This is a genomic window from Pseudomonas sp. RIT778 (assembly GCF_019718735.1).
In the GTDB taxonomy this organism is placed as follows: Bacteria; Pseudomonadota; Gammaproteobacteria; order Pseudomonadales; family Pseudomonadaceae; genus Aquipseudomonas; species Aquipseudomonas aphyarum.
In genome coordinates, this window is sequence record NZ_JAIHBA010000004.1 from 115343 (window position 1) to 172213 (window position 56871).

The 56871-nt window shown below is 60.8% G+C and carries 56 protein-coding genes, 6 tRNA genes and 1 pseudogene (2 of these 63 only partly in view); 11 read left to right on the plus strand and 52 right to left on the minus strand.

Annotated elements, in window-relative coordinates; genetic code table 11:
• The 23 genes from araH to K5E37_RS03725 all read right to left on the minus strand — a co-directional run.
• On the minus strand, positions 1 to 561 hold the 5' portion of the coding sequence (gene araH / locus K5E37_RS03615) for an L-arabinose ABC transporter permease AraH (RefSeq protein ID WP_011335422.1). It extends 408 nt beyond the left edge of the window; 561 of the gene's 969 nt are visible here — the first part of the coding sequence; the start codon lies at positions 559 to 561; the stop codon falls past the left edge of the window.
• A gap of 12 nt (positions 562 to 573) precedes the next feature.
• The gene (gene araG / locus K5E37_RS03620) at positions 574 to 2118 is read right to left on the minus strand and encodes an L-arabinose ABC transporter ATP-binding protein AraG (protein WP_221533153.1); all 1545 of its coding nucleotides are present in this window, start codon (positions 2116 to 2118) and stop codon (positions 574 to 576) included.
• Positions 2119 to 2174: 56 nt separating this feature from the next.
• On the minus strand, positions 2175 to 3179 hold the full coding sequence (locus K5E37_RS03625) for a substrate-binding domain-containing protein (protein ID WP_221533154.1): 1005 nt from the start codon (positions 3177 to 3179) through the stop codon (positions 2175 to 2177).
• A 143-nt stretch (positions 3180 to 3322) separates the two neighbouring features.
• Positions 3323 to 4141 carry an SDR family oxidoreductase gene (locus K5E37_RS03630; protein WP_011335425.1) on the minus strand — a complete coding sequence of 273 codons (819 nt, stop codon included), beginning with the start codon at positions 4139 to 4141 and terminating at the stop codon, positions 3323 to 3325.
• 270 nt (positions 4142 to 4411) lie between these two features.
• A complete protein-coding gene (locus K5E37_RS03635) occupies positions 4412 to 5287 on the minus strand; it encodes an SMP-30/gluconolactonase/LRE family protein (RefSeq protein WP_221533155.1) in 876 nt (291 codons plus the stop codon).
• A gap of 25 nt (positions 5288 to 5312) precedes the next feature.
• A complete protein-coding gene (locus K5E37_RS03640; protein WP_007950814.1) occupies positions 5313 to 6029 on the minus strand; it encodes a FadR/GntR family transcriptional regulator in 717 nt (238 codons plus the stop codon).
• Between the two features lie 102 nt (positions 6030 to 6131).
• Entirely contained in the window at positions 6132 to 6692 is a 561-nt protein-coding gene (locus tag K5E37_RS03645; RefSeq protein ID WP_221533156.1) for a DUF1285 domain-containing protein, read from the minus strand.
• A 15-nt stretch (positions 6693 to 6707) separates the two neighbouring features.
• Positions 6708 to 7313 carry a DUF4823 domain-containing protein gene (locus K5E37_RS03650; protein ID WP_007950810.1) on the minus strand — a complete coding sequence of 202 codons (606 nt, stop codon included), beginning with the start codon at positions 7311 to 7313 and terminating at the stop codon, positions 6708 to 6710.
• A 122-nt stretch (positions 7314 to 7435) separates the two neighbouring features.
• Positions 7436 to 8404 (minus strand): GTP 3',8-cyclase MoaA, encoded by a 969-nt coding sequence (locus K5E37_RS03655; protein ID WP_085607317.1) that lies wholly within the window; start codon positions 8402 to 8404, stop codon positions 7436 to 7438.
• 138 nt (positions 8405 to 8542) lie between these two features.
• On the minus strand, positions 8543 to 9181 hold the full coding sequence (locus K5E37_RS03660) for a TetR/AcrR family transcriptional regulator (protein ID WP_007950805.1): 639 nt from the start codon (positions 9179 to 9181) through the stop codon (positions 8543 to 8545).
• Positions 9182 to 9522: 341 nt separating this feature from the next.
• Entirely contained in the window at positions 9523 to 10308 is a 786-nt protein-coding gene (locus K5E37_RS03665; RefSeq protein ID WP_221533157.1) for a TatD family hydrolase, read from the minus strand.
• A 15-nt stretch (positions 10309 to 10323) separates the two neighbouring features.
• A complete protein-coding gene (locus K5E37_RS03670) occupies positions 10324 to 10680 on the minus strand; it encodes a PilZ domain-containing protein (protein ID WP_007950801.1) in 357 nt (118 codons plus the stop codon).
• Positions 10681 to 10722: 42 nt separating this feature from the next.
• The gene (locus K5E37_RS03675) at positions 10723 to 11706 is read right to left on the minus strand and encodes a DNA polymerase III subunit delta' (protein ID WP_221533158.1); all 984 of its coding nucleotides are present in this window, start codon (positions 11704 to 11706) and stop codon (positions 10723 to 10725) included.
• Positions 11699 to 12331, minus strand: a complete 633-nt coding sequence (gene tmk, locus K5E37_RS03680; protein WP_007950797.1) for a dTMP kinase — start codon at positions 12329 to 12331, stop codon at positions 11699 to 11701. Before tmk ends, K5E37_RS03675 begins: the two co-directional genes overlap by 8 nt.
• A 19-nt stretch (positions 12332 to 12350) precedes the next feature.
• A complete protein-coding gene (gene mltG, locus K5E37_RS03685) occupies positions 12351 to 13532 on the minus strand; it encodes an endolytic transglycosylase MltG (protein ID WP_221533159.1) in 1182 nt (393 codons plus the stop codon).
• A 3-nt stretch (positions 13533 to 13535) separates the two neighbouring features.
• On the minus strand, positions 13536 to 14351 hold the full coding sequence (pabC, locus tag K5E37_RS03690; RefSeq protein ID WP_221533160.1) for an aminodeoxychorismate lyase: 816 nt from the start codon (positions 14349 to 14351) through the stop codon (positions 13536 to 13538).
• Positions 14351 to 15595, minus strand: coding sequence for a beta-ketoacyl-ACP synthase II (gene fabF / locus K5E37_RS03695; protein WP_007908259.1), 1245 nt, complete (start codon positions 15593 to 15595; stop codon positions 14351 to 14353). Before fabF ends, pabC begins: the two co-directional genes overlap by 1 nt.
• 108 nt (positions 15596 to 15703) lie before the next feature.
• On the minus strand, positions 15704 to 15940 hold the full coding sequence (acpP, locus tag K5E37_RS03700; RefSeq protein WP_003175607.1) for an acyl carrier protein: 237 nt from the start codon (positions 15938 to 15940) through the stop codon (positions 15704 to 15706).
• A gap of 196 nt (positions 15941 to 16136) precedes the next feature.
• Positions 16137 to 16880 (minus strand): 3-oxoacyl-ACP reductase FabG, encoded by a 744-nt coding sequence (gene fabG / locus K5E37_RS03705; protein ID WP_221533161.1) that lies wholly within the window; start codon positions 16878 to 16880, stop codon positions 16137 to 16139.
• Positions 16881 to 16896: 16 nt separating this feature from the next.
• Positions 16897 to 17835, minus strand: a complete 939-nt coding sequence (fabD, locus tag K5E37_RS03710) for an ACP S-malonyltransferase (RefSeq protein WP_007950787.1) — start codon at positions 17833 to 17835, stop codon at positions 16897 to 16899.
• 125 nt (positions 17836 to 17960) lie between these two features.
• Positions 17961 to 18971 (minus strand): phosphate acyltransferase PlsX, encoded by a 1011-nt coding sequence (gene plsX / locus K5E37_RS03715; protein WP_221533162.1) that lies wholly within the window; start codon positions 18969 to 18971, stop codon positions 17961 to 17963.
• Positions 18972 to 18975: 4 nt separating this feature from the next.
• Complete coding sequence (gene rpmF / locus K5E37_RS03720; RefSeq protein WP_003179396.1) at positions 18976 to 19158, minus strand: 50S ribosomal protein L32; 183 nt, start codon at positions 19156 to 19158, stop codon at positions 18976 to 18978.
• A gap of 13 nt (positions 19159 to 19171) precedes the next feature.
• Complete coding sequence (locus K5E37_RS03725) at positions 19172 to 19699, minus strand: YceD family protein (RefSeq protein WP_003204262.1); 528 nt, start codon at positions 19697 to 19699, stop codon at positions 19172 to 19174.
• Between the two features lie 106 nt (positions 19700 to 19805).
• Between K5E37_RS03725 and K5E37_RS03730 the strand changes: the two genes are divergently transcribed.
• A complete protein-coding gene (locus tag K5E37_RS03730; RefSeq protein ID WP_085607329.1) occupies positions 19806 to 20384 on the plus strand; it encodes a nucleoside triphosphate pyrophosphatase in 579 nt (192 codons plus the stop codon).
• A 46-nt stretch (positions 20385 to 20430) separates the two neighbouring features.
• On the opposite strand, the gene K5E37_RS03735 is transcribed toward K5E37_RS03730, so the two are convergent.
• From K5E37_RS03735 to rluC, 3 genes are read right to left on the minus strand one after another with little or no spacing between them, the layout of a single operon-like run.
• Positions 20431 to 21420 (minus strand): S49 family peptidase, encoded by a 990-nt coding sequence (locus K5E37_RS03735; RefSeq protein WP_085607331.1) that lies wholly within the window; start codon positions 21418 to 21420, stop codon positions 20431 to 20433.
• A 24-nt stretch (positions 21421 to 21444) separates the two neighbouring features.
• The gene (locus tag K5E37_RS03740; protein WP_085607333.1) at positions 21445 to 22107 is read right to left on the minus strand and encodes an HAD-IA family hydrolase; all 663 of its coding nucleotides are present in this window, start codon (positions 22105 to 22107) and stop codon (positions 21445 to 21447) included.
• The gene (rluC, locus tag K5E37_RS03745; protein WP_007950779.1) at positions 22094 to 23056 is read right to left on the minus strand and encodes a 23S rRNA pseudouridine(955/2504/2580) synthase RluC; all 963 of its coding nucleotides are present in this window, start codon (positions 23054 to 23056) and stop codon (positions 22094 to 22096) included. The genes K5E37_RS03740 and rluC overlap by 14 nt, the downstream gene beginning before the upstream one ends.
• A gap of 699 nt (positions 23057 to 23755) precedes the next feature.
• Between rluC and rne the strand changes: the two genes are divergently transcribed.
• Positions 23756 to 26995 (plus strand): ribonuclease E, encoded by a 3240-nt coding sequence (gene rne, locus K5E37_RS03750; protein ID WP_221533163.1) that lies wholly within the window; start codon positions 23756 to 23758, stop codon positions 26993 to 26995.
• A 67-nt stretch (positions 26996 to 27062) separates the two neighbouring features.
• On the opposite strand, the gene K5E37_RS03755 is transcribed toward rne, so the two are convergent.
• The 12 genes from K5E37_RS03755 to K5E37_RS03810 form a co-directional block, all read right to left on the minus strand.
• Positions 27063 to 27659, minus strand: a complete 597-nt coding sequence (locus K5E37_RS03755) for a nucleotidyltransferase family protein (protein ID WP_221533164.1) — start codon at positions 27657 to 27659, stop codon at positions 27063 to 27065.
• Positions 27656 to 28636, minus strand: coding sequence for an XdhC family protein (locus K5E37_RS03760; protein ID WP_221533165.1), 981 nt, complete (start codon positions 28634 to 28636; stop codon positions 27656 to 27658). Before K5E37_RS03760 ends, K5E37_RS03755 begins: the two co-directional genes overlap by 4 nt.
• Entirely contained in the window at positions 28636 to 30957 is a 2322-nt protein-coding gene (locus tag K5E37_RS03765; RefSeq protein ID WP_221533166.1) for a xanthine dehydrogenase family protein molybdopterin-binding subunit, read from the minus strand. The genes K5E37_RS03760 and K5E37_RS03765 overlap by 1 nt, the downstream gene beginning before the upstream one ends.
• Positions 30954 to 31424, minus strand: a complete 471-nt coding sequence (locus tag K5E37_RS03770; RefSeq protein ID WP_007950774.1) for a (2Fe-2S)-binding protein — start codon at positions 31422 to 31424, stop codon at positions 30954 to 30956. Before K5E37_RS03770 ends, K5E37_RS03765 begins: the two co-directional genes overlap by 4 nt.
• 246 nt (positions 31425 to 31670) lie before the next feature.
• Entirely contained in the window at positions 31671 to 32690 is a 1020-nt protein-coding gene (murB, locus tag K5E37_RS03775; protein WP_221533167.1) for a UDP-N-acetylmuramate dehydrogenase, read from the minus strand.
• Positions 32687 to 33151, minus strand: a complete 465-nt coding sequence (locus tag K5E37_RS03780) for a low molecular weight protein-tyrosine-phosphatase (protein WP_221533168.1) — start codon at positions 33149 to 33151, stop codon at positions 32687 to 32689. Before K5E37_RS03780 ends, murB begins: the two co-directional genes overlap by 4 nt.
• On the minus strand, positions 33151 to 33915 hold the full coding sequence (kdsB, locus tag K5E37_RS03785) for a 3-deoxy-manno-octulosonate cytidylyltransferase (protein WP_064383500.1): 765 nt from the start codon (positions 33913 to 33915) through the stop codon (positions 33151 to 33153). Before kdsB ends, K5E37_RS03780 begins: the two co-directional genes overlap by 1 nt.
• Complete coding sequence (locus K5E37_RS03790) at positions 33912 to 34097, minus strand: Trm112 family protein (RefSeq protein WP_003174668.1); 186 nt, start codon at positions 34095 to 34097, stop codon at positions 33912 to 33914. The genes kdsB and K5E37_RS03790 overlap by 4 nt, the downstream gene beginning before the upstream one ends.
• Positions 34098 to 34121: 24 nt before the next feature.
• Positions 34122 to 35132, minus strand: coding sequence for a tetraacyldisaccharide 4'-kinase (gene lpxK / locus K5E37_RS03795; protein ID WP_221533169.1), 1011 nt, complete (start codon positions 35130 to 35132; stop codon positions 34122 to 34124).
• Positions 35132 to 35560, minus strand: a complete 429-nt coding sequence (locus K5E37_RS03800) for a biopolymer transporter ExbD (protein WP_007950767.1) — start codon at positions 35558 to 35560, stop codon at positions 35132 to 35134. The genes lpxK and K5E37_RS03800 overlap by 1 nt, the downstream gene beginning before the upstream one ends.
• Positions 35557 to 36192, minus strand: a complete 636-nt coding sequence (locus K5E37_RS03805; RefSeq protein ID WP_007950766.1) for a MotA/TolQ/ExbB proton channel family protein — start codon at positions 36190 to 36192, stop codon at positions 35557 to 35559. Before K5E37_RS03805 ends, K5E37_RS03800 begins: the two co-directional genes overlap by 4 nt.
• 78 nt (positions 36193 to 36270) lie before the next feature.
• A complete protein-coding gene (locus K5E37_RS03810; RefSeq protein ID WP_221533170.1) occupies positions 36271 to 38514 on the minus strand; it encodes a DNA internalization-related competence protein ComEC/Rec2 in 2244 nt (747 codons plus the stop codon).
• A 136-nt stretch (positions 38515 to 38650) separates the two neighbouring features.
• Between K5E37_RS03810 and K5E37_RS03815 the strand changes: the two genes are divergently transcribed.
• Complete coding sequence (locus K5E37_RS03815; RefSeq protein WP_007950764.1) at positions 38651 to 39169, plus strand: DUF2062 domain-containing protein; 519 nt, start codon at positions 38651 to 38653, stop codon at positions 39167 to 39169.
• Positions 39170 to 39223: 54 nt separating this feature from the next.
• On the opposite strand, the gene K5E37_RS03820 is transcribed toward K5E37_RS03815, so the two are convergent.
• The 4 genes from K5E37_RS03820 to K5E37_RS03835 form a co-directional block, all read right to left on the minus strand.
• Positions 39224 to 40003 carry an ABC transporter permease gene (locus tag K5E37_RS03820; RefSeq protein WP_007950763.1) on the minus strand — a complete coding sequence of 260 codons (780 nt, stop codon included), beginning with the start codon at positions 40001 to 40003 and terminating at the stop codon, positions 39224 to 39226.
• Positions 40000 to 40932 carry an ABC transporter ATP-binding protein gene (locus K5E37_RS03825; RefSeq protein ID WP_221533171.1) on the minus strand — a complete coding sequence of 311 codons (933 nt, stop codon included), beginning with the start codon at positions 40930 to 40932 and terminating at the stop codon, positions 40000 to 40002. The genes K5E37_RS03820 and K5E37_RS03825 overlap by 4 nt, the downstream gene beginning before the upstream one ends.
• Positions 40933 to 41065: 133 nt before the next feature.
• The gene (locus K5E37_RS03830; protein WP_179694093.1) at positions 41066 to 41689 is read right to left on the minus strand and encodes a glutathione S-transferase family protein; all 624 of its coding nucleotides are present in this window, start codon (positions 41687 to 41689) and stop codon (positions 41066 to 41068) included.
• 43 nt (positions 41690 to 41732) lie between these two features.
• Positions 41733 to 42392, minus strand: coding sequence for a transglutaminase family protein (locus tag K5E37_RS03835; protein WP_221533172.1), 660 nt, complete (start codon positions 42390 to 42392; stop codon positions 41733 to 41735).
• Positions 42393 to 42640: 248 nt separating this feature from the next.
• Between K5E37_RS03835 and K5E37_RS03840 the strand changes: the two genes are divergently transcribed.
• Together K5E37_RS03840 and K5E37_RS03845 are read left to right on the plus strand one after the other, a co-directional pair.
• The gene (locus tag K5E37_RS03840; RefSeq protein WP_221533173.1) at positions 42641 to 45088 is read left to right on the plus strand and encodes an acyl-CoA dehydrogenase; all 2448 of its coding nucleotides are present in this window, start codon (positions 42641 to 42643) and stop codon (positions 45086 to 45088) included.
• A gap of 74 nt (positions 45089 to 45162) precedes the next feature.
• A complete protein-coding gene (locus K5E37_RS03845; RefSeq protein WP_007950758.1) occupies positions 45163 to 45570 on the plus strand; it encodes a PA2817 family protein in 408 nt (135 codons plus the stop codon).
• 56 nt (positions 45571 to 45626) lie between these two features.
• Here K5E37_RS03845 and K5E37_RS03850 read toward each other — a convergent pair whose 3' ends face one another.
• Positions 45627 to 46622, minus strand: a complete 996-nt coding sequence (locus tag K5E37_RS03850; protein WP_064598590.1) for a LysR family transcriptional regulator — start codon at positions 46620 to 46622, stop codon at positions 45627 to 45629.
• Between the two features lie 90 nt (positions 46623 to 46712).
• Here K5E37_RS03850 and K5E37_RS03855 point away from each other — a divergent pair, with 90 nt between their 5' ends.
• From K5E37_RS03855 to K5E37_RS03875, 5 genes are all read left to right on the plus strand, one after another.
• On the plus strand, positions 46713 to 47339 hold the full coding sequence (locus K5E37_RS03855; RefSeq protein ID WP_085745073.1) for a hypothetical protein: 627 nt from the start codon (positions 46713 to 46715) through the stop codon (positions 47337 to 47339).
• A 90-nt stretch (positions 47340 to 47429) separates the two neighbouring features.
• Positions 47430 to 48200: a 2OG-Fe(II) oxygenase gene (locus K5E37_RS03860; protein WP_221533174.1), complete on the plus strand. Its 771-nt coding sequence runs from the start codon at positions 47430 to 47432 to the stop codon at positions 48198 to 48200.
• A gap of 1 nt (position 48201) precedes the next feature.
• The gene (locus tag K5E37_RS03865) at positions 48202 to 48840 is read left to right on the plus strand and encodes a LysE family translocator (RefSeq protein WP_011335460.1); all 639 of its coding nucleotides are present in this window, start codon (positions 48202 to 48204) and stop codon (positions 48838 to 48840) included.
• A gap of 173 nt (positions 48841 to 49013) precedes the next feature.
• On the plus strand, positions 49014 to 50279 hold the full coding sequence (cqsA, locus tag K5E37_RS03870) for an alpha-hydroxyketone-type quorum-sensing autoinducer synthase (protein ID WP_221533175.1): 1266 nt from the start codon (positions 49014 to 49016) through the stop codon (positions 50277 to 50279).
• Positions 50280 to 50481: 202 nt separating this feature from the next.
• The gene (locus tag K5E37_RS03875; protein WP_221533176.1) at positions 50482 to 52221 is read left to right on the plus strand and encodes a dipeptidase; all 1740 of its coding nucleotides are present in this window, start codon (positions 50482 to 50484) and stop codon (positions 52219 to 52221) included.
• A 126-nt stretch (positions 52222 to 52347) separates the two neighbouring features.
• On the opposite strand, the gene K5E37_RS03880 is transcribed toward K5E37_RS03875, so the two are convergent.
• From K5E37_RS03880 to K5E37_RS03905, 6 genes are all read right to left on the minus strand, one after another.
• A tRNA-Gly gene (locus K5E37_RS03880) sits at positions 52348 to 52423 on the minus strand.
• Between the two features lie 2 nt (positions 52424 to 52425).
• A tRNA-Glu gene (locus tag K5E37_RS03885) sits at positions 52426 to 52501 on the minus strand.
• Between the two features lie 58 nt (positions 52502 to 52559).
• A tRNA-Gly gene (locus K5E37_RS03890) sits at positions 52560 to 52635 on the minus strand.
• Between the two features lie 3 nt (positions 52636 to 52638).
• A tRNA-Glu gene (locus K5E37_RS03895) sits at positions 52639 to 52714 on the minus strand.
• A gap of 104 nt (positions 52715 to 52818) precedes the next feature.
• A tRNA-Gly gene (locus tag K5E37_RS03900) sits at positions 52819 to 52894 on the minus strand.
• Positions 52895 to 52896: 2 nt separating this feature from the next.
• A tRNA-Glu gene (locus tag K5E37_RS03905) sits at positions 52897 to 52972 on the minus strand.
• A 388-nt stretch (positions 52973 to 53360) separates the two neighbouring features.
• Here K5E37_RS03905 and K5E37_RS03910 point away from each other — a divergent pair.
• Positions 53361 to 54119, plus strand: a complete 759-nt coding sequence (locus tag K5E37_RS03910; protein WP_011335462.1) for a hypothetical protein — start codon at positions 53361 to 53363, stop codon at positions 54117 to 54119.
• 526 nt (positions 54120 to 54645) lie between these two features.
• On the opposite strand, the gene K5E37_RS29635 is transcribed toward K5E37_RS03910, so the two are convergent.
• From K5E37_RS29635 to K5E37_RS03920, 3 genes and pseudogenes are all read right to left on the minus strand, one after another.
• Positions 54646 to 55527 (minus strand): methyl-accepting chemotaxis protein, encoded by an 882-nt coding sequence (locus K5E37_RS29635; protein ID WP_371857318.1) that lies wholly within the window; start codon positions 55525 to 55527, stop codon positions 54646 to 54648.
• Between the two features lie 27 nt (positions 55528 to 55554).
• A pseudogene (locus tag K5E37_RS29640) lies at positions 55555 to 56610 on the minus strand (methyl-accepting chemotaxis protein); the annotation flags it as partial.
• Positions 56611 to 56718: 108 nt separating this feature from the next.
• Positions 56719 to 56871, minus strand: partial view of a PLP-dependent aminotransferase family protein gene (locus K5E37_RS03920; RefSeq protein WP_221533178.1) — the 3' end only. 1248 nt of this gene lie beyond the right edge of the window; only the last 153 of its 1401 coding nucleotides appear in the window; its start codon lies off the right edge, out of view; the stop codon is at positions 56719 to 56721.

Sequence of the window (56871 nt, forward strand, 5' to 3'; positions counted from 1 at the left end):
GCCGAAAAACAGGAAGCAGACAATGGTGATCAGAATCGGCACCGGCACGCCGAACAACTGGCCGTTGCCGAACACGAAGAACGATTCCTGCGATACGCCCACCGCTTTGCCGTTGGCAAAAATGTAGGCCAGGCCACGGACGATCTGCATGGTCGCCAACGTCGTGATCAGCGCATTGACCCGCAACTTGGCGATCACGATGCCGTTGATCAGGCCGACGATCAGGCCCATCACCAGCGCCGCGCTGACGCCGAGAAACACGCTGTTGGTATCGCGCATGACCACCGCCGCAACCACGCCGGCGCAGGCAATCACCGAACCCACCGACAAGTCGAAATGTCCCGACGCCAGGCAATACAACATGGTGCACGCGGCGATCCCGGTGGTGGAAATCGCCAGGCCCAGGCCACGCATGTTCAGCGGCGAGAGGAAGTTGTCGATCAGCAAGGTGCAGGCGACAAAAATGCCCACCGCCGCCAGCAGCATCACCCAGTCATCGAGGAAGCGCCGCATATCCAGAGGTTTGCGCTCGGTCGGCAGGGTTTCGTTTTGGGTTGTCATCATAGTCACCTCTCAGTTCGCCACGCCGTCAGCGCGGTGGCGCGGCAAAGCCAGTTGCAGCAGGTTGGATTCGTTGGCCTGGTCGCGGCTGACTTCGCCACGCAGGGCGCCCTCGCACAGCACCAGAATGCGGTCGGAAATGCCCATTACCTCCATCAGATCGCTGGACACCACGATCACCGAAATACCGTCGGCGGCCAGGTTATGGATGATCTGGTAGATCTCGGCCTTGGCGCCGATGTCGATGCCGCGGGTCGGTTCGTCGAGCAGCAGGACTTTCATCGGCATCGACAGCCAGCGGCCGAGAATGGCTTTCTGCTGATTGCCGCCGGACAGGAACTTGATTTGTTGCCCGGCGTGGGGCGTTTTCACTTTCAGGGCCTTGATCTGTTTGTCGGCGTTGCCCTTTTCCCAGATCCCGCGCAGCAGGCAACCGAGACCGGAGTTCGCGCCACGCGCACTGATGTTGATGTTCTCGGCGACGCTGGCGAGCGGGATGATGCCTTCCTTCTTGCGATCCTCCGGACACAGCAGAATCCCGGCAGCAATTGCATCGCGGGGCGAACGCAGCTTCAGTTCATGGCCGCGCAATTCCAGGCGTCCGGCGGTGTTGCGCTCAAGACCGCTGAGCAGCCGGAACAGCTCGGTGCGCCCTGCCCCAACCAGTCCGAACAGGCCCAGAATCTCGCCTTTGTGCGCATCGAAACTGATCGGCTCGCGCAGGCCCGGGCCGAGCAAGCCATCGACTCTCAGCGCCACGGCACCGCGTGGACGACCGCGATAATCGTAGATGTCCTGAATGTCGCGCCCGACCATGCAAGTCACCAGTTGATCGTGGGTCAACTGACTCATGTCGTCGAAGGTGCGCACGTAGCGACCGTCCTTGAACACCGTCACCGCGTCGCAGATGCGGAACACTTCTTCCATGCGATGGGAGACGTAAAGCACGACTTTGCCTTCGTCGCGCAGTCGGCCGATGATCGCCATTAACCGGTCGATTTCCCGCGCCGAAAGGCTGCTGGTCGGTTCGTCAAAGGCAATCACATGCGCGCCACGGGACAGCGCCTTGGCGATTTCAACCAGTTGCCGCTGACCGAGGGACAGGCGTCCGACCTTGGTCTGCGGGTCGATTTCATCGGCCAGGCCTTTGAGGCAGGCCAAGGCTTGCTGGCGCAGCGCGCCGCGATTGATCAGGCCGAAACTGGCGGGCAGATGACCGAGGAACAGGTTCTCGGCCACAGTCATTTCCGGTACCAGATGCAACTCCTGGTGAATCACCGCCACACCGCTGCCGATGCTGTCGGCGGTCGACTTGAACGCCATCGTCCGATCGCCGATCTGCAGCTCGCCGCTGCTCGGAATGTAGGCACCGCCGAGGATTTTCAGCAGGGTCGATTTGCCGGCGCCGTTCTCGCCCATCAAGGCGTGGACCTGCCCGGGGTGGGCGACGAAACTGATGCCGTCCAGCGCCTTCACGCCCGGGAAGGTCTTGCCGATCCCGTTGAAACGCAGGCTGCCGCTGGCGCTGTGTTCTTGTGTCTGTACTTGCGCGTGCATTTAAGCCACCTCATCACACCGTTCAAGCGGCCCGGCTGCCCGGGCCGCCGCTGCCGTCAGTTCCACAGGCCGATCTTCTCCAGCTCCTGCTTGAAGTTGTCGCGGGTGATCAGGGTGACGTCGTCCATCGCGGTGTACTTCGGCGGTTCCTTGCCGGTGTTGACCCACTCGTACATCATCTCGGCAGTCTTGTAGCCTTCGATGTGCGGGCTCGGCAGCATCGAACCGTAGAAGCCGCTGTTGGGCTTTTTCAGCTCGCCGATGGCGTCGGTGCCGTTGATGCCGATACCGATCACGTTGGCCGCGGCAAACCCGGCGGCTTCGGTGGCGCGTACGCCGCCGAGCACGGTGTTGTCGTTCATGCCGCCGATGATCAGGTTCTTCGCCGCGCCCGGCAGCTTGACCAGCGCCGAGTTGGTGGCGTCCATGCTGCCCGGTACGTCGAGGGTTTTCAGGGCGGCGGTCAGAATGTGATCTTTCGGCATGCCCGCGTCTTCGAGGGCCTTCATCGAGCCGTCGGTGCGCTTCTTGCCGGTGTCGAGTTCGTTGTAGGTGTTGACCACCGCGTAGGTGTCTTTCCAGTCCCAGTTACGCTTTTTCGCCTCGGCGGCCATGGCGGCGCCCTGCTTCTGGCCGACTTCGAACGCGGCCATCCCGAGGTACGGCACGTCTTCCATGAACTTGCCGTTGGCGTCGACGAAGCGGTCGTCGACGGCGATGACTTTCAGGTCATTGAGTTTGGCCTTGGCCATGATCGCCGGGCCGAGGGACACGTCCGGCGGGCAGATGACGAAGCCCTTGGCGCCGTTGGCCGCGAGGCTGTCGATGGCCGAGAGGGTTTTCTCGCCGTCCGGCACGGCGATCTTGATCAGCTCGAAGCCTTTGTCCTTGGCAGCTTTCTCGGCGAAGGCCCATTCAGTCTGGAACCACGGCTCCTCAGCCTGCTTGACCAGGAAACCGATCTTCACCGGATCGGCGGCCAGCAGCGAACTGCTCAGGCTGAACGCAGTGACCGCCAGCGCGGTACTGCACAGGGTACGAATCCCGAAACGACGTTTCATAAGCAGACTCCTTGTTATTTTTCTTGAGCGTTATTTGAAAAGCGTTACAGCGGTCGAAGCGTTTCCCGCAAATCATGACGACAATAGTCATATCGTATGATGATTGGATTTCAGGCGGAACTTGCCACCTGAAATCCGGATTTTCAGTCGTGGTACATCACCGAGCGACCACCATCGATGGTGATGCACGAGGCGTTGATGAACGGCGCTTCATCACTGGCCAGGAACACGGCGGTCATCGCCACTTCAATCGGTTGGCCGATGCGTTTTGGTGGGTGCAGATCGAAGGCGCGCTGGCGTTCGGCGTGTGGGTCGGCGAAGCCGTTCCAGTAATCGACGTTGAGCTGGGTTTCGATGTAGCCCGGAGCGATGGCGTTAACGCGAATGCCCTTCGGCGCGTACTCGATGCCCAGCGCGCGGGTCAGCCCGAGCAAGCCGTGCTTGGCCACCGGGTACGGAAAGCAGCCGGGAATGATGTTTGTGGAATGGGTCGAGGCAATGTTGATGATGCTGCCGATGCCTTGCTCGATCATCTGCGGCAACACGGCTTTGCAGCCGTACCAAGCGCCGTCCAGGTCGATGGCGAAGCAGCGTTTCCAGTCTTCTTCGGTCATTTCCAGTGGATCACGGAACACGTTGACCCCGGCGCAGTTGACCAGCACGTCGATGCGACCGTGCAGCTCGATGGCCAGTTTGGCCATGGCGTGCAGATCCTGCTGACGTGATACATCGGCCTTGATCGCTTGCACATCGGCGCCCTGCTCGCGCCAGTGCGCGGCGACCTTCTCGACCTTTTCAGCCTGGATATCGCTGATCACCAGTTTGGCCTGCTGCGAGGCGAAGGTCGCGACGATTGCTTCGCCGATGCCTTGTGCGGCGCCGGTCAGCAGCACGACCTTGTTTTTCAGGCGCTCACCTTTCGGTGGCTCGGGCACCGGTGGCAGGGACAGAGGTTCAGCCATGAATCAGGACTCCTGTTCGAAAGCATAAAAAAACCGGGCATCTGACGATGTCCGGTCTGGAAGGCTTGTGGAACAAAACAGGCGAGCGCACGCCTCAGTACCTAAACGGCCCGAAGCGCTGACTCCGCTGTGGAGTGCGATGGAAATTCGCTGCATCACTTCACCTGTTTTGTTCTTTTTAAGTGTGAGTGCGTGTTACTGCTGGAGCCGACTATAAACCCGACCGCCGAATAATCTCAATATATAATTTTGCATCCCATATTTTGGGATTTAACCAGCGAATCGCGTACAGAGCTTTCCGGCGACGTCCACTCGCAAAGACAGCACGGCGCCATCCAGCGGGTGGTTCAACGGACTTTTGGCGCTGGTGATGTACAGGGTTTTCAGGTCGGCGCCGCCGAATACGCAACTGGTCGGGCGGCTGATCGGCAGGTCGATCTTGCGGTCGATCTGGCCATACGGCGTCAGGCGCAGCAGGCAGCTGCCGTCCCAGCGGGCGTTCCACACGTAGCCTTCGGCGTCCATCGCCGAACCGTCCGGGCCGCCGTTCTGATCGGCGCTGTACCAAGGCTGGGCAGTGTCGAGGTTGCCGTCGGTGTGAATGAAATAGCGATACAAGGTGCCGTCGAGGCTGTCGCCGAACAGCAGCGTGGTGCCGTCGTCGCTCCAGAGCAGCGTGTTGGGAATGCCCAGACCACGCAGCAATGGCGTGACGCGTTTATCCGGATCAACCCGGAACAGCCCGCCGGAGCGACGGGTGATCGGCAGATCCTCGCCCTGCTCGCCGATATTGTTTTGCATGGTGCCGAGCCACAAGCGGCCCTGGCCATCGCAACGTGCTTCGTTGGCGCGATTGCCCGGCTGCGGGTCGGCGACGCAGAACAGCGTCAGTCGCGGCTCAAGTCCGGGGGAATCGAGATCGAGCCGGTAGACGCCGCTGCTCAGGGTCACCAGCGCGTCGCCGCTGGCGCAAGGAATGAACGCCGAGACGTGCTCCGGCATCTGCCAGATCTGCACGTTCTGCCCGATCAGCCGCAGCGCCTGCTGGCCGGCGATGTCCACCCAGTACAGCGCCTGGGTCGGCGCATCCCAGAACGGGCCTTCGCCCAGTTGCGCCCGATGTTCTGTCACCGCAGTCCACGTCATGCAACCTCCTGTCTTGTTGTTTTTGTCAGCTGGCTTTTTTGTCGGCCATCACCTGCGGGTAGAACCGCTTGATGGCCAGGTCGGCATTGTCGATCAGGGTCATGCAGGCCCACACCCCGCGCGCGGCATCCCGGGCGGCGATGGCGTCGGCCATGTCTTTGTGGATGGGCAAAGTGCGGCGCAGTTCGTCAGGATCGGCCGCCGAGACTTCGAAGGACACGGCAAGCAGCGCGCCGAGGGCCGGCACCATTTGCTCGATGAATTGATTGTGGCTGGCGGCGAGAATGCATTCGTGGAAGAACTGGTCGGCGCGGTTGTAATCGATGCCGCTGTCGACCGCCCGCTCGAGCGCGTTGTAGGCCTGCTGCACGGCTTGGACCTGTTCGACGGTCGCCCGCTCGCAGGCCCAGCGCACTGCCATCGGTTCAATGGTGCGGCGCAGGTCGAGCAGGTCATCGACGAAGTTTTCCGGCAGGCCGCTGCGTGACAACCAGCCCACGACTTGCGGATCGAACAGGTTCCAGCGCTTGATCGGCAGCACCCGCGTGCCGACTTTCGGCCCGACTTCGAGCATGCCTTTGGCGACGAGGGTCTTGATGGCTTCGCGGATCACGGTGCGGCTGACCCCGAGCTGCTCGCCCAGATCGGCCTCGACCTTGATCGCCTGCCCGGGTTTGACCTGGCCGGCGGCAATCCAGGCGCCCAGCCAGTCAACCGTTGATGCGTGAAAACTGCTCGACATGGACACCCCGAAGCCGTTCGCTGTGGATGCCCACGCTAATCATCATACGATTAAGAGTCAACGACAAAAAACCGCAGCCTGCTTTCACAGACTGCGGTTTTTTTAAGGTTCGAGACCGATGCGGAAGAACTCGCCGCCGCTCCAGACGCCGAGCCAGCGCTGGCCATCGATTTCACGGCTGACTGCCAGTTCGACCAATTGGTAGAACACGTTGCGGTGGATTAGCGCTTCGAGGTTGGTGCGTACATGCACGTAAGGTGCGGGCTCTTGCGTGGTCGGATCGATCTCGACCCGGATCGGATGTTCCGCGCCGGCCTCGGTGGTTTCATCGACGTTGGTGGTGAAGCGCAGCACTTGCGCCTCACCCTCGCCTTCCACCTCGACGGCAATCGCCACGAATGGCGCGTCGTCGACCTTGATCCCGACTTTCTCAACCGGAGTAATCAGGAAATAGTCATCGCCGTCGCGGCGGATGATGGTGGAGAACAGCTTGACCATCGGCTTGCGCCCGATCGGCGTGCCCAGGTAATACCAGGTTCCGTCGCGGGCGATGCGCATGTCGATGTCGCCGCAGAAATCCGGGTTCCACAAGTGCACCGGCGGCAAGCCTTTGGTTTTGGGGATTTGCCCCAGCAGGTCATTGGCTTTTTGCGGGCCACTCATGGCGTACTCCTTGAATTACTGGTCCCCGACGCCCAGCAGGCTGCGCGCGTACTGCGCAAGCGGTGGGCCGATCAGGTCTTCGGGCTTGTTGTCGTGGAACGTCAGTAAACCGCCACGACTCTTGATCCGTGCAGTATCAATCAAATACTGGGTGCTGGTCTCGATCAACATGATCTGAATCACGCCGCCGTCGATACCGAGGCGATCCACTGCTTCCTGATCCAGCCATTCATCGGAGTTGCCGATGCGGTCGTCCGCCTTGGCGAAACGGGTGTACAGCAGGTAGTGGGCACCGGCGTCGCGAGCTTCGCCCATCGCCTGATCGAGGCCTTCCGGCGCGCGGGCGCGGCGGACCATCGGGAAGTATTCGACGAAGCCTTTGAAGGCCTCTTCGGCGACGACGTTGGGACGCGGGTAAGAACCACCCGGCGGCGCGAACGAGCCTTGCGCAATGTAGATGAACGAATCCGGCTGAATGCGGAAATTGTTTACGCGACGGCTGTCGCTGTGATCCAGCAGCCCAGCGTCGCTCATCTGGTAGCGAGTCCCTTCGGCCATGTCACTGACAGTCATACAGCCGCCCAGCGCCAAAACGGCCAGCAGCAAAACCAGGCTACGCATCCTAATCCTCCAGAAGCCGGTGACGGAAAACCGGCGAATGGCCGTAGGATGCAGCTTTTGCGCCAGTCCTTGGAAATGTGCAGGTATCCGCTTTGAAATAAGACTTTGTGGCTAAACCGGACTTAGCCGCCGATGATCTTCATAACGGTGGCGCCGCCGGAGAATGCGACTTCCTGCTTGTCGCCCAAAGCCTTGACCAGCAGTCGCTGCAACGCCGGCAGCGCTTCGTGACGCGGCTTGTCGAGCAGGTCACCGACGTAGTGGCGGTTGCTCGACGACAGGCAGCCATGCAGCCATCCGGTCGACGACAGGCGCAGGCGCGAGCAGGTTCGGCAGAACGGCACGCTTTCGTTGGCGATCACGCCGAAGTTGCCCCGACCGGGAATCGCATAGCGAACCGCCGTGGCGTCCACCGGCGCGTCGGTTTGCGCGTACTCGTAATGTTCGCCGATCAGGCTCAGCAGCTGTTGCAGGCTGACGAACTGTTGCAGGAAGGCATTGGAATCAGAGGCCAGGTGGCCCATGCGCATCAGCTCAATGAAGCGCAGCTCAAAGCCGCGCTCGAGGCAGTAATCGAGCAGCGGCATCACCTGGTCGAGGTTCTGTCCGCGCAACGGCACCATGTTGACCTTGATCTTCATCCCCGCCGCGGCCGCCTGATCCATGCCATCCAGCACGGTGGCCAGATCGCCGCCACGGGCAATGCTGCGGAACGCGCCGGCGTCCAGGGTATCGAGGGAAACGTTGATGCGTCGCAGGCCGGCATCGACCAGCAGCGGGAGTTTTTTCGCCAGGAGCTGACCGTTGGTGGTCAGGCTGATGTCTTCCAGGCCCATCCTGCCGACGGCGCTCATGAAGGATTCGAGCTTGGGGCTGACCAGCGGCTCGCCGCCGGTGATGCGCAGGCGCTCGATGCCGGCGGCTTCGATCAGATAGGCCACGCCACGTGCCATGGCCTCGGCCGACAGTTCATCCTGCGCAGCCACCAGCCGCTTGCCGTTGGGCACGCAGTAGGTACAGGCGTAATTGCAGGCTGAAGTCAGACTGATCCGCAAATTGCGAAAACGCCTGCCTTGACGGTCAACGATCATGAAGCACTCCGGCGATGGAAAATCGAGCGGCTAAAACTTGACTCACAATTCAAGTTTTAGCAAGCCCTATGCCTGAGTATATTCCTGCGGTACTGCGCCATGTAGCGAAAAACACGGCGCATAAGGCGACTGAATGATTCAGCTGCTTGGGGTTTCAGGGTCACGCTTGCGCTTGTTGCCCATACGCACGCCGATATCCATCAGGAACTGGAAGAAACCTTCCTGATCTTCCAGCACATTGCTCCAGAACGGCGAGTGATACAGCGCCACCGCGCCGTGCACCAGCGCCCAGGAAGCGCAGTAATGGAAGTACGGCGGCACGTCCTCAAGCTTGCCTTCGCTGATGCGGCCCTTGATGAGCAGCGTCAGGCGTTCGAAGTTCGAGGCACGGATCTTGTGCAGCTCCTCGACCATCTCGGGCACCTGATTGCCCTTGACCACCTTCTCTTCCAGGCGATCGAACAGGCGATAGCGCTGCGGGTCGCGCATGCGGAATTCAAAGTAGGCACGGGACAGCGCTTCCTTGTCCTTGTCGACATCGGCCGAGTGCAACAGCTCGTTCAAGTCGCGCTCGTAATCGAGCATCAGGCGCAGATAGATTTCGGCCTTGGACTTGAAGTGCTTGTAGATCGTGCCTTTGCCGATACCCACGGCATCAGCAATCATCTCGACGGTGACACTGTCTTCACCTTGTTCGAGGAACAGCTTGAGCGCGGTATCGAGAATTTCTTGCTCGCGGCGACGAAACTCACGGACCTTACGAGGTTCTTTGTGCATAAGAAAAGGTCTGTAGGGGTCAAAATTCGAAGCCGCGTATTATGCCTAACTTGCGCAAAAATGCACGGATCATCCGACCATATCTGTGTTTCTTGTTCATTTCACGAACGTTTCGGGGGGAATGAGAACATAACCGAAGCGAACGTATTCCAAATTTGTTTAAAAACCCCGGCCGGCCAACTGGACTCGGCGCCAGACTGATCAATACTTGAACTGTCGGGCGACATCTCCCCCAAGTGTCGCGCCGGTAAAGGTACCAAGGGACCGCGTGCCTTTGTTTTACTCCTAATGGTCTTAACCCGGATTCACCCCCCAGAACCCGGGTTTTTTTTGCCTGCGATTCAGGCTTTTACATTCGCAAGCGGAAACAGTCGCTTGAAATTCTCGGTGGTCTGCTCGGCAAAACGCTCGTAGTTCTCGCCGCGCAGCATCGCCAGAAACTCTGCCACTTCCCGCACGTATTGCGGCAGGTTCGGTTTGCCGCGATACGGGATCGGCGCCAGGTACGGCGAATCGGTTTCCACCAACAGGCGATCGGCCGGAACCTTGCTCGCTACATCGCGCAGTGCGTCGGCATTGCGGAAGGTGACGATGCCCGACAGGGAAATGTAATAACCCATGTCCAGCGCCGCCTTGGCCATGTCCCAGTCTTCAGTGAAGCAATGCAGCACACCGGCCTGGGACAGCGCGGCTTCGCGCAACAACTCAAGGGTGTCGGCGCGGGCGCCACGGGTGTGGATGACCACCGGTTTGCCAGTCTGCTGTGCTGCATGCAGGTGCAGACGGAACGATTCCTGCTGCAGTTCGGCGGCTTCCGGCTCGTAGTGATAGTCCAGACCGGTTTCACCGATCGCCACCACTTTCGGGTGATTGAGCTCATGCAACAGCCAGTCCAGCGCCGGCGCCGCGCCCGGCTGCACATCCAGCGGATGCACGCCGACCGAACAATCGACGTCGTCGTAACGCTCGGCGAGGGCTTTGACATCGGCCGCGTTGTCGGCGCTGACGCCGATGCACAGGAAGTGTCCGACCCCGCGCTGACGGGCCGCATCCAGCGCGGCATCCAGGGAACCGTCGTGAGCGGCGAGGTCGAGGCGATCAAGGTGACAATGGGAATCTACAAGCATAAAAAGGGCTGCAACTTACATCGTATGAGTGGGACGGTCGGACTTCAGGGCTCCGGCCAGATGAGTTTCGATGCGACTGCGCGCGGTGTTGTCGCCATCGTTGAATTGCACGCCGACGCCCGCTGCGCGGTTGCCTTGGGCGCCTTTGGGGGTGATCCAGGCCACTTTGCCGGCCACCGGAATCTTCTCTGCCTCGTCCATCAGGTTCAGCAACATGAACACCTCATCGCCCAACTTGTAGCTCTTGTTGGTCGGGATGAACAGGCCACCATTCTTGATGAACGGCATGTAGGCGGCGTAAAGGACCGACTTGTCCTTGATGGTCAGGGACAAGATGCCGTTGCGCGGCCCCGGGCTGACAGGTTCATTCATGTTGACCTCCACTGCTGATGTTCAGAGTCTAGGTACACATTCTTATCTTTGGCCAGGCAAGCTCGCCCATTGCACCAGCAACGCTTCCAGCAGCAACGCCGCATTGAGGTTGGCCTTGCTCAGGACTTTCTGACGCTGGGCGAGGATCCAGTCCTGAATATCCAGCACTTTAGGCTGAGCACTTTTCTGCGCCAGGTACTGCACGACCTTGCGCATGTCGGTCAGGCCGAGGCCTGCTTCATCCTGGGTCAATTGATAGCGCAGGATCAGGCTCGACCAGTCGCAGAACCAGTCGAACAGACGCAGCATCGGAATGTTTTTCCACTCTTCGGCCAGTTGCGTCGGCGATTGCTGCTGCTTGAGCAGCTTCTTCACGCCTTCGACAACCTGCGCACGCTGTTCACGCACGCCCTGCCCCTGCAACGTGACGGCGGCCAACGGTGAGCCGGCGGCCAGAGTCAACAGTTCGACCCGTTCGTCTTCGGAACATTCCGGCAGTGCCTGAGCCAGCCATTGCAGGCTCATGGATTCGCTCGGCAGCGGGCAAGCCTGCTGCACGCAACGACTCTTGATGGTCGGCAGCAACCGGCTCGGCTGGTGGCTGACCAGCAACAACACGGTATCGCCGGACGGCTCTTCAAGGCTCTTGAGCAAGGCGTTGGCGGCGTTGATGTTCATCGACTCCACCGGCTCGATCAGCACCACCTTGCGCCCGCCCAGTTGCGCGGTCTGCACCACGAAACTGACCAGATCGCGCACCTGGTCGACCTTGATCGCCTTGTCCGCTTCTTCCGGTTCGAGGATGTAATTGTCCGGGTGGCTGCCGGCCTTGAGCAGCAGGCAGGATTTGCACTCGCCGCAGGCTTCAGGCGTCGGACGCTGGCACAGCAGGCTGGCCATCAGCCGCTCGGCCAGCGCGCGTTTGCCGATACCGGCCGGGCCATGCAACAGATACGCGTGGGCGTGCTGAGTGCGACCGGCCAGTTGCTGCCAGAGGCTGTCCTGCCACGGATAGGCCTCAGCCACGGCTCAACTCCAGCAAGTTCGGAATCAGCGTATCCAGCGATTGTTGAACCTTGGCCAACGGCTGACCGGCGTCGATCCGCACGTAACGCGCCGGATCGGCTTCGGCGCGCTTGAGGAAAGCACTGCGTACGGCCTCGAAAAACTCACGGCCTTCCAGCTCGAAACGATCCAGACGACCCCGAGCGCTGGCCCGGGCCAGGCCGATTTCCACCGGCAGATCGAAAATCAGCGTCAGGTCGGGACGCAAATCGCCCTGCACGAAAGTCTCCAGCGCCGCGATGCGCTCCAGCGACAAGCCGCGACCGCCGCCCTGATAGGCGTAAGTAGAATCGGTGAAACGGTCACACAGCACCACCGCACCACGGGCCAGCGCCGGGCGAATGACTTCAGCCAGATGCTGGGCACGGGCGGCGAACACCAGCAGCAGCTCGGTGTCCGGGTTCATCACTTCGTCGACCGGGGCCAGCAACACCTCACGAATGCGCTCGGCCAGCGGCGTACCGCCGGGCTCGCGGGTCAGCACCACTTCGATACCGGCGGCGCGCAGGCGCTCGGCGAGGTATTCGCGGTTGGTGCTTTTGCCGGCGCCTTCCGGGCCTTCCAGGGTAATAAACAAGCCAGTCACAGGCAGTCCTTAATCAAAGTCATTGCGTGTTTTGGGGAGCGGAGGCTTCCGGTTCCGGCGTCGGCGCAGGCTCTTGAACAGGCGGCTGCGGCAACGATTCCGGTGCAGTATCGGGTGAAGCGGCAGGAATCGCCTCCTCGGCTGCCGGCGCGGCCTCGGGCGCGGTCGCAGGCGCCGGGCTCGAGCGGTAATCCGCGCGCCGCTTGAGCTGGTACTCGCGCACCGCATTGTTGTGCGCATCCAGATCATCGGAGAACACGTGGCTGCCATCACCACGGGCAACAAAGTAGAGGCTGGTGCCATCCACCGGGTTGAGTGCGGCGTGAATGGCTTCACGTCCGACCATGGCGATCGGCGTCGGCGGCAGACCCGGAATCATGTACGTGTTGTACGGCGTGGCTTCCTTGAGATGCGCACGAGTCAGCTTGCCGTTGTAGCGATCACCCAGGCCGTAGATCACCGTCGGATCGGTCTGCAGCTGCATGCCCAGCGCCATGCGCCGCACGAAGACGCCGGCAATCTGGCCACGTTCCTGAGGCACGCCGGTTTCCTTCTCCACCAGCGACGCCATGATCAGCGCCTGATAGGGCTCGGTGTAAGGCACGTCGGCGGAGCGTTTTTCCCACTCCTTGGCCAGCACCTCGTCGAGGCGGTCGAAAGCCTTTTTCAACAGTTCGGTATCGGTCACACCGCGCACGAAGCGGTATGTGTCGGGGAAGAAGCGGCCTTCAGGGAACAGGCCCTTGTGACCGATTTTGGCCATCACATCACTGTCGCTCAGGCCGTTGAGGGTCTGCTCGATCTTTTCATCTTTGGCCAGCGCGGCGCGCACTTGATGGAAGTTCCAGCCTTCGACCAGGGTCAGGCTGTACTGAACCACATCGCCACGTTTCCACAGGTCGATCAGGCCGTTGACGGTCATGCCCGGCTGCATGCGGTATTCACCGCTGTGAATCGGCGTGCCGGCCAGGTTGAAACGCCAATAGACCCGCAGCCAGAAAGCGTCCTTGATGACGCCATCGGCTTCGAGTCCAAGAAAAGTACGGGTCGGGGTGGATCCCTTGGGCACATCCAGCAGTTCTTCCTGCGTGATGTTCAGGGGCTGTTCCAGTGCCGAATGAATCTTCCAGGCGCTGGCGCCCAACAGCAGCCCTGCCAGAACCAGTCCGGTTTCCAGCAGCAGCAAAAGTTTACGTCTCACGAATCAGGCATCCAGTAGCGCGCGGGCAATGGTTTGCAGTTTACGGGTGAGCGGGCCAACCGGCCAGCTCAGAGCAGCACAGGCGCGTACCGGCCAGACGCCATACACGCTGTTGCAGACAAAGACTTCATCGGCCCATTGCAGCTGTTCCAGGGGGATGTCGGTGATTTGCACGGGGATGCCCAGGGACTCGGCCTGAAACAATATTTCTGCGCGCATCACACCGGCCACGCCGCAGCGTTTCAGGTCCGCCGTGATCAGCACACCGTCACGCACCAGGAACAGATTGCTGAACACGCCTTCGATCACCCGACCGGCCTGGTCGAGCATCAAACCTTCGACATGCTCAGTGTCCTGCCATTCAGCGCGGGCAATGACCTGTTCCAGTCGATTGAGGTGTTTGAGCCCGGCGAGCAACGGCTGCCTGGACAGGCGCGTGCTGCACGGAAACAGGCGAACGCCCTGCTCGGCGTGGGCCGCTGGATAAGCGGCGGGAGGATTGCCTTGCAGAATGCGTCGGCCCTGCGCCGAAGGATCCGGCGCATAACCGCGCAATCCGTCGCCACGGGTGAGGATGAGCTTGAGCACGCCCTCGCCCATTGCGGCGGCATAGGATTGCAGCTCATGGCGAACCTGCTCGATGTCGGCTGCGATGGCCAGACGCGCACAGCCATCGGCCAGTCGCGTCAGATGCCGATCCAGCAGCAACGGCTGACCGCCACGCACGGCGATGGTCTCGAACAGACCGTCGCCGTAAGCCAGGCCGCGATCTTTCAGCGACAGAGCGTCAGCCGGCAGACCGTCGACCCAGCAGTCCATCAGCCGGCGAACCGACGGAACGCCAACGTGCCGTTGGTGCCGCCAAACCCGAACGAGTTGGACAGCACGACATCGATATCCATGTTGCGCGCGGTATGCGGCACGAAATCGAGGTCGCAGCCTTCGTCCGGCTCATCGAGGTTGATGGTTGGCGGCGCCACCTGGCTGTTGATCGCCAGCACGCTGAAGATCGCCTCGACCGCGCCCGCCGCACCCAGCAGGTGACCGGTCATGGACTTGGTGGAGCTGACCGCCAGCTTGTAGGCGTGATCACCGAACACCGACTTGATCGCGTTGGCTTCAGCGAGGTCACCGGCCGGGGTCGAAGTGCCGTGGGCGTTGATGTATTGCACTTGATCGACGTTGATCTTCGCATCGCGCAGCGCATTGGTGATGCAGCGCGCGGCACCAGCGCCGTCGGCGGGTGGCGAAGTCATGTGGAAGGCGTCGCCACTGGTGCCGAAACCGATCAGTTCGGCGTAGATGGTCGCGCCACGGGCCTTGGCGTGCTCGAGTTCTTCGAGCACCAGGGCACCGGCGCCGTCGGACAGTACGAAACCGTCACGACCCTTGTCCCACGGACGGCTGGCGCGGGTCGGCTCGTCGTTGCGGGTCGACAGCGCACGGGAAGCACCAAAGCCGCCCATGCCCAGACCGCACGCGGCCATCTCGGCACCGCCGGCAATCATCACGTCGGCTTCGTCGTACATGATGTTGCGCGCCGCCATGCCGATGCAGTGCGTACCGGTGGTACACGCTGTGGCGATGGCGTAGTTAGGCCCCTGTGCACCCAGGTGGATGGACAGGAAACCGGAAATCATATTGATGATCGAGCCAGGCACAAAGAACGGAGAAATCCGGCGCGGGCCAGTCTCGTGCAGGGTGCGGCTGGTTTCTTCGATGTTGGTCAGACCGCCGATACCCGAACCCATGGCCACGCCAATGCGTTCACGGTTGGCATCGGTGACTTCCAGACCGGCATTGCGTACGGCTTGAAAGCCGGCCGCCAGACCGTACTGAATGAACAGGTCGAGCTTGCGCGCTTCCTTGACCGACAGGTATTCCTCGACATTGAAGCCCTTTACCGAGCCGCCAAAGCGGGTGGAATAGGCAGAAAGGTCGGTGTGTTCGATCAGACCAATGCCACTGCGGCCAGCCAGAATGCCCTGCCAACTGCTCGGCACATCCGTGCCCAGTGGCGACAACATACCCATACCGGTGACTACGACGCGTCTACGCGACACAGCACTCTCCTTTTTCAAATGACGACTTTGCATCAGGCCTAAAGAAAAAACCGCACGCCATGATGGCAGTGCGGTTTTTCCATGACAGCAAGCAACGATTACAAACTATTACGCCTGGTGGCTAGTAACGTAGTCGATTGCAGCTTGTACAGTAGTGATCTTCTCAGCTTCTTCGTCAGGGATTTCGGTCTCGAATTCCTCTTCCAGAGCCATCACCAGCTCAACGGTGTCAAGGGAGTCGGCACCCAGGTCTTCTACGAAGGAAGCGGTGTTGACCACTTCTTCTTCTTTAACACCCAGTTGCTCGGCAACGATTTTCTTGACGCGCTCTTCGATGGTGCTCATACCTTGTTTTCACTCCTAATGGACAAATTCAGGCAGCTGGCCAGTGGGTAAGTGTATAGAAAGACTTTTCAGCTTTTCAACTGAAAGCTTCACTCCTCAAACCCTGCGGCCCTCTGCCTATAAATAGATTGCAGCTTTATAACGGATTTTAGACAGCTCGTATGACATTTTTTTGAAGCAATCCGTCACATTTGAATTACATGTACATCCCGCCGTTAACCGGGATTGTAGCCCCGGTCACGTATGCCGCACCGTCGGATGCAAGAAAAGCGACCACGGACGCGATCTCTTGAGCTTGTCCCAGACGGCCCAGCGGAATCTGCGTCTGCAAGGCTTCACGCTGTGCTTCAGGCAGCTCGCGAGTCATATCGGTGTCGATGAACCCTGGGGTTACCGAGTTGACCGTAATCGAACGCGAACCGACTTCACGCGCCATGGCACGGCTGAAACCTTCCAGACCGGCCTTGGCGGCTGCATAGTTTACTTGGCCAGCGTTGCCCATGGCACCCACCACCGAGCCAATACTGATAATTCGGCCCCAACGCGCCTTGGTCATGCCGCGCAGAACGCCCTTGGACAGGCGATACAGACTGTTCAGGTTGGTATCGATCACGTCGTACCACTCGTCGTCTTTCATGCGCATCATCAGGTTATCGCGGGTGATGCCGGCATTGTTGACCAGAATCGCCACCGGCGCACCGAACTGCTCCTGGATGCTCGCCAGCACTTTGATAACCGATTCGTCGCTGGTGACGTTCAGTTCGAAACCTGCGCCCTGAATGCCGTTTTCCTTCAGGGTCGCAGCAATGCGCTCGGCGCCCGAAGCGGAAGTCGCGGTGCCAACAACGATGGCGCCCTGACGACCCAGTTCCAGTGCGATAGCTTGGCCGATGCCACGGCTTGCGCCGGTGACCAGTGCAACTTTACCTTGCAGACTCATGCAAGCTTCTCCTGATTCAGACAGCCGCTGCGCGAGCAGCAGCGAAAGCGTCTGGGGTATTGAGGTTGGAAGTCGAAACGCCTTCGGCGCAACGTTTGTTCAGACCGGCCAGCACCTTGCCAGGACCGCACTCGACCAGGTTGGTCGCGCCTTTGGCGGCCAGAGTCTGTACGGACTCGACCCAGCGTACCGGCTTGTAGAGTTGCTCCAGCAGATCACGCTTGAGGGTTTCCAGATCCGCCGGCACCTGGGCGCTGACGTTCTGTACCACAGGGATCTGCGGCGCCTGCCAGTCGATGGCAGCGATGGATTCGGCGAAGCGCTCGGCGGCCGGGCGCATCAGCTCGCAGTGCGACGGCACGCTGACCGGCAGCGGCATGGCACGCTTGGCGCCACGAGCCTTGCAGCCTTCGATGGCGCGCTCAACGGCAGCCTTGGCACCGGCGATCACCACCTGGCCCGGGGAGTTGAAGTTCACCGCGCTGACCACTTCGCCTTGCGCCGCTTCGGCACAGGCAGCGAGAACATCGGCATCTTCCAGACCGAGGATGGCAGCCATGCCGCCCTGCCCGGCCGGAACGGCTTCCTGCATCAGTTGGCCACGGCGTTCAACGAGCTTTACCGCGTCGGCCAGGCTCAGGCTGCCGGCAGCGACCAGCGCGCTGTATTCACCCAGACTGTGACCGGCAACGAAGGCCGGACGCGCACCGCCTTCCGCCAACCACAGACGCCACAGGGCGATCGAAGCGGTCAGAATGGCCGGTTGGGTTTTGTCGGTTTGATTGAGCAGCTCTTCCGGGCCCTGCTGGGTCAGCGCCCACAGGTCGTAGCCCAGAGCATCGGATGCTTCTTTGAAAGTTTCGAGGATCAGTGGATGTTGCGCGCCCAGCTCGGCCAGCATGCCGAGGGACTGCGAACCCTGTCCTGGAAAGACGAATGCGAGGGAAGCAGACATGTAACAAGCCCCTAATGATCTTGTCGTCGGAAAAATGGCATCCCGCTAGAGGGACGCAAGAAACTGACAGTTGGATGGCCCTTTGAACCGGGCGGTCACATTTAAGCATTGTCCGACGAAAACGCCTAAGACAACAAATCCTCCAGACGGCCGTGCAGGCGTTCGGGAAGATTCTCCTGAATCTCGATCAGCGCTCGCTGAATGGCACTCTGAAACCCCTGAACCCCGGCCGAACCGTGACTTTTCACGACAATGCCCTGCAAACCGAGGAAGCTTGCGCCGTTATGTCGCGCAGGTGCCAGATCAGCCTGCAGACGCTTCATCAATGGCAGCGCCAGTGCGCCGACAGCGCGGGAGGCGAGGTTTTTCTTGAACAAGGCCTCGATGCGCGCAGCGATCATGGTCGCCAGACCTTCGCTGGACTTGAGCAGGATATTGCCGACGAAACCGTCGCAAACCACCACATCTGCCTCGCCGCGATACAAGCCGTCGCCTTCGATGAAACCGATGTAATTGATGCCCCGAGCAGCCTGCAGCAACGTCGCAGCCAGCTTGACCTGCTGATTGCCCTTGATGTCTTCGGTACCGATATTCAGCAGCGCGATACGCGGTCGGGCAATGCCCAGGGTTTGCGCCGCCACCGACCCCATCACGGCAAACTGCAACAGATGCTCGGCGCTGCAATCGACGTTGGCGCCCAGATCGAGCAACTGGCAATAGCCCTTCTGGGTAGGGATCGCGGCGACCATGGCCGGACGATCAATCCCCGGCAGGGTCTTGAGCACAAATCGCGACAGGGCCATCAAGGCACCGGTATTGCCGGCACTGACACAGGCCTGAACCTTGCCGTCACGCAGCAATTCGAGGGCGACACGCATCGACGAGTCCGACTTGCCACGCAGGGCCTGGGCAGGTTTTTCGTCCATGGTGATGACTTCGGACGCCGGAACAATCGTCAGGCGCGCGCGATCGGCAGCCGATTGGCCGGTGATCAGTTCTTCAAGAAGGGAGGGTTGACCGACTAGGGTCAGGTGCAGCGAGGGTGTAGCAGAAAGGCAAGCAAGGCTGGCCTGAACAATGCTGCGGGGACCGAAGTCCCCGCCCATTGCGTCAATCGCGATGACTTGAGCGGACAAGTGATTACTCGTCAGCGCCCTTGTCGATCACTTTACGGCCACGGTATACGCCTTCTGGCGATACGTGGTGACGCAGGTGAACTTCACCAGTGGTTTTTTCTACAGACAGGGTGCTAGCCTCGAGAGCGTCGTGCGAACGGCGCATGTCACGGGCAGAGCGGGATTTTTTGTTCTGCTGAACAGCCATAATTGATTAACTCCTAAACGTTTGGGTCACGCTTTAACTGCGCCAATACACTGAACGGGTTGGACCGCGTTACCTCGTCCTCGCTCGGTTCGGGCTCATCTGCTCCCGCCGGCTGCTGGCATTCTTCCGGATGATGAGCAGGCACAATGGGCAAGGCGAGCAGAAGCTCCTCCTCGATCAGTGACTGCAGATCCAATGGATCTTCGCCCAGTTCCAGCACGTCATAACCTTTCGGTAACGACTGGGTATTCGCACCCTCCTTCACAACAGCGTAACTGCATTCGCTGTGGATCGGCAGGGTGACCAGCTCAAGACAACGCTGGCAAACCATTTTGACTTCGGTGTCGATAAAGCTGTGGATCACCACAGATTTACGTTCATCTCGTTCAAAAACGAATTTTGCCTGCACCGTACCGACATCGTCGGAAAGCGGGTCGCAGAGTCTCTTCAAATCGGCCAGCAGCAGTTCACCTTGAAGGGTGGTGCCACGGTCAGCCAATTTGCGCGGGTCAACGTGAGGTGGAATCGGGTCATTCAACATAGGCGCAGCATTATAGGGATGCACCCACCCATGTCAAAGGAAATTGTGCCCTGTCCGTCACTTGCGCGGCTCCGCTAGAATCTGTCGCCTGCCTCTGGAGATGCGAATGCTGCCTTTATTACTCGCTTCAAGCTCGACCTATCGTCGGGAATTGCTCAGCCGCCTGCGCCTGCCGTTCGTCTGCAGCTCGCCGGATATCGATGAAAGCCATCGCCCGGACGAGTCGGCAATCGAGCTGGTCAAGCGCCTCGCCGAACAAAAGGCCCAAGCTTTGGCCGACAGCCACCCTGCTCATCTGATCATCGGCTCCGACCAGGTTGCGGTACTCGGCGAGCGCATCATCGGCAAGCCGCACACCTTCGAAAACGCCCGCGAACAACTGATGGCCGCCAGCGGCGCCAGCGTGACCTTCCTCACCGGCCTGGCCCTGCTCAACAGCCACACCGGCCACTGCCAGGTCGACTGCGTGCCTTTCACCGTGCACATGCGCGTGCTGGACCAGACCCGCGTCGAGCGCTACCTGCACGCCGAGCAGCCCTACGACTGCGCCGGCAGCTTCAAGGCCGAAGGACTGGGCGTGAGCCTGTTTCAATCCACCGAAGGCCCGGACGCCACCAGCCTGATCGGCCTGCCGCTGATTCGCCTGATCGACATGCTGTTGATGGAAGGCGTACAGATTCCCTGACCCACAAAAAACCGGCCCTCAGGCCGGTTTTTCTTGCAGCATTCGATCAGCGCAACGACGGGCCGTTGAAACCCATCCACATTGCCAGTTTCTCGGCAACGCTGGCACCGAGCTTCTTCGAGAAGCGGTCGAACGGCGATTCCTGAACGGTGAAGTCCACCAGTTCCTTTTCGCCAATCACGTCACGCGCCACCGAACTGGCATTGCCCAGACCATCGATCAAACCCAGTGGCAGCGCCTGCTCGCCAGACCAGACCAGCCCGGAGAACAGCTCCGGATGCTCTTTGTCTTTCAAGCGATCGCCACGCCCCTGCTTGACGCTATTGATGAACTGCTTGTGCGTGGTATCCAGCACACTTTGCCAGAACGCCGTCTCTTCCGGCTTTTGCGGCTGGAACGGATCGAGGAACGCCTTGTGCTCGCCGGAGGTGTAGGTTCGACGCTCGACACCAAGCTTCTCCATGGTGCCGACAAACCCATAACCGGCCGCTGTCACACCAATAGAGCCCACCAGACTGGCCTTGTCGGCATAGATCTGATCAGCAGCACTGGCGATGTAATAGGCACCGGAAGCGCCCAAGTCGGAAATCACCGCGTACAGCCTGGTGTCAGGATGCAGGCCGCGCAGACGCTTGATCTCGTCATACACATAACCCGACTGCACCGGACTGCCGCCCGGACTGTTGATGCGCAGGATCACGCCCTTGACCTTCTTATCCTCGAACGCCGCGCGCAGGCTGCCGACGATGTTGTCGGCGCTGGCAGGCTCCTTGTCGGCGATCATGCCGGTGACGTCGATCAACGCGGTGTAGTTGGAGCTGCGCGTAGCGCTCTTCTCCATGTCCATCAACGGCGTGAACAGGATCAGCGCAACAAACAGATAAACAAAGGTCAGCAGCTTGAAGAAGATGCCCCAGCGCCGCGATCGACGCTGCTCCTGCACGCCGGCCAGCAGGGTCTTTTCCAGCAGCTTCCAGCTTTTCGCATCACCGTCGTCGGCAGTTGCCTTGGCCGGTGCTTTCCATTCGTCGGTCATGCCATCCACCCCAGCAAAAACGTATTAAGCCTGCTGCCCCAGCCAGGCGTGCAATTCGGAAAAATGGTCGATCGACAGTCGCGGCTCGAATTGCTGCAGCGATTCGATCGATTGCGCGCCATAACTGACCGCCACCGAATCCATCCCTGCATTGCGCGCCATCAGCAGATCGAAGGACGAATCGCCGACCATCAGCGCCTGCTCGGCACGCACACCGCAATGCGCAAGGATCTGCTCCAGCATCAGAGGGTGCGGCTTGCTTGCAGTTTCATCGGCAGCGCGGGTGATATCGAAATAATCTTCCCAGCCATTGGCCTTGAGCACCCGATCCAGCCCGCGACGATTCTTGCCGGTCGCGACAGCCAGGTGATAACCCTGCTCGCGAAAGGACGCCATCGACTCGACTACGCCTTCGAACAACGGCGAAGGCACGGCTTCTGCAGCGATGTAGTGATCGGCGTAATACTCGCGAAACAAGGTCATTTCGGCATCGCTGATTTCGGGATACAGCGTACGGATTGCCTCGGGCAAGCCCAGACCGATGATGCCTTTGACGGCAAAATCATCACGCAACTCGAAACCTGAACGCCCGGATGCCGAGTGCATTGCCTCGACAATCCGATGAATGGAATCGGCGAGCGTGCCGTCCCAATCGAAAATCAGCAGTTTGTAATCAGATGGGCGCACTCAATCGCTCCACAGTCTTGGCCCACATTTCATCGACCGGCGCCTGCAACTTGAGTTCACCGCCATCGGGCAGCGGCACGGTCAGCATGTAGGCGTGCAGAAACAGGCGCTTGCCGCCCAGATCACGGATTTCCTTACTGAAACCGTCATCGCCATATTTGGTGTCACCGGCAATGCAGTGCCCGGCGTGCAACGTGTGGACGCGGATCTGGTGCGTGCGACCGGTGATCGGCTTGGCTTCGATCAAAGTGGCAAAATCGCCAAAGCGACGCAGGACCTTGAACACGGTCACGGACTCCTTGCCCTCCTCCTCGTCGACTTCGACCATGCGCTCACCGGAGCGCAGATTGCTCTTGCCGAGCGCCGCACGGACCTGCTTGATCGAGGTCGCCCAGTTGCCGCGAACCAGGGCCATGTAGCGTTTGTCGACGCCGTCACCGCGCAACGCGGCATGCAAGTGACGCAACATGCTGCGCTTCTTGGCGATCATCAGCAGGCCGGAGGTATCACGATCGAGACGGTGAACCAGCTCGAGCTCCTTGGCATCGGGACGCAACTGACGAAAGGCTTCGATAACGCCGTAATTCAGGCCGCTGCCACCGTGAACCGCAATGCCGGCGGGCTTGTTGATCACGATCAGGGCCTTGTCTTCGTAGACAATCGAGGCTTCCAGGCGCTGCAACAGGCCTTGGGCCAGAGGTACCGGTTCGTCACGCTCAGGCACGCGCACGGGCGGCACGCGCACGATGTCGCCGGCCTGCAGCTTGTATTCGGGCTTGATCCGACCTTTGTTCACACGCACTTCGCCTTTGCGCAAAATGCGGTAAATCAAGGTCTTGGGCACGCCTTTGAGCCGGGCGAGGAGGAAATTGTCGATTCGTTGGCCGGCATATTCCGGCGAGACCTCAAGCAGTTGAACGCCTGGAGTCGAAGGGGCAGTAGTCGTCATGGCGCCGATGATAACAATTTTTTATGGAATTGAAGCACTTAATCATTGCTGCTATAGTCGCGAACGCCGCCAAAAGCGGCCTGGACAGCGGAACCACGGTCAAAAACCGGCCCTGACCAACGCAATTCACCAGGACGCGAGGCCGTCCTACGGGGCTTTTGCTACGTAACGGTGGAGTTTGCAGCTGTAACAAGCGCAGGTGACATGAGGCCTGAATCACGCCGCAAAGCAGAGTTTTGACTCGCCACGCGAGCCATATTCACGGCCAGTTCACAAAGTGCAGTCAGCCGCGGATGACCCCGAGCGAAGACTCCGGAAACACCGCCTGAATTAGCCATGATGCGTGACCTCCCCTTTCGGAGCTCACGGTAAATGCCAACCCGCTGCGGATTCTGCGCGCGGCAGCACCCGAATTATCAGGGATACGTGTAGGGTGGAGATGCACAACCGCTGGACTGTGTAGCAACAGGCTTTATCAAGACGCTTCATCTCGTCCACAGCCACCGGTTGATTCCTCCTCCTGACTGAGTGCTTAAGTAGCCACAGCAAGCAGGACGCGTACGTCGCGATAACGGCCCAATTGGCCGGACATCGCTGGACACGGGAATGGCCAACCACTCCCGACGCACCTGACACCGACCGTGAGAAGTCGTGTGTGCCGAACGCCGTTTCCGGCAGCCCGGAAACCGACGGTACTACATGAAAAGAATGCTGATTAACGCAACTCAACCCGAAGAGTTGCGTGTTGCACTGGTAGATGGCCAGCGCCTCTACGACCTGGACATCGAATCCGGTGCACGCGAGCAGAAAAAGGCCAACATCTATAAAGGCCGCATCACTCGCATCGAACCAAGCCTTGAGGCTGCCTTTGTCGATTTCGGCTCCGAGCGCCACGGCTTCCTGCCCCTCAAAGAAATCTCCCGCGAATACTTCAAGAAAGCCCCTGAAGGCCGCGTCAACATCAAGGACGTCCTGAGCGAAGGCCAGGAAGTCATCGTTCAGGTCGAAAAAGAAGAACGTGGCAACAAGGGCGCAGCCCTGACCACCTTCATCAGCCTGGCCGGTCGTTACCTCGTTCTGATGCCGAACAACCCGCGTGCCGGCGGCATCTCCCGTCGCATCGAAGGCGAAGAGCGCAACGAACTGCGTGAAGCGCTGAACGGTCTGGTCGCTCCGGCCGACATGGGTCTGATCGTGCGCACTGCCGGCCTTGGCCGCAGCAGCGAAGAAATGCAGTGGGACCTCGATTACCTGCTGCAACTCTGGACCGCCATCAAAGAAGCCTCGCTGGATCGTTCCGCGCCATTCCTGATCTACCAGGAAAGCAACGTGATCATCCGCGCCATCCGCGATTACCTGCGCCAGGACATCGGCGAAGTGCTGATCGACAGCGTTGAAGCCCAGGACGAAGCCCTGACCTTCATCCGCCAGGTGATGCCGCAGTACGCCAGCAAGATCAAGCTGTACGAAGACAGCGTTCCGCTGTTCAACCGTTTCCAGATCGAAAGCCAGATCGAGACCGCTTTCCAGCGCGTCGTCGAACTGCCGTCCGGCGGCTCCATCGTCATCGATCCGACCGAAGCCCTGGTGTCCATCGACATCAACTCGGCGCGCGCCACCAAAGGCAGCGACATCGAAGAAACCGCCCTGCAGACCAACCTTGAAGCAGCCGAAGAAATCGCCCGTCAGTTGCGCCTGCGCGACATCGGCGGCCTGATCGTCATCGACTTCATCGACATGACCCCTGCCAAGAACCAGCGCGCCGTGGAAGAGAAAGTCCGCGAATGCCTGGAAGCCGACCGCGCTCGCGTGCAGATCGGTCGCATCTCGCGCTTCGGCCTGCTGGAAATGTCCCGTCAGCGCCTGCGTCCTTCGCTCGGCGAAAGCAGCGGCATCGTCTGCCCGCGCTGCAGCGGCACCGGCATCATCCGTGACGTCGAATCGCTGTCTCTGGCGATCCTGCGCCTGATCGAAGAAGAAGCCCTGAAAGACCGCACCGCCGAAGTTCGCGCTCAAGTGCCGATCCCGGTAGCCGCGTTCCTGCTCAACGAAAAACGCAACTCGATCACCAAGATCGAACTGCGCACCCGCGCCCGTATCGTCATCCTGCCGAACGATCACCTCGAAACCCCGCATTTCGAAGTTCAGCGTCTGCGTGACGACAGCCCGGAAGCCGCGACCAACCAGTCCAGCTACGAAATCGCTGCCGCTGCCGCCGATGTCGAAGACGTCCAGCCAGCCGCCGCGACCCGCACCCTGGTTCGCCAGGAAGCCGCGGTCAAGACGGCTCCGGCCCGCGCCAACGCTCCGGTTCCGACCGAAGTCGCCGCTCCGGCCCCGGCACCTGCTCCGGTTGCCGCGCCAGAGCCAAGCCTGTTCAAAGGCCTGGTGAAGTCGCTGGTCAGCCTGTTCGCCACCAAGGAAGAGCCAGTTGCTCCGGTTGTGGTTGAAAAACCAGCCACCGAGCGTCCGGCCCGCAACGAAGAGCGTCGCAACGGTCGTCAGCAGAGCCGCAACCGTAACGGTCGCCGCGATGAAGAACGCAAGCCGCGCGAAGAGCGTGCACCGCGTGAAGAGCGCGCCCCACGTGAGCCGCGTGAAGAGCGTCAGCCGCGCGAACCACGTGAAGTCCGCGAGCCGCGCGAATCCCGTGACGAAGCACCGGTAGCCCGCGAAGAACGCGCACCGCGCGCACCTCGTGAAGAACGTGCACCACGTGCTCCGCGTGAAGATCGCAAGCCGCGTGGCGAGCGTGAAGAACGCGTACGTGAACTGCGCGAACCTCTGGATGCCGCTCCAGCCGTTGCTGCCGCCGCCACCGCTGAAGAGCGTCCGGCCCGTCAGCCGCGTGAAGAACGTGCGCCACGTCCTCCGCGTGAAGAGCGTCAACCGCGTGCCGAACAGGCCGCTGCTGCCGTCGCTGAAGAAGAAATCACCACCAACGAAGAGCAACTGCCGGAAGACGGTTCGGAGAACGCCGAAGGCGATCGTCCACGCCGCCGCTCCCGTGGTCAGCGTCGTCGCAGCAACCGTCGCGAGCGTCAGCGTGATGCCAACGGCAACGTGATCGAAGGTTCGGAAGAATCCGAGTCCGGCGAAAACGCTCAAGCGCCAAGCACTGCCGATCTGGCCGCTGGCCTGGCTGTGACCGCTGCTGTTGCCAGCACCGTGATCAGCGCTCCGGCTGAAGCTCAGGCCCACGAGCAAGCTGAACGCGCCACCGCTGCCACTCTGGAAACTGCTCCAGTAGAAGCGCCGGTTGTTGAAGCCACCACTCCGGTTGAAGCACCTGCTGCTCCGGAAGTCGAAGTGGCTCCGGTTCGCGAAGCTCAGCCTCAGGTTGAAGCGGCTGCCGAACCAGCAGTGACCTTCGAAGCACCAGCCGTAGTTGAAGAGTCGGTTGTCGAAACCGTCGCTGAAACCGTGACCGAAACCGTGCGTGAAGTTCGCGAAGAACAGACCGCATTCAACTGGGTCGCCGAGCCGGCTGTCGCTGAAACACCAGCGCCAGTGGTTGAAGCGCCTGTCGTTGAAGAAGCCAAGGCTGCCGAGCCAGTAGTTGTTGCTGAACCGGCACCGGTCGTTGAAGCCCCTGTGGTTGAAGCGCCAGTAGTAGCCGAAGCACCAGCGCCAGTGGTTGAAGCTGCTCCGGTCAGCGCCCTGACCCCAAGTGGCCGCGCACCGAACGACCCGCGTGAAGTGCGTCGTCGCAAGCGTGAAGAAGAGCGTCTGCAGAAGGAAGCCGAACTGGCTGCCGCTGCTGCTCCAGTCGCTGCCGAGCCAGTGGTTGCCGAAGTGGTCGAGGCAGCTCCTGCCCCGGTCGCTGAAGAAGCTGCCGTTGAAGCCGTGATTGCCGAAGCACCACGCTCCGTTCAGGAAGCGGTCGAGCAACACGAAGAGGCCCAGGAAAAAGAACACGAGCCTAAACCCCTCGTCTGATTTCAAAAGCCAATAAAAAGCCCCGCCTGGTAATCCAGGCGGGGCTTTTTTATGCCTCAAGGTTTTATCAGGACGGCGGAAAAACCAGCGCGTCGGGCACATCGATATCCCACAACACACCCGGATCATCCACCGCGACTTCAATCACCCGTCCTTGGGCAAACAGCGGTCGGGCGCCCCGGTCACCGGACAAGGCCATCAGCCCTGCGGCGAACGAGCGACCAAACCCGACCGGATGCCCATAGTCACCGTTCAACGTCGGTACGCTGACCGCATCCTCGGCAATCGCCGCCACGATCCGCTCAATGCTCGACGGCAGAATGAACGGCATGTCGCCCAGCACAATCAGCCAGCCATCGGCATCCGGGCAAGCCGCCACACCCGTCGCGATGCTATCGCCCATTCCCGCGGTCTCGATCGAGACAATGTCACACCCGTAAGCCTGCGCCATGCGCATCGCCTGCGGCCGCGCCTCGGTCGTCACCAGCACTCGCCGGTCGAGGCTCGCCGGCAGGTTGACCAACACCTGCTCGATCACCGAACGCACCGCGCCATCACGCCCGGTGCAATCGGCCAGCAGCTTGTCCTTGTCGGCACCCGCCACCTCGCGAAAGCGGCTGCCCTCGCCCGCCGCCAGCACAATCACTCCGATGGATCGGCTCATACACTCTCCACTGTTTTCTTCTGCTTGAGCTCGACACCATTCTTGATCGCGACGATTTCCGCCAACAGCGACAAGGCGATTTCCGCCGGGGAATGGCTGCCAATATGCAAACCGATGGGCCCGTGCAAACGGGCGATGGCCGCTTCCGACAAGCCTAGCTCAGCGAGATTTTCCCGACGCTTGATGCTGTTGACCCGCGAGCCAAGCGCACCGACATAGAACGCTTTGGAGTCGAGCGCCGTGAGCAGCGCCATGTCATCCAGCCGTGGATCGTGAGTCAGCGCGACAATCGCCGTGCGCTCATCGGTCTGGATATTCAGCACCGCCTCGTCGGGCATGCCGGGCACAAACCGCCCATGCTGCTCTTCCCAGCCATAGACGAACTCGGTACGCGGATCACAGATCAGCACTTCGAAATCCAGCAGCCGCGCCATCTCGGCCACATACCGCGACAACTGCCCGGCGCCGATCAACAGCAGGCGCCAGCGCGGGCCGTAAATGGCACGCAGGGTCTGGCCGTCGAAGCTCAAGGTGTCGGTCTTGCCGGCCGGGCGCAACACCACTTCGCCAGTGCCGATATTCAGCTCGCGCGCGACGATTTCGTGAGCCTCGCAACGGTCCAGCAACTCGGCGACCCACGCCGGATCGCCGACCCGCTCCTCGGTCAGGCGCAGGGTGCCGCCGCAAGGCAGGCCGAAGCGCGCGGCCTCTTCCTGCGTGACGCCGTAGGTGATCAACTGCACCGGCGGCCCGTTGGCGGGAATCCGCCCATCGTGCAGCCGGGCGATCAGATCGTCCTCGACGCAACCACCGGACACAGAGCCAATCACCACGCCATCCTCACGCAACGCCAGCATCGCGCCGGGCGCCCGGGGCGCGGTGCCCCAGGTCTGCACCACGCTGAACAACATCACTCGCTGCCCGGCGCGACGCCATTCGAGCACACTGCGCAGGACATTCAGATCGGCGCTGTCCATCACGCTTGCGCCTTCTGCCAGCCCTGCAACTGGTAACGCACCGGCAGGTTACGGATGCGCTGACCGGTGGCGGCGAAGATCGCGTTGCACAGCGCCGGCGCAATCGGCGGTACGCCCGGCTCACCGACACCGCCCAATGGCACCTCACCCGGCGGCGCCACCAGATGCACCGCGACTTCCTTCGGCGCCAGCGACATGCGCGCCACTTCATACATATGGAAGTTGTCTTGCTGCACCTTGCCGTCCTTGAAGCTGATTTCACCCCACACGGCGTTGCCCAGGCCCATCACACACGCGCCTTCGAACTGCGAACGGATCCGCTCGGGGTTGATCTGCGGGCCGCAATCCACGGCGATATCGGCCTTGTGCACGATCAGCGTGCCGTCGTCCTTGACCTCGACTTCGATCACCGCCGCCACGTAGGTGACGAAGCTGTAATGCACGGCCAGCCCCAGGCCACGGCCCTTGGGCAGTTGACGCCCCCAACCTGCCGCCTTGGCTGCCGTTTCCAGCACGGTACGCATGCGCCCGGTGTCGATCGGATAACGCTCGGGGGATTCGCCGTAGTTCCATTCTTCACTGAGCGTGCGCGGGTCGATCTTCCGATCCGGGCCGAGCAGCTTGATCTGGTACTTGAGCGGATCTTCCTTGGCCTTGTGCGCCAGTTCGTCGACGAAACTCTGGATCGCGAAACCATGGGGAATGTTCGACACCGAGCGATACCAGCCGACCCGCGTATGCACCGTGGCTTCAGGGTTTTCCAGGCGCACGTTGGGAATCGCGTAGGCCATGTTGGTAAAGCCCATGCCCAGCTCGAACGCAGCTTCGTGATTCATGCCCGGCGCAAACAACGCGGTTATGCTCGGCGCCACCGTGCGGTGCAGCCAGGCGGAAGGCAAGCCGTCCTTGCCCACGCCGGCCTTGAGGTATTCGGCGGACACGGTGTGGAAATACGAGTTGTGGATGTCGTCTTCCCGGGTCCACTGCACACGCACTGCTTTACCAGGAAACTCCTTGGCGAGCACGGCAGCTTCAACGACGAAGTCCGGTTTCGACTTACGGCCGAAACCACCGCCCAACAGCGTGACATTGAAGGTGACGTTATCGAACGGCAGCCCCAGGCGTTCGGCGATGCGCTCGCGGGTGACCTGCGGCGCCTGGCTGGGTGCCCATGCCTCGCAGGTGCCATCCTTGTAACGGGCGATGGCGACCATCGGCTCCATCGGCGCCTGAGCCAGATGCGGCAAGTAATAAGAGGCTTCGAGCGTGCTGGCGGCGCTGCCGATGGCCTTGTCGATGTCGCCGGTATTGCGCACCACTTTGCCCGGTTTCAGCGAAGCGGCTTCGATCTCCTTGCGATAGGCGACCGAGTCATAAGTGGCGTTCGGGCCATCGTCCCACTCGATCTTTAACGCTTCACGCCCCTTCAATGCCGCCCAGGTGTTGCTGGCCACCACGGCCACGCCACCCAAAGGCTGGAATTCCGAAGGCAATGGCCGGGGTTCGATCTGGATGACTTTGAGGACGCCCGGCACTTTCAGCGCGGCGCTGTCGTCGACCGACTTGACCTTGCCGCCGTACACCGCCGGACGCGCAATGACCGCGAACAGCATGCCGTCGAAATGCACGTCGGCTCCATATACCGCGCGGCCATTGACGATGTCGGCACCGTCGATGGCCTTGGTGCCTTCCTTGCCGATGTAGCGGAATTCCGACGGTTGCTTGAGCCGCAGGCTGTCACGGGCCGGCACTGTCAGCGCACTGGCCGCAGCGGCCAGCTCACCGTAACCCAGCTCGCGCCCGGACGGCGTGTGAATGACTTTATGCAGTTGCGCGCGGCATTCGCCGACCGGCACCTTCCACTGCGCAGCGGCGGCCTGCTCCAGCATGGTCCGGGCGGCGGCGCCGCAACGGCGCATCGGTTCGTACCAGTGACGCATGCTACGCGAGCCGTCGGTATCCTGGTTGCCGAAGCGCACTTCATCACCCGGCGCCTGCTGAACCTTGACGTGCGCCCAGTCGGCTTCCAGTTCATCGGCGACCACCATGGTCAAGCTGGTGCGCACGCCCTGACCCATTTCCGAACGGTTGCAGACCACGGTCACCGTGCCATCGGCGGCAATGCTGACGTAGACCTTCGGATCGTCGATCCAGCCGTTGGGCATGCCGTCGGCGCCGAACTGCTTCGGCTTGTCTTCGGCCAGCGCATCCTGCCAGCCCCAGCTCGCCGCCAGCACCAGCGCACCCGTGGCGCCGACGCCTTTGAGAAAGCCCCGGCGACTCAGGTTGCTCAGGGCAAAATCGTTCGGTAGACGGCTCATGCCTTGGCCTCCTTCAGGTGAGTGGATGCCTGACGGATCGCGGTCTTGATCCGGTTGTAGGTGCCGCAGCGGCAGATGTTGCCGACCATCGCTTCTTCGATCTGCTCGTCGCTCGGGTTCGGATTGGTCTTGAGCAACGCGGTGGCGGACATGATCTGCCCGCCCTGGCAGTAACCGCATTGGGCCACAGCCGTGTCGAGCCAGGCTTGCTGGACGATCTGACCGACCGGGTCGGCATGCAGGTTGTCGATGGTGGTCACGCTCTGCCCGACCACCGAACCGATCGGGGTGATGCAACTGCGCGCCGGCGCGCCGTCGATATGAATGGTGCACGCACCGCACAGGCCCATACCGCAGCCGAACTTGGTGCCGTTGTAACCGGCGACGTCACGGATCGCCCACAACAGCGGCATGTCCTCGGTGACATCGAGTGGATGGTCTTGACCATTAAGTTTCAGGGTAATCATGGGCACGCCCGCATATTCATGGAGGTTATGGGGTCGAGCCATCTGCCACCGCAGGGACGGTGGTGGTTCGCGCAGATGGGCTCAGGCTAATCAGGCTCTCTTGTACCGACGGGAACGTCTGCACCGGGCCTTTGGTGGAGCAAATGACTGGTATCGTTAGCTGGCTACGTTAACCCGCGATTAACAAAAAAGCCCTGCACTTTTTAAATAGTGCAGGGCTTTGGGTTCAGCCTTGAAAGCGTAGCCTCAATAGCGATTGGGCTCCATTTCCAGCTCGACATTGAAACGTTCTGAAATGTCTTTCTGGATGCGCTGGGCCAGATCGAGCAATTGCAGCCCGGTTGCCGCGCCGTAGTTGACCAGCACCAGCGCCTGCAATTTATGCACGCCGGCATCGGCCTCACGGAAACCTTTCCAGCCGGCGCGCTCGATCAACCAGCCGGCCGCCAGTTTCATCTGCCCGTCCGGTTGCGCGTAGGCCACCAGATCCGGATGCTGCGCCTTGATCTGTGCGACCACGGCCGCCGGCACCAGCGGGTTCTTGAAGAAGCTGCCGGCATTGCCGAGCACCGCCGGATCCGGCAGTTTCTCGCTGCGGATGCTGCAAATGGCGCGGCTGACATCCGTCGGCGTCGGCTGCTCGATGCCCTGCTCGGTCAGGCGCTGACGCACCGGGCCGTATTCAAGATGCAGATGCGCTACTCGATCCAGTGCAAAGCGCACCCGCAGGATCAGCCAACGACCCGGCTGCTGCTTGAACACGCTGTCGCGGTAGGCGAAGTTGCACTCTTCCAGACTGAAGTCGCGCAGCTCGCCGGTCTGGCGATCCAGCGCCGTCAGGCCGGCGAACACATCCTTGATCTCGACACCGTAGGCACCGATGTTCTGCATCGGTGCGGCGCCAACGGTGCCGGGGATCAGACTGAGATTCTCCAGCCCGGAAAAACCCTGCGCCAGCGTGTGCTGCACGAACGGGTGCCATGGCTCCCCAGCTTCGGCTTCGATCACCACGCGGTTGCCGTCGTCGCTGATGACGCGGATGCCACGAGTGGCCATGCGCAGCACCAGCGCCGGGATGTCCGCCGTGAGCAACAGGTTGCTGCCGCCGCCAATCACCAGCAACGGCACATCGTGGGAAGTCGCGTAAGCCAGGGCTTCGTGCACATCGGCGTCACTGTGGGCTTCGGCAAACAGCTGCGCGCGAACGTCGACGCCGAAGGTATTGAAGGGTTTCAGGGAAACCTGCGGCTGTACCTGCAAACTCATAACCGCCCCTTCACTTCGATCAACAGCTGATCGCAGGCACGTTCGATCAGATCCAGCACCTGCTCGAAGCCCTGATCGCCGTCGTAGTACGGATCCGGCACTTCGTCGACCACGCCTTCATAGCGGCGCAGGAACAGATCCAGCTCGGCCTTGCCGGTGGACGGTTGCAAGGCCTTGAGGTTGCGCAGGTTGCTGTTGTCCATGGCGAGGATCAGGTCGTAGCTGGCGAAATCGGCGCGGCTGACCTGTTGAGCGCGTTGCGCCGACAGGTCATAACCGCGCAGTTTGGCCGCAGCCTGGCTGCGCTTGTCCGGCGGATTACCGACGTGCCAGTCGCCAGTGCCGGCGGAGGCCACTTCGACCTGATCCGCCAGCCCCGCTTCACGCAACTTGTGGCGCAAAACGCCTTCGGCGGTGGGCGAACGGCAGATGTTGCCCAGGCACACGAACAGAACGCGCATCAGGCCTCCAGCAGGCGACGGACGCGCTCGAGGTCTTCGGCGGTGTCGACCCCGGTCGGCGGCGCGATCAACGCGTCAGCCACGTGAATCCGCACGCCGTGCCAGAGGGCACGCAACTGTTCGAGGGACTCGGTGTTTTCCAGCCAGCACGGACCCCAGCTCACGAAATCCTGAAGGAAGCCTGCGCGGTAGGCATAAATGCCAATGTGGCGACGATAAGGGACGCCTTCCGGCAAAACATCGCGGCTCTTGGCGAACGCATCGCGGGCCCATGGCAGGGTCGCGCGACTGAAGGTCAGCGCCAGACCGTTGAGGTCGCTGACAACCTTGACCACGTTCGGGTTGAACAGGGTTTCCACGTCTTCGATCGGCTCGGCCAGGGTGGCCATGCGCGCCTCGGTGTGGGCTGCGAGGTTGGCGGCGACCTGATCGATCACGCTCGGCGGGATCAACGGTTCGTCACCCTGCACGTTGACCACGATGGCATCAGGCTCAAGGCCCAGCTTCGCAGCCACTTCGGCCAGACGATCGGTACCGGAGTTGTGATCTTCACGGGTCAGCACCACTTCGGCGCCGAAAGCCTTGCAGGCCTCGACAATGCGCGCATCGTCGGTGGCCACGACCACACGGCTGGCGCTGCTTTTGCTGGCCTGCTCCCAGACATGCTGGATCATCGGCTTGCCGGCGATATCCAGCAGCGGTTTGCCCGGCAGGCGGGTCGAGGCATATCGCGACGGGATGACAACGGTGAAGGCGGTGGTCATTTATCCAGACGCTCGTCGGTGGTCAGGGTGCGGGCTTCGCTTTCCAGCATCACCGGGATGCCGTCGCGGATCGGGTACGCCAGGCCGGCGCCCTTGCTGATCAGTTCGGTCTTGTCGGCGCTGAGCTTGAGCGGGCCTTTGCAGATCGGGCAGGCGAGGATGTCGAGCAATTTGGTGTCCATGAACATTCCCTGGATAAAAACGGATTAAGGCAAAAGACGATCCGGCAACAGGCGCATCAACTGTGTGTCGAACCAGGCCACGAAGGCCGGCGACGGCACGGCATCGACCGCCAGGTACCACCAGTCATCGGCGGCAAAGGCACGGCACTTCACCGCGTCCTTTTCAGTCATCACCACTGGCAATGACGGCGTGAAACTCAAGGCCTGCACGCTGTATTCGGCGTGATCGGCAAACGCGTGGGGCACAGGCCGCCAGTCTAGCGCTTCGAGGGTATTGAAGAAACGTTGTGGGTTGCCGATCCCGGCCACCGCGTGCACGGCCTGACGGGGCGGAAAATGATCGAGCGGCCGGCGTTCGCCGCTGCGCAGATTGACCAGCGCCGACGGCTTGAGGTGGAAAGCGAAACCGCCGTCGCGATCTTCAAGGGCGCCGTTGAACAGCACACCGTCAACGCTTTGCAGGCGTTCGGCCGGTTCGCGCAGGGGGCCGGCGGGCAGGCAGCGCTGGTTGCCAAGGCCACGGGCGGCGTCGATCAGCACCAGTTCCAGATCCCGCGCGAGGCGGTAATGCTGCATGCCGTCATCGGACAGGATCAGGTCCAGCGGCTCGCTGTCCAGCAGGGCTCTGACGGCGGCGCAGCGATCGGGATCGATCATCAGTGGCACGCCGGTGCGCTGCACGATCAGCAAGGGTTCGTCGCCGGCGATGTCGGCAGTCTGGTCAGCTTCGACCCGCCATGGCAGTTGCGCCGGTTTGGCGCCGTAACCCCGGCTGACCACACCGACCCGCAACCCGTGACGTCGGCAGTGCTCGATCAGCCACAGGATCATCGGCGTCTTGCCGGTGCCGCCGACGGTGATGTTGCCGACCACGATCACCGGCACTGGTGACTGATAGATCTGACCTTCACCGTCGAGAAAGCGCTGACGCTTGCCAGCCACGACGCGGCGGTACAGCCACTCCAGCGGCCGCAACAGCGTCAGGGCCGGATGCCCCTGATACCACGCGGCGAGCAGACGATCGGACATGGCCATCAGGATTTGGGCGCCGCCTCGACCGTGGTCATGCGCAGATGGCTGAAACCGAGCTTGCCGGCCGCGTCCATGGCGGTGATCACGGATTGGTGCTGAGTCTTGCCGTCAGCACTGATCGACAACGGCATGTTGGTGTCGCCGTTGGCTTCTTTCTGCATGGCCTCCATCAGGGTCGCCAGATCGTTTTTCGGCAGAATCTTGTTGTTCACCGAGAACACGCCTTCGGCGCTGATGGCCACGTCCAGTTGCTTGACCTGCTGGTCCTCGGCCGGCGAGCCGCTGACCGCTTCCGGCAGGTCGACGCGCAGCTGGGTTTCGCGGGTGAAGGTGGTGGTCACGACGAAAAACAGCAACAGAATGAACACCACGTCGATCAGCGACGCGAGGTTGATGTCGATGGTTTCCCGGGGTTTGCGACGGAATTTCACGCTTTTTCCCCGGCCAGATCGACGTCACGGTCGCCCTGCACCACTTCCACCAGTTTGATCGCTTCCTGCTCCATGCCCACCACCAGTTCATCGATGCGGCGTTGCAGGAAACGGTGAAAGAACACCGCCGGAATACCGACCATCAGGCCCGCAGCGGTGGTGATCAGCGCCTTGGAAATACCGCCGGCCAGCACCGAAGCGTTGGTGGTCATGCCGGAACCGGTGAAGGCACTGAAGATGTCGATCATGCCCAGCACCGTACCCAGCAGACCGAGCAGCGGCGACATGGCAGCGATGGTGCCCAGCGCGTTGACGTAGCGTTCCAGCTCGTGGATGACCCGAGCGGCCGCTTCTTCAATGCACTCTTTCATGATCTCGCGACCATGTTTGGAGTTGGCCAGGCCCGCGGCGAGGATTTCCCCCAACGGCGAGTTGGCGCGCAATTCCTTGAGTTTTTCCTTGTTGAGCTGCTTGTCCTTGATCCAGACCCAGACCTGACCCAGCAGATGCTCAGGGGTGACGCGACTGGCGCGCAGGGTCCACAGGCGCTCGGCGACGATCGCCATGGCGGCGATGGAACTCAGAATGATCGGCAACATCATCCAGCCGCCGGATTTGACCAATTCCCACACAGTGACAGCCCCCTCGAAAAAGTGCGCCACTTTACCATACCGGTTCGCGATAAAGACGCGTCGCCCCGACGACCGTGCTCAACGGTACTCCGCCCCCGGCAACGGCGGGTCACGCCAGAAGCGGCGTTGTTGACGCATCGACCGGGCTGGCTGAAACCGCCCCAGTTGCAGATGAATGGCGCCCTGCTCGGCGCTGTCATGGATGTGTATGCCCTGTTTGCGGTAGCGGGCAATGACCGTCGGATGCGGATGGCCGAACGAATTGCCCTGCCCTCGGGAAATCAGCACGGCCTGAGGCTGCAAAGTCTTGAGCAAGGCCATCGATGAGGAGCTGCGGCTGCCGTGATGCGGGGCTTGCAGCCATTGGGTATGAACTGCCAGCGCGCTGTTGAGCAGATCCCGTTCGGCAGCGCTGTCGATGTCACCGGTCAGCAATAACCGTTCGCCATTAGCTTCGATCTGCAACACGCAGGAACGCTGGTTGCTGTCACGGGCGTCGGCCCACTGCCATAGATGAAAGGCAACGCCGTCCCACTGCCATTGCCGGCCGCTTTCACAGACCTCGGCGTTCAGCGCTTCAGGCAAACCCGGCGGATCGCCGCTGATGACCCGGCTGACCGGCAATCCTTTCGCTACGGCGAGTGCGCCACCTGCGTGATCGGCATCGGCATGGCTGAGCAGCATCAGATCGAGGTGTTCCACGCCCAGTTTGCGCAATGCCGGCAGCACCACTCGCTCACCGAGGTCGAAGTCGCCGAAACGCGGACCGCTGTCGTACAACAAGGTGTGATGCCGGGTGCGGATCAGAATCGCCAGGCCTTGGCCGACGTCCAGTTGCCACACATCCGCTGCGCCTTCGGCCAGACGTTCCCGGGGCGGAAATGCCAACACCAGCAGCAATGGCCAGCCCAAGGAACGCAAGGGAACGCCTCGGGGCAGTAATAACAACAGGGCACCAAGACCTCCCAGCGCCCAGATCCACCACTCCATCGTCGTCGGCACCCACGCTGGCCAACGCCCGGCAATCAGGGCCAGCGCCCGGAACAATCCATCGATCAGTCCACCGGCCAGCCACAGCAGCCCTTCCCCGACGTAGGGGATCGGCAGCAACAAAGTGCCCAGCAACGCCGGCGGCAACACCGCGAAACTGACCCACGGCACCGCCAGCAGATTGGCCAGTGGCCCGCTGAGACTGATCGGCAGGCTCAGCGCCACCAGCACCGGGCACAAGCCGATCGCGATCAGCCACTGCGCGCGTGTCCAGGTCTGCCACCAGCGCCACGGCCCCAGACGGCCGCCGAAGGTGAAGATCAGCACGGCGACCGCGATAAAGGACAGCCACAACCCCGGACGCAGACTGGCCAGCGGATCCATCAACAGCACACCATTGAAGGCCAGCAACAAAGGCCACCACGCACCGAGATGGCGAAATCGCAATCGCCACAGCAACACCAGCGCAACCATCACGCAGGCCCGCCGCACCGGCACGTCGAACCCGGCCAGCAGGCCGTAGCCCAGCGCCGCCGTGAATGCCAGACCGCACGCCCAGGGCAGCCAGGGCCAACGCAACGGCCAGATCCCGACCCGCGCCAGCCCGGCGACCAGCGCATACATCAACGCCGCCAACAGCCCGATGTGCTGACCGGAAATCACCAGCAGGTGCACGGTGCCGGTGTCCTGCAAGGTCTGCCAGTCTTCGCGACTGAGCCCCGAACCATCACCGAGTACCAACGCGGCCAAGGCTCCGTTACGTCCCTGGGCATCCACTGCAAGCAGGCGCTGGCGAATGCTGTCGCGCCAAGCCCACTGCGCCGGCGCCAGGCGCTCGCCATCCTTCACCGTCCCGGTGGCGCCGATGCGCTGCGCCAGCAGCCAGGCTTCGTAATCGAACGCATCCGGATTGAGCAGGCCACCGGGGCGCTTGAGCTTGACTGCCAGTCGCCAGCGTTCGCCACTTTTGACCTCAGGCCCGGCGTACCACGCCAGACGCATCAGCGACGGCAGTTTCTCGTGACGCGAGCGCGCATCGGCCAGTTCGAAGCGCACGACGCCCTCGGCATTCTGCGGCAAGCCGACGACCCGTCCTTCCACCCAGCGCGTTTCGCCATCCAGCCGGGAAGGCAGCCGGTCATTCAACGCCATCTGCGCGTTGAAACCCGCCCATGTAAATCCAAGCAGCAAAAACGCTAGTGGATAGCTGCGAAACGGCAGCAGCATCAGCGCCACCCACGGCAACACCAGCAATAACCCGACCGGCGGCAAAGCCGGCAAAAAAACCGGAGCCAGCAGACCGACCGCCAGCGCCATCATCCCTGTGCGCATAAGCCCGTCCTTGAGAGTCCCACCTTCAGGCATAGCGGTTGCGGGGCACGACCGTCGTTATCAATTGTCACAAAGTCTGAATGGGCGGTTCGTAGAATCCAGACATACTTGCCGCCTTAACCGACCGAGAAGCCTTATGCCCCGGCGCTTATTCAAACGTTACATGCCCGACCCGACGAGCATCAGGGAACACAAATCCTTACGCTTTCTCGGTACGTTGCTGCATGACCCGAACCTCTGGCACCTCAACCGACACTCGGTGGCCCGCGCCATGGCCGTTGGCCTGTTCGCCGCGTTCCTGCCGATTCCCGCGCAAATGCTGGTGGCGGCCGTCCTCGCGATCATGGTGCGCGGCAACATGCCGATTGCCGTGAGTCTGGTCTGGCTGACCAACCCGATCACCATGCCGGCGGTGTTCTTCTGCACGTATCAGGCCGGGGCCTGGCTGATGGATGTGCCCGCACGCACGCTCCCCGACGAATTGACCTGGGAATGGATCAGCGGCGAGCTCTCGACCTTGTGGCAACCGTTCCTGCTGGGTTCGGTGGTGGTCGGGCTGGCACTGGGCGCCCTCGCCTATTGTCTGGTGATGATGTACTGGCGCTGGTGGGTGGCCCGGCAATGGGCGCGGCGCAAGAAAAGACGTCAGGCGTGAATGCAAAACGGCCTCCACTGTGGGAGGCCGTTTTTCATTGCAGCATTGAAGGGATCAGGTGCGCATGCCGCGCCCGCTCACCAGCAACCGAGAACAACCGATATACAACACCACGGTCGCCACCAGCATGAAGGTGATCGCGATGCCGATGCGAATGTCCGACACACCAAGGATGCCGTAACGGAAGGCGTTGACCATGTGCAGCACCGGGTTGGCCAGCGACACGGTCTGCCAGAACGGCGGCAGCAAGGTGATCGAATAGAACACGCCACCGAGGTAGGTCAGCGGGGTCAGCACGAAGGTCGGGATGATCGAAATGTCATCGAAGTTACGTGCGAACACGGCGTTGATGAAGCCCAGCAGCGAGAAGATCGTCGCCGTCAGCACCACCACCAGCACCGTCACGCCGAGATGGTGCACCTGCAAATGGGTGAAGAACAGCGACAGGATCGTCACGATCACACCCACCATCAGGCCTCGCAGGACGCCACCGATCGTGTAACCGATCAGGATCGTGTGCGGCGACACTGGCGACACCATCAGTTCTTCGATGGAGCGCTGGAACTTGCTGCCGAAGAAACTCGACACCACGTTGCCATAGGAGTTGGTGATCACCGACATCATGATCAGCCCCGGCACAATGTACTCCATGTAGGTGAAACCACCCATGTCACCGATCTGCCGGCCGATCAGGTTACCGAAGATCACAAAGTACAGGACCATGGTGATCGCCGGCGGCAGCAGGGTCTGCGGCCAGATCCGGGTGAAGCGTCTGACTTCGCGGTAAACGATGGTGTTGAGGGCAACGAGGTTGGGGCGCAGCTCGGAACTCATACCGCCACCTTCGACAGATTTTTCTCCACCAGGGACACGAACAGCTCCTCGAGGCGATTGGTTTTATTGCGCAGGCTCAGCACTTCGATGTTCTGCAGGGCCAGTTGGCCGAACAGCGCGGTGATGCCCATGGACTTGTCGACCTGGACTTCCAGGGTATGGCCGTCCAGCAGACGCGCCGGATAACCCGCCAGTTGCGGCGCAGCACTCAGGCCGTTTTTCAGATCCAGCAGGAAGGTTTCCACATGCAGCTGGCCGAGCAACTGACGCATGCTGGTGTTCTCGACAATGGTGCCGTGGTCGATGATGCCGATGTTGCGGCACAACTGCTCAGCCTCTTCCAGATAGTGTGTGGTGAGGATGATGGTGATGCCTTTCTGGTTCAGTTCGGTGAGGAACGTCCACATCGAGCGACGCAGCTCGATGTCGACGCCGGCAGTCGGTTCATCGAGGATCAGCAGACGCGGTTCATGGACCAGCGCCCGGGCGATCATCAAGCGACGCTTCATGCCGCCGGACAGCGAACGCGACGGCACATCGCGTTTGTCCCACAGACCGAGCTGGGTCAGGTACTGCTCGGCGCGTTCCTTGGCGACCTTCGCCGGAATGCCGTAGTAACCGGCCTGGGTCACGACGATGTCGAAGGTCTTTTCGAACTGGTTGAAGTTGAATTCCTGGGGCACCACACCGATGGAGCGCTTGAGCGCCGCCGGGTTCTTGTCCAGGTCGTGGCCAAAGATATTCACGGTGCCGCTGGTCTTGTTGACCAGGGTCGAGAGAATGCCGATGGTCGTGGATTTGCCGGCGCCGTTGGGGCCGAGCAAGGCGAAGAAGTCACCTTCGGCGACGTCCAGATCGATACCACTCAAGGCCTGGAACCCGTTGCCGTAGGTTTTGGTTAGCTGCCGGATGGACAGAGCGGAACTCATATCGGATTTACGCACCCAGTGAAGAAAAAAGGACTGATAAAAGGCCGGCGGCGAGGAAGACAACCGCAGCGCTCGAGCGCAATGGTGCTTGCCGTCGCCGCACAAGTACAGTCAAGTGTGTCGATAGTAGGTATTAAGTCAACGCGGTCATGACAGCTTTCTGATACGCCGGACGCTGCTTCAACCGCGCGTACCAGGCTTCAAGATTCGGCTGTGGCGCGCGCTCGATCGGCATCTCGAACCAGGCGTAAATGAAACTGCCGAGCGGGATATCGCCCATGCCGATTTCATTGCCGGACAGATACGGCTGGTGCTTCAACGCCTGATCGGCCATCGCCAGCAACCCGTCACATTCTTTGATCGCCGCGTGGATTGCCGGCCAGTCCTGCTTGTCTGCCGGGGTACGCAGGACGCCCCAGAACACCGTGCGAAACGGTCCGGCAAAACTGGAAGTCGTCCAGTCCATCCATTTGTCAGCGGTGGCGCGGGTCTGCGGATCCGCCGGATACCACGAGGTATCGGCCGCATGTTTTGCCAGCAGGTAACGCACAATGGCATTCGATTCCCACAACACGAAACCATCGTCCTGAATCACCGGCACCCGCCCGTTCGGGTTCATGGCCCGGTACTCCGGTGTGTCGACCACACCAAACGCGCCACCGGCATCGATGGCCTCGTAGGCCAGTCCGAGCTCTTCGGCAGCCCACAACGGCTTTCTGACATTCGACGAATTCTTGCGACCCCAGATCTTCAGCATGACCGCCTCTTTTCCAGTAAATGGGCAGGCAGCATACGCCGGATCAGAGGCTGCCGACATCACCGCGCATGTCACCGGACAGTGGCTTCTGCTGATCGTTGAACAGGTGCGGATAACATTTCTGCAGATGTTCGAAGAAAAAAGATTCCGGTACATCGGCGAACTGGCCGTGATCGACCAGGTACTCCATCAGCAGCGCGCCATCGCTGTTGTACGGGTGGAAAACGCTGTCGTTTACGCCATCGAATTCCAGCGGCGCAACGTTGAACATTTCGCAGAGCTTCTGGTTGAACGCGGGTGTGGCTTTCACCCAGCGATCATTGAGAAACAGCTCGGTATAACCATGCATGGCGAACACTTCGCTTCTCAGCAGTTCAAGCAGACGCGGCGTCGACAGATGATTTTTCACATCCGCCAGACCGATGCGTGCGGGGATCCCGCAATGGCGCGCGCAACCGGCGAGCAACGTGGCCTTGGGCACGCAATAACTCTCACCCGCCGCCAGCGCGTAGCTGCCGCGCAAGGTCTGCGGGTCGCGGCTGAAGGTGTACATGTTGTAACGCACCGCCTCGCGCACGGCGTAATAAAGACGGATCGCCTGCGCGAGCGGATCGCGGCTGGCACCACGGTGCTGCTCGGCGAACTCCACCACCGAGGGGTGGTCACTATCGATGAAGCGGCCGGGGCTCAGATACTCGTGCATGACGACATTCTCCTGATTGAGCCCCGAGTCTAGCGAGAGGTTCAGCACAGAGATAACGACGTTTCGGCCAAACATGCACGCAAAGACGCGGAAGCGGCGAACGATTTCCCACGCGTGTTGCCCACCGAACCTACAAAAGACATCCGGGGTTTCCCACGATTTCAATCACCTTGCTCTGACCGCCCCGTTTTGCAGATGCCGTCTAAGCTCTGGTGGGTCGGTTCGCCCTGGTTCACGGAGGATTAAATATGCTGTTGTTGTGGATACTGGTTCTGATCGTCGGCGTGGCGTATCTGGCCCACCGGCGCATCGCCCCGCTGCCGGCACTGGGCATCGTTGCCGCTTACCTGTTGGCGATGGGGATTTTCAGCCACGCACCGGGCTGGTTGCTGCTGATTTTCTGGGTCGTGCTGGCCCTGGTGGCCGCCCCGCTGCTGTTGCCTGACCTGCGCCGCAAACACTTCACCGCGCCGCTGTTCAGCTGGTTCCAGAAAACCCTGCCACCGATGTCGCAGACCGAACGCGACGCGATCGATGCCGGCACGGTGTGGTGGGACGGCGAACTGTTCAGCGGCCGTCCGGACTGGGACAAGCTGCTGTCCTATCCCAAGGTGCAACTGAGCGAAGAGGAACAGGCGTTCATCGACGGCCCGACCGAAGAACTCTGCGCGATGGTCACCGACTGGCAGATCGGCCAGTCGATGGATCTGCCGCCCGAAGCCTGGACTCACATCAAGGAACACGGTTTCTTCGCCCTGATCATTCCCAAGGAGTTCGGCGGCAAGGGTTTCTCCGCCTACGCCCACTCCCAGGTGGCGATGAAACTGGCGACCCGCAGCGGCGACCTGGCCTCCACCGTGATGGTGCCCAACTCCCTCGGCCCGGCCGAACTGCTGCTGCATTACGGCACCGACGAACAACGTAATCACTACCTGCCACGGCTGGCCCGGGGCGACGACATTCCGTGCTTTGCGCTGACCGGTCCGCTCGCTGGTTCAGACGCGGGTGCGATGCCCGACACCGGTATCATCTGCAAAGGCGAATGGGAAGGTCAGGAAACCCTCGGCCTGCGCCTGAACTGGGAAAAACGCTACATCACCCTCGGCCCGGTCGCGACTTTGCTCGGCCTCGCCTTCAAGGCCTATGACCCGGATCATCTGCTCGGCGACAAGGAAGACCTCGGCATCAGTCTCGCGCTGATTCCGACCGACACTCCCGGCGTGGAAATCGGTCGCCGCCACCTGCCGCTGGGCGCGGCGTTCATGAACGGCCCCAACTCCGGCAAGGACGTGTTCATCCCGCTGGACTTCCTCATCGGCGGCCAGGACATGCTCGGCAAAGGCTGGATGATGCTGATGAACTGCCTGTCGGTCGGGCGTTCGATCTCGCTGCCGGCGGTGGGCACCGGCGCGGCCAAGTTCACCAGTCTGGTGACCGGGCAGTACGCGCAGATTCGTGAGCAGTTCAACGTGCCACTCTCAGCGTTCGAAGGCATTCAGGAAGCCATGGCGCGGATCGGCGGCAATGCCTGGATGATGGACGCTGCGCGGATGCTGACCGCCAATGCGGTGGATCTGGGCGAGAAGCCCTCGGTGCTGTCGGCGATCCTCAAATACCACCTCACCGAACGCGGTCGCGAGTGCATCAGCCACGCCATGGACGTGCATGGCGGCAAGGCGATCATCATGGGCCCGAACAACTATCTGGGTCGCAGCTGGAACGGCGCGCCGATCTTCATCACCGTGGAAGGCGCCAACATTCTTTCGCGCAACCTGATGATCTTTGGTCAGGGCGCAATCCGCTGTCATCCGTTCGTGCTCAAGGAAATGGCCCTCGCCGGTCGCGAGGACAAGGATCAGGCACTCAAGGAATTCGACGGCCTGCTGCTCAAGCACATCGGATTTGCCGTGAGCAACGCCGCCAGTACTCTGGTGCTGAACCTCGGTTTCGGTCATTTCGAACATGCGCCGGGAGACAAGCTCAGCCAGGGTTATTTCCGTGCGCTCAACCGTCAGGCTGCCGCGTTTGCCATGCTCGCCGACCTGAGCATGATGCTGCTGGGCGGCGAACTGAAACGCCGCGAGCGTCTGTCGGCGCGTCTGGGTGACGTACTGAGCAACTTGTATCTGGCATCCGCAGCGCTCAAGCGTTATCACGACCTCGATTCCCCGGCGTACATGGAACCGCTGTTCCGATGGGCCATGGAAGAAAGCCTCGGCCAGTCGGAAAAAGCGCTGGATGAACTGCTGACCAACTTCCCGAACCGGGTCTTCGGCTGCCTGCTGCGAGTGATCGTGTTCCCGTTCGGTCGCCGTCACAAAGGCCCGTCGGACAAACTCGGTGCCGAAGTGGCTGCGGTCATCGGCCGGGCCAAGGGCGATCCGGCGCTGGAAGAACTGCTTGCCGGCTGCTATCGCCCGCAATCGGCAGACGATGCGGTCGGTGCGCTGCAACATGCCTGCGATCAACTGAATGCAGCGCAACCGTTGCACAAGAAACTGCACACCTCGCTCAAGAGCGGTCAGGTCAAACCGGTCGCCGGCGAACACGCCATCGATGCGGCGCTGGAGGCCGGGGTGTTGCAGGCCGTGGAAGCCCAGACCTTGCGTGATGCCGAAGCGGCGCGGCGCAAGGTGATCGATGTCGATGATTTCGACAAGGAGCAACTGCAACCGGCGGACGGCAAAATCCGCTGATCCCTTCAATCAGTGAAAAACGGGCGCAGGGGCTTTATACTCCCGCGCCCGTTTTGCTCTTGAGGACTTATCTCGTGTCCAACGTCGTTGCCGATCATCTGGTTTTGCTCGACCACCTGCGCAGTATCCTGGTCGCCGTAGGTGAGGCCGATCAGGTTCCCGAAGAAAGCCATGCCCTGTTCCTGGAGCGTTTCGACGAACTGCTGGCGTCACTGCCGATCGAGCCGATCGAAAGCCAATACCTGGGGCAGGACATCCTGACTCAAGTGATTACCCGTTACCCGCAAATTGCCCACCTGATCCCGCGGGATCTGCTGTGGTTCTTCGCCGGCGACTGCCTGCATTACCTGTCCGACGAAGAAATCGACATGTATCAGGCGCTGGAAGAACGCCGCTACGAAGCCGAACAGAACGACGAACCGTTCGACTGGAACCAGGAAAAACAGCTGCTGGCGATGTCCGCCCAGGACAGCAAGCACTGATTTTCACCCAATAAAAAAGGCCCGCATGGTGATCCATGCGGGCCTTTTTTATTGGGTCAGAGCAACCCTTCACTCTCGGGCAATTCGTACTCGGCCAACGGTTTTGAACCGCCGGACTTTCCCGGCTTGCTCAAAGTCGGCTCTTTCTCCAGGCACTCCACCAGATAGTCGATGAACACCCGCAGCTTCGGCGGCAGATAGCGCGTCGGCGAGTGCAACAACCACAGTCCGCCGTGGTAGGACGCCAGGAACGTCCAGTCCGGCAGGACCTGCACGATCAGCCCCTGCTCCAGGGCATAACGCGCGGTGAAATACGGCAGGCTGCCAATGCCGATGTGCTGCAACACGGCGCCCAGACGCACGCCGGTGTGGTTGGCGGCATACCGCCCGCGCACGCCGACGGTGACGGCCTTCGTGCCTTTCTTGAATTTCCATCGCGCATCACTCGGGGTTTCGCCCAGATAAATGCAACTGTGGTTGAGCAAGTCGTGGGGATGAGTTGGCGTCCCGTGTTCGGCCAGATACTGCGGCGTCGCGCAGAGCAAATGGTCGATGGTCAGCAGTTGTCGTCCGACCAGTCCGGCCGGTGGACGATCCGTGATGCGAATGGCCAGGTCGACATGATCGTCGATCAGATCGACCTGGCGGTCTTCCAGCAACAGCTCAACATCGACCTTCGGATAGCGCCGCAGAAACTCCGGCATGTGCGGATGAATCACGAAGCGCCCTACCGCTTTCGGCACGCTGACCCGGACCAGACCTTCGGCTTCGTGGGTGAACTGGCCGCTGATCTCCATCACCGACTTCGCCGCGCTGACCATTTCCTGGCAGCGCTTGAACACTTCTTCTCCGCCATCGCTCAAGCGCAGTTTGCGCGTGGTGCGTTGCAGCAGCCGTGTGGCCAGCGCCTTCTCCAGCCGGGAAATACTGCGGCTGACTGCCGAGGGTGACGAACCCAATTGGCGAGCGGCTTCGGAGAAGCTGCCGGTCTCGACGACCTTGACGAAAATCGCCATTTCACCGAGCAGCGGCAGCGGTAGATTTATGCTCACGGCGCAACAGTCCTTTGATGTTTGAACGGATTATCACGTTATTGCACGATTCATATAATTAAAAAAGAAACTTTAATAAGGGCATGGAATATGACGCTTCGCCTCTTTTTCCATAGTGATGACCTCAAGGCCAATGTGGAAGTCCTCGACTGCACGCCCCACGAGAACGAATTCGCCGTTGTGTTGCGCGCCACGCTTTTTCACCCTCAGGGCGGTGGCCAACCCTGTGATACCGGCTGGATTGGCGACAGCCAGGTTCTTCGCGTCGTCCAGGAACCGGACCGGATCATTCATTTCGTCGATCAACCGGTGCCGCTGGGCATGACCCAGATTCGCGTCGACGAAGAACGCCGCCGCTTCAACACCCGCATGCACTCTGCCGGGCATTTGATCGGCCACTTTGTCCAGGCCATGGGCTGGATGCCGATCAAGGCCCATCACTGGCCGGACGAAGGCCGTGTGCAATTCAAGCCCGGAGATTCGGCTCAGGAAGTCGATGCACAAGTCGTTCAATACGGCATCGGCCAGTGGATCGAACACGATCTGCCACGTCTGACGTCCCTGCGCGAAGGCGCGCGGGAAATCGGTTTCGGTGAACTGCCAGCCTATGGCTGCGGTGGCACCCATGTACGCAGCCTGAAGGATCTGGGCACAGTCACGATCGCGTCCCTTTCGCAGAAGAAAGGCACGTTGTCCGTCCACTACAGCGTGGATTGAGGATTTCGGGCGCTGCCAGATGCAGCGTCCGACGCCGGGGGAACCGCGTTCGCCGGTTCCGTTGACTATTCGATAGATGGACCTGAAACCATGATGCTTGACGTCGAGCGTCTCGATGAGACGTGCATAAAAAAACTGGCCAACGAAGAAGTCCTCGCCATCCGCGTCAAGGGCTTTCTGCCCCAGGCGCAGGCGATCCAGATTGGCGACAAGATCCTCGCCCCCGGCTTCGAGGGCTACATCAACGCGCCCAGTATCGGTCGCATCGGCATGGCGTTCTACGAGGCGGAAAACCAGCCGCTGCTGATCGAAGACTACTTCGAGCGCGCCACCAGCAACATCGCCGAACTGCGCAACCGCTGCGCGCCCTACTCGTCGCCGGTCGACACCCTGCGCTGCATGCTCGACGAATCCTGGCCGGCGGGTGCCCATCTGGAAAACCTCTACGGTCGCAAGATGTATGTCGGCCTGTCCCGAGTGGTGAAACCGGGCGTGTGCTTTCTGGCCCATCACGACATCTTCGCCAAGGACGCCCCGGAGAGTTTCCAGGCCCGCAGTCTGGAGGCGCAGTTCGCCTGCAACGTCTACCTCAACATGCCGACCGAGGGCGGCGCGTTGCAGATGTGGGAAGACGACATTTCCCCGGACCAGTTCGATGAAATGCGCGGCGACAGCTACGGCATCGACCCGGCACTGCTCGGCCCGCCCGCCCTCGAAGTACGCCCGGAGCCGGGGGATTTCATCATGTTCAATTCGCGTCGCATGCACTCGGTAACGCCGGGCGTGGCCGATCCGCGCTTGAGCCTTTCGTTTTTTGTCGGCTATCGCGGCAATGCTTCACCCCTGACTTTCTGGAGCTGAAATGACATCGAATTACCTGGGCGAGTTTCTGGCGCTGGCCACCATCCACTTTCTGGCCGTGGTCGCTCCCGGCCCGGACTTCGCCGTGACCATCCGCCAGAGTGTACGTTTCGGCCGCTTGGTCGGCATCTGCACGGCATTGGGCATCGGCGCGGGAATTTCCGTGCACGTGCTGTACACCCTGCTGGGCGTCGGCGCCTTGATGCACACCACGCCCTGGCTGCTGACCGTCGCCAAAGTGGTCGGCGGCGCTTACATCCTTTACCTGGGCGTCAGCCTGATCCGCAGTAAACCCAAGACGACAATGGAAGGCGAAAAAACCAGCGACGAACCGCTGGTCGAGCAATCGCTGTTCAAGGCGTTTTCCACCGGTTTCCTGACCAACGCCACCAACCCCAAGGCCACGCTGTTTTTCCTGGCGATCTTCACCACGATCATCAGCGCCAGCACACCGCTGCAAATCCAGGCCCTGTACGGATTGTGGATGTGCGGGGTGAATGCGTTGTGGTTCGTGATCGTCGCGCTGTTCTTTTCCAGCAGCAAAGTGCGCGTGCTGTTCATGCGCATGGGCCACTGGTTCGAGCGCAGCATGGGGGTGATTCTGATCCTGTTTGCCGGGCGTCTGGTGTTGTCGATGTAAACCACCCACCAAAAAAAGGCTCGCACAGTCGGACTGGCGAGCCTTGTTTAATGAAGTCATTCGTCGGTTTTCTTCGCAGACTGTCAACTCTGACAGTAGCCGGAAAAGCGGATAAGGCATGTAGTTCGATCCACGGGGTACTCCCGCAGCCCCGTGCTGATAGGAACGCCATCATGCCGATTCATGAGCCATCCGTTCATTCTCCAAGCGAATCCGTTCATGCGGATCTGCCAGGCTTCGTGCAAAAACGAATCGAACGCCACACCATCGGTCGCGTTCAACAGCGCTGGGCGGGTCAGCACTTGTTGCGAGGTATACAGCCCTCACCCGGCGCGCTGCACCTGTCGAGCAACGACTACCTGAGTCTGACTAGCGAACATCATTTGATAGAGGCCCAGGCACAAGCCGTTCTCCAGGCTCGTCATCAATTGCTGATGTCGGCCGTTTTCCTTCATGGTGATACGCCCACGGCCCGACTGGAACAGCGATTGGCCCGATTCATGGGGGCCCGGAACGCTATTCTCTGCCAGTCAGGTTGGGCTGCCAACGTCGGGTTATTGCAGGCAATCGCCAGCGAGGATCATCCGGTCTATCTGGACATGAACGCCCATATGTCGCTTTGGCAAGGCGCACAGGCTGCGCGGGCGCGTCCGATTCCCTTCATCCATAACGATGCCGAGCATGCAGAACGGCAAATCAAAAAGAATGGGCAAGGGGTGATTGTCGTCGATGCGGTCTACAGCACCAACGGCAGCCTTTGTCCCCTGAAGGACTTTGCCGCTCTTGCCAAGCGCCGTGACTGCGTGCTGCTCGTCGACGAATCCCATTCTCTTGGCACACACGGCCCTGAGGGTGCAGGACTGGTTGCTCAGGAGCATTTATCTGGGAAAGTACACTTCCAGACCGCCAGCCTGGCCAAGGCGTTCGCCGGGCGTGCAGGACTGATCACTTGCCCGGATTCGTTCAAGGATTACTTCGCCACGGAGTCCTACCTCGCCATTTTCAGCTCCAGCCTGCGGGATAATGAATTGAGCTGGTTTGAACGCGCAGCGGACTTTCTGCAACACGCCGATGAACGACGAGACCGACTGCGCGCAGTCTCCCGCCTGGTCCGGACAGCCCTTGTGCAATTGGGCTATGACGTCAGCGCCGGCACGGAACAGATCATTGCATTACAGCCTGGACGAGAACTGCTCACGCTTCGGTTGCGCGATGCCTTACAGGCTCGCGGTATTTTTGGATCGGTTTTCTGCGCGCCGGCCACTGCGCTCAATCGCTCCCTGATGCGTTTCTCAATGAATTCGGAACTCACCGGGAAAGATGTCGAACGACTTGTCGGCGCCTGCGCCGAAATCAGGGATGAGGTCAGGTTGAAGGACTGGAAATGCGCCAGTTCGGCCGGGCATAGATCACCCATGACAGATCTGGAAAGTGACTGAAAATTTTCCATATTGACTGTCGGTCCCGTCCTAGACACTTCCAGCCGGCCTTTTTCGATTCTGCGCCGCTTTTGCATTTCTGTGCGACGCGTCCCACTTCGGGGGCTCCCCTATCACTCGCTGGTGGTGTTAGTTTGCGAAACCGTCTGACGCTTCCATCAGACACCTCCTACTCACTGCCTGCAAAGGAATGCCCTTAGCAATGGACTTTTCACTCAAGCAACTGGCCGCGTCGACGTTGATTCTGGCCAGCCTTTCGTCCGTCACACTGCTAGCCCACGCCAACCTTACCGAGCAGCAGAGTGCGACCATCCTCAAGACATTCAATGAGGCGAAGGTCAGCGACTTCAGAGCGTTTCTCGGCGATCTGGCCAAGAACGACCTGAGCAAGACCGACGATCTGCGTCCAGCCATCAGCGCCTTCCTCGACAACAAGACGCTGACCGCCGAACAACAGAACGAGATCCATCGCCTGCTCGGCCTCTACACCCGCGTGAAGTACGGCAAAGCTGCGCTGGAAACCCTGCGCGAACTGGTGGAAATCCCGACCTTCCGCAAGGACGGTGTCGATCAGCACGACAACCCCGAATTCATCAAGATCGCTGCCAAGATCAAAGCTCTGGCTGAGTCCTTCGGCCTGAACTACCGCAACATCGACAACCGCGTTTACGAAATCTCCCTCGACGGCAGCGGCAAGGATGTCGTCGGCATTCATGCTCACGCCGACGTGGTGCCGGTAACGCCGGAGAACTGGGTGCTGAAGGACGGCACCAAACTTGATCCGTTCAAGGTCACGCTGATCGGTGACCGCATGTACGGCCGTGGCACCGAGGACGACAAGAACGGCATCGTCGTGACGCTGTATGCCATGAAGGTGATCAAGGAAGAGAAACTGCCACTGGCGCGCAATTTCAAACTGCTGGTGGATACCACCGAAGAAACCACCGGTGACGCGATTCCTTACTACTTCGAACGCAACCCGACGCCGGAGTACAACCTGGCACTGGACGGTGGCTACCCGGTGGTGATTGCCGAGAAAGGCTACGGCACCGTCATGGCCAAGTTCGCCAAGCGCAAGGCCGAGGGCAAAGGCGCGGAAATCACTTCGATGACCGGTGGCCTGGCGACCAACCAGATTCCATCAGTTTCGGTCGTCACCCTGGTGACTGACAAACCTGCCGACCTGGCGGCCAGCCTGCAAAAGGCCGGCGCTGAATACGCCAAGCGCAATGGCGGCGATTTCGAAGTGAACGCCAAGGTCGATGGCAAAGACGTCAAACTCACCGTCACCGGTGTTTCCGCGCACTCGTCCGAGCCTGAATCCGGCGTCAACCCGGTCGCCCGCATGCTCGACTTCATTCACAGCGTGGACGGCAAAATCGCCTTCAAGCACAACCACATCACCGACGCTGCGCACTACGCCGCCGACAACTGGGGCCTGGATTACAAGGGCAGCAAGCTGGGCGTCGGTTTCGCCGATGACTTCATGGGCCCGCTGACCACCTCCCTGACCTACATCGGCATGGACGACAAAACCTTCAAACTCGCGGTCAACCTGCGCGTGCCGAAGGGCAAGTCGCCGGAAGTGCTCAAGACAGAAATCGCCGACAAACTGGCAGCCTGGAGCAAGAAGAACCATGTCGCGGTGAACTTCGACTATTCGATCGCCGAACCGATGTACCGCAACCCTGAAGGCGAGTGGGTCAAGGCACTGTTGGCCGTGGCCACCGAAAACCTCGGCATGAAACACGAGTTCGGCACCTCGGCCGGCGCCACCTCGGTGCATGAACTGCCGAACGGCGTGCAATTCGGTCTGGCACGACCGGAGGTCAAGTACACCGGTCACACCGATGGCGAGTTCAAGACCGTTGACCAGTTCCTGCTGGACCTGCAGATCGTCACCGAAATGATGGGACGCATCGGGCAATTGCCGAAGCTCTGATCGCGTATCGGGCCCGCCACATTGGCGGGCCCACAAAAAAAGGACCTCGCGGTCCTTTTTTATTGCGCGACAAAAAACGCACAAACAAAAACGCCGCTCATCACTGAGCGGCGTTTTTGTTGAATATGGAGCGGGAAACGAGACTCGAACTCGCGACCCCGACCTTGGCAAGGTCGTGCTCTACCAACTGAGCTATTCCCGCAATGGCGTCCCCTAGGGGACTCGAACCCCTGTTACCGCCGTGAAAGGGCGGTGTCCTAGGCCACTAGACGAAGGGGACAGGCTACAACTTTCACTAATAAAAACGCCGCTCTTTGCAAAGCGGCGCTTTTTGAATTTGGAGCGGGAAACGAGACTCGAACTCGCGACCCCGACCTTGGCAAGGTCGTGCTCTACCAACTGAGCTATTCCCGCAAATGGCGTCCCCTAGGGGACTCGAACCCCTGTTACCGCCGTGAAAGGGCGGTGTCCTAGGCCACTAGACGAAGGGGACACGCTACCCGGAACACATGGTGTGTGTTTCGGTGTCCAGATCCGTCTCCGAAGATTGGGTTCTGGTTTCACTCAGCACCGCCCGAAAGCGTTGCTGTTTAAAATTGGAGCGGGAAACGAGACTCGAACTCGCGACCCCGACCTTGGCAAGGTCGTGCTCTACCAACTGAGCTATTCCCGCATTGGCGTCCCCTAGGGGACTCGAACCCCTGTTACCGCCGTGAAAGGGCGGTGTCCTAGGCCACTAGACGAAGGGGACACACTACAACATTCACTCCCTGCAGCGTTTCGCTGTGTGCTTTACGCTGCAAGTGGCGCGCATTCTATGGATGGATTGAAAGGTCGTCAACCCCCAGATATAAATTTATTTAAATCAATGACTTCGACCTGCTTTACCAGCCGTTTCAGGCTTTTGCGTCGCCCGACGATTGACGCCTATATTCCGACACTCGCCAAGGCGTTATAGTCCACGGCACAGGTGATGGCAATCTGCACCCCAAGGGCCAGCATTTATATAAGCCGGTTCCTGGCCGATACAGATTCAGCTTCGCCGATCCAAACCCGTCGAGCGGCGCTAGGCTCCTCTATGCCAAGCCACTACACTCGCACGCGAACCCTATAAAGAGGTCTTACCGGTGACACCACTCATGATCACCCTGCTAGTCATAGCCGGGATCGCAATCTTGATCGCCATTGGCTACATGAACCATGTGGTGGAAAACACCAAACTGGAGAAGGCCCGCACCAAGGTCGAACTCAACGACCGCCTGCGCCGTTGCGGCGAACTGACCGAAACCTTCCCCGGCCAGTTCATGACCCCGGCCCTCAAGCTGCTGCTGACCCGCCTTGAGCTGAACGTCTGCCAGCGCCTGCTGAACCTGGAAAAGACCAGCGCCACCACCAAGGCCCGCATCACTGAACTCAGCGCCCTCGTCGCCCAGGGCGAATCGATCCCGGTCAACAACCCACCGGCCCCGATCCAGACCGAAGCCAAGGCCAAAGACGTCCGCTTCCTCCTCGAAGCCCTCCACGGCCAGATCACACGCGCCGCCCAGGACGGCTTCCTGCCACCGAACGAAGCCAAACACTGGATCCGCGAGGTACGCCACATCCTCGTGCTGCTGCACATCGAATTCTTCAACAACCTAGGCCAGCACGCCCTCCAGCAAAACCAGCCAGGCCAGGCCCGCCTCGCCTTCGAACGCGGCGTGCAATACCTGCGCAAACAGCAGGACCCGCAAATCTACGCCGAACAACTCCAATACCTGGAAAAACTCCTGGCCCGCGCCAACGCCCAGGTCATGGACAAAATCGCCCCGGTCGAAGGCGAAGAAAACCAACTGACTGCCGGCCTCAAAGATGTCGAGGCTGATGCGGACTGGAAGAAGAAAGTAATTTACGACTGAGTGCTTGCAGAGAGAGAAGCCACCGAGAGGTGGCTTTTTTATTGGCTGATGATCAGAAATGAATCCAAAACCGCCATCGCCAGCAAGCTGGCTCCCACGGAAAAGCAAAAGCAGCCCGCAGGCGCTTCTCGCTTCTCGCTTCTCGCTTCTCGCTTCTCGCTTCTCACCACTCAACACGATGAGCGTTAGCTCAAGTACCGCTTTTGACGTGCCGGCCCCATCGGAAGGCTGAGTGGAGGGATTTATCCGGGGGTGGGAGCGCAGCGACCGTGCGGCGCAGCCGCATGCATCGAGAGGAGGTGCAGCGAAGCAAACCGTAGGCGATGCCCCCGGATGAATCCCGTAACGAAGGAACCCCGAGCCCCAGCGAGGGGCCGAACGCCGGGGCCCAGCCTTTTGGTTCCTTTTTGGCGTTTGAAAAAGGGACTCGCCGTAAGGGCGAAACCGCCAGCGGCAGCACCCGCAGAAACGGATATGAACGCAATAAAACGGGAACCTGGTCGGCCCAAAGGCCGCCAAGTCCAAATCAAAGCCGAAAATGCCCCACCATCCCCTTGAGCTCACTCCCCAACTGCGCCAGCTCAACACTCGAAGCCGCATTCCCCCGCATCGCAATCGAAGACTGATCCGCACTCGCCCGAATACTCGTCACACTGCGATTGATCTCCTCCGCCACCGAACTCTGCTCCTCGGCCGCCGCCGCAATCTGCTGATTCATCTGCTGAATCAACGAAACCGCCGCCGCAATACTCCCCAACGCACTCTCGGTCTGCAACGCATCACTCACCGCCAGCTTCACCAGCTCACCACTGCTCTGAATCTGCTGCACCGACGAATGCGCCGCTGAACGCAAGGCGCTGACCAGCCGCTCGATCTCCTCGGTCGACTGCTGCGTGCGCCGGGCCAGCGCCCGCACCTCATCGGCGACCACCGCAAAGCCCCTGCCCTGCTCGCCCGCCCGCGCCGCTTCGATCGCCGCGTTGAGCGCCAGCAAGTTGGTCTGCTCGGCGACACTCTTGATCACCCCCAGCACTGTGCCAATGTTCTGGATTTCCGCACTGAGGCTTTCGATGCTCGAACTGGCCGACGTCGCCGAATCCGCCAGTTGCTCGATCCGCGCCATGCTCTGGCGCACCACCTGCTGGCCGCTTTCGACCTTGCCATCGGCGGTCTGCGCCGCGAGCGCCGCCTCTTCGGCATTGCGCGCCACATCGTGGACGGTGGCGGTCATCTGGTTCATCGCCGTGGCGACCTGTTCGGTTTCCTCTTTCTGGCTGCTGACCTCAAGGTTGGTCTGTTCAGTCACCGCCGACAGCGATTGCGCCGAACTCGCCAGCTGTTCGATCCCCGCCTGCAACCCGCTGACAATCGTGCTCAAACCCGCGCCCATCTGCTGCATGGCCAGCATCAACTGACCGATTTCGTCACGCCGGGAGACCTCGATCGTTGCGCTCAGATCACCGGCCGCAATCTGTTGCGCCACATGAATCACGCTGCGCAACGGTGCAACGATCAACCGGGTAATCACCCACGCCGCAATCAGCCCCACCAGCAACGCCAGCGCCGATGAGCCAATGATCAGCACCGAATTCTTTTTCAGTTCGCCCTGCATGGCGCCGTCTTGCGCGACATACGCCTGATCGACCCGCGCCACGACTTCGTCGGCCCGCTGGTGCAACTGCTGGTAGACAGTCTTTTCCTGGGCCAGCAACCCGGTGTACTCGGCAAGTTTGTCGCTGAAACCGGCAATGTGCCCGGAGACCTCATTGAGCACCGTCAGGTAACCCTCGTCCTTGACCGTGGACTTGAGCTGCTCAGCCTGCGCCTGGGCTTGCGCAGCCTGCTCGATATTGCCCTGGCCGGCGCTGTCGTCACCCTTGCGGCTTTGATCCAGGCGCACCCTCGCTTCGTTCATCGCCTGCAACATCAAGCGTGAGACCTGACTGACCTGTCCGGCCTGCTCGATGAATTGCGCCCCGTCCTTGCCCTCGCTGTCTTTCAGGGTGTACGCGCCGTCGTCGGCCAGACCGGCCTGCAACACATCGAGATTGTTGGCGACGCTGGACACCGACCAACTGGCCATTTCCAGCGCCAGGTCCTTGGCCTGGGACAACGAGACGAACTCATCGAATGCCTTGCGGTACGCGCCCAATGACTGTTGGACGTCGTTCATGACCGACTCATTGCCCGGCGACAAAATCTTGAGCTGGTCGGCCATGGCGATCAGACCGTCGACCCCCTCGTGCAAGGCATCAACGGTTTTCGGGTTGCCGTGCAAGGCGTAGTCCTGCTCCAGCAGCCGCACCTTGAGCAGGCCACTGTTGAGCGACGACATCTGTTTGAGGCCGTCGAAACGCTGACTGATGGTTTGCAGGGACCAGACGCCAATGGCTGCCACCAGTGCAGTCAGCAGCAACACCAGCACAAACCCGATACCCAGTTTTTTTGCCATACCGAGGTTGGCAAAACGTCCTTGCACGGCCGAAATCATTGCGCGTAGTCCCCTGCCATAGTCTGTTGTCGAAGATTCGCAACGGCCTTGAACCAGCACAAGTCTCTGGCGTCGGAATAATGGCAAAAAGCTACGCACGCGTCGTTTTCAGAACGCTTGAGGTCGATCCACGGTGGTGCTGCGAAAAAACTGTCGTGCCCGGGGATCACAGGCGTAAGCCACGTTGATGCGCTGCCAGTCGCAGGCTTCGCCACTGGGGCTGAACGACGTTGCACAAGACAGCTGCACCCCGCAGCGCAA

Coding starts and splice junctions, on each gene's coding strand:
- K5E37_RS03645 (WP_221533156.1), bottom strand. CDS start 6,692: ATGAGTGGCCCGCAAAAAGCCAATGACCTGCTGGGGCAAATCCCCAAA.
- K5E37_RS03865 (WP_011335460.1), top strand. CDS start 48,202: ATGACATCGAATTACCTGGGCGAGTTTCTGGCGCTGGCCACCATCCAC.
- K5E37_RS03825 (WP_221533171.1), bottom strand. CDS start 40,932: ATGAGTTCCGCTCTGTCCATCCGGCAGCTAACCAAAACCTACGGCAAC.
- K5E37_RS03780 (WP_221533168.1), bottom strand. CDS start 33,151: ATGCGCGTTCTGTTCGTGTGCCTGGGCAACATCTGCCGTTCGCCCACC.
- K5E37_RS03790 (WP_003174668.1), bottom strand. CDS start 34,097: ATGGACACCAAATTGCTCGACATCCTCGCCTGCCCGATCTGCAAAGGC.
- K5E37_RS03835 (WP_221533172.1), bottom strand. CDS start 42,392: ATGCACGAGTATCTGAGCCCCGGCCGCTTCATCGATAGTGACCACCCC.
- K5E37_RS03670 (WP_007950801.1), bottom strand. CDS start 10,680: ATGAATGAACCTGTCAGCCCGGGGCCGCGCAACGGCATCTTGTCCCTG.
- K5E37_RS03840 (WP_221533173.1), top strand. CDS start 42,641: ATGCTGTTGTTGTGGATACTGGTTCTGATCGTCGGCGTGGCGTATCTG.
- fabG (WP_221533161.1), bottom strand. CDS start 16,880: ATGAGTCTGCAAGGTAAAGTTGCACTGGTCACCGGCGCAAGCCGTGGC.
- K5E37_RS03640 (WP_007950814.1), bottom strand. CDS start 6,029: ATGTCGAGCAGTTTTCACGCATCAACGGTTGACTGGCTGGGCGCCTGG.
- K5E37_RS03755 (WP_221533164.1), bottom strand. CDS start 27,659: ATGAGCCGATCCATCGGAGTGATTGTGCTGGCGGCGGGCGAGGGCAGC.
- K5E37_RS03855 (WP_085745073.1), top strand. CDS start 46,713: ATGACGCTTCGCCTCTTTTTCCATAGTGATGACCTCAAGGCCAATGTG.
- K5E37_RS03760 (WP_221533165.1), bottom strand. CDS start 28,636: ATGGACAGCGCCGATCTGAATGTCCTGCGCAGTGTGCTCGAATGGCGT.
- lpxK (WP_221533169.1), bottom strand. CDS start 35,132: ATGGCCATGTCCGATCGTCTGCTCGCCGCGTGGTATCAGGGGCATCCG.
- K5E37_RS03655 (WP_085607317.1), bottom strand. CDS start 8,404: ATGATCGTTGACCGTCAAGGCAGGCGTTTTCGCAATTTGCGGATCAGT.
- K5E37_RS03725 (WP_003204262.1), bottom strand. CDS start 19,699: ATGTTGAATGACCCGATTCCACCTCACGTTGACCCGCGCAAATTGGCT.
- K5E37_RS03820 (WP_007950763.1), bottom strand. CDS start 40,003: ATGAGTTCCGAGCTGCGCCCCAACCTCGTTGCCCTCAACACCATCGTT.
- K5E37_RS03910 (WP_011335462.1), top strand. CDS start 53,361: ATGATCACCCTGCTAGTCATAGCCGGGATCGCAATCTTGATCGCCATT.
- K5E37_RS03650 (WP_007950810.1), bottom strand. CDS start 7,313: ATGCGTAGCCTGGTTTTGCTGCTGGCCGTTTTGGCGCTGGGCGGCTGT.
- murB (WP_221533167.1), bottom strand. CDS start 32,690: ATGAGTTTGCAGGTACAGCCGCAGGTTTCCCTGAAACCCTTCAATACC.
- K5E37_RS03635 (WP_221533155.1), bottom strand. CDS start 5,287: ATGACGTGGACTGCGGTGACAGAACATCGGGCGCAACTGGGCGAAGGC.
- K5E37_RS03630 (WP_011335425.1), bottom strand. CDS start 4,141: ATGGCTGAACCTCTGTCCCTGCCACCGGTGCCCGAGCCACCGAAAGGT.
- K5E37_RS29635 (WP_371857318.1), bottom strand. CDS start 55,527: ATGCTGGCCATGCAGCAGATGGGCGCGGGTTTGAGCACGATTGTCAGC.
- K5E37_RS03860 (WP_221533174.1), top strand. CDS start 47,430: ATGATGCTTGACGTCGAGCGTCTCGATGAGACGTGCATAAAAAAACTG.
- K5E37_RS03625 (WP_221533154.1), bottom strand. CDS start 3,179: ATGAAACGTCGTTTCGGGATTCGTACCCTGTGCAGTACCGCGCTGGCG.
- cqsA (WP_221533175.1), top strand. CDS start 49,014: ATGCCGATTCATGAGCCATCCGTTCATTCTCCAAGCGAATCCGTTCAT.
- K5E37_RS03665 (WP_221533157.1), bottom strand. CDS start 10,308: ATGCTTGTAGATTCCCATTGTCACCTTGATCGCCTCGACCTCGCCGCT.
- fabD (WP_007950787.1), bottom strand. CDS start 17,835: ATGTCTGCTTCCCTCGCATTCGTCTTTCCAGGACAGGGTTCGCAGTCC.
- rluC (WP_007950779.1), bottom strand. CDS start 23,056: ATGACGACTACTGCCCCTTCGACTCCAGGCGTTCAACTGCTTGAGGTC.
- araG (WP_221533153.1), bottom strand. CDS start 2,118: ATGCACGCGCAAGTACAGACACAAGAACACAGCGCCAGCGGCAGCCTG.
- K5E37_RS03660 (WP_007950805.1), bottom strand. CDS start 9,181: ATGCACAAAGAACCTCGTAAGGTCCGTGAGTTTCGTCGCCGCGAGCAA.
- K5E37_RS03875 (WP_221533176.1), top strand. CDS start 50,482: ATGGACTTTTCACTCAAGCAACTGGCCGCGTCGACGTTGATTCTGGCC.
- rpmF (WP_003179396.1), bottom strand. CDS start 19,158: ATGGCTGTTCAGCAGAACAAAAAATCCCGCTCTGCCCGTGACATGCGC.
- K5E37_RS03770 (WP_007950774.1), bottom strand. CDS start 31,424: ATGATTACCCTGAAACTTAATGGTCAAGACCATCCACTCGATGTCACC.
- acpP (WP_003175607.1), bottom strand. CDS start 15,940: ATGAGCACCATCGAAGAGCGCGTCAAGAAAATCGTTGCCGAGCAACTG.
- K5E37_RS03735 (WP_085607331.1), bottom strand. CDS start 21,420: ATGACCGACGAATGGAAAGCACCGGCCAAGGCAACTGCCGACGACGGT.
- K5E37_RS03765 (WP_221533166.1), bottom strand. CDS start 30,957: ATGAGCCGTCTACCGAACGATTTTGCCCTGAGCAACCTGAGTCGCCGG.
- K5E37_RS03830 (WP_179694093.1), bottom strand. CDS start 41,689: ATGCTGAAGATCTGGGGTCGCAAGAATTCGTCGAATGTCAGAAAGCCG.
- pabC (WP_221533160.1), bottom strand. CDS start 14,351: ATGGACTGCTGGGTCGACGGTCTGCCGGCTGACGCTCTGTCGCTGAAA.
- rne (WP_221533163.1), top strand. CDS start 23,756: ATGAAAAGAATGCTGATTAACGCAACTCAACCCGAAGAGTTGCGTGTT.
- K5E37_RS03730 (WP_085607329.1), top strand. CDS start 19,806: ATGCTGCCTTTATTACTCGCTTCAAGCTCGACCTATCGTCGGGAATTG.
- K5E37_RS03810 (WP_221533170.1), bottom strand. CDS start 38,514: ATGCGCACAGGGATGATGGCGCTGGCGGTCGGTCTGCTGGCTCCGGTT.
- K5E37_RS03815 (WP_007950764.1), top strand. CDS start 38,651: ATGCCCCGGCGCTTATTCAAACGTTACATGCCCGACCCGACGAGCATC.
- kdsB (WP_064383500.1), bottom strand. CDS start 33,915: ATGACCACCGCCTTCACCGTTGTCATCCCGTCGCGATATGCCTCGACC.